Consider the following 54297-nt stretch of genomic DNA (forward strand, 5'->3'; position numbering starts at 1 on the left):
CAGCGCGGCGCCGCCCAGAGTCAGCAATTCGTTGTTCTGGCCTTCCATTTTCACATTCTGCACCGACAGCACGGTGCCGAGCTGCACGGTCTGCGCCTGGCGCATCTGGCCTTTGGAGTAAACGGCTGCGGAATCGGATGTCGAGCAGCCGGCGAGCACGCCGACGCTCAGCAGGCTGACCAGGGTAATGCGGCTGATGGAAGAAATCATTTTTTCCTGCTCCATTCTTTCTATTTAGTTGCGAGCTTGTAGATATTGCGCCGCCGCCCGCGCGCATTCGCTGACCAGCTCCGGACCACGATAGATCAGGCCGCTGTATAGCTGCACCAGGCTGGCGCCGGCATCCAGTTTTTCCACGGCGTCGTTGCCGGAAAGGATGCCGCCAACTCCTATGATAGGCAGAGCGCCGCCAAGTTCCTTGTGCAGTTTGCGTATGACTTCTGTTGAGCGGCTGCGAACCGGCGCGCCGGACAGGCCGCCGGCCTCGTTTTCCAGCGGATGGCCGGCCACTTCGCGGCGCGACAGCGTGGTGTTGGTGGCGATGACGCCGTCGATGCCGTTGCCGGTCAGCAGTCGGGCAATCTCGGCTATCTGCTCGTCGTCCAGGTCCGGCGCGATCTTCACCGCCAGCGGCACGTAGCGGCCATGCTTGTCGGCCAGCGCCTGTTGGCGCTGCTTCAGCGCGGCCAGCAGCCGGCCCAGTTCGTCGCCTTGCTGCAGTTGACGCAGGTTCTTGGTGTTGGGCGAGGAGATGTTGACGGTGACGTAGCTGGCGGCGGCGTAGACCTGATTCAGGCAGGCCAGGTAGTCGTCCACCGCGTTTTCTATCGGCGTGATCGCGTTCTTGCCGATGTTGATGCCGAGCACGCCCTTGAATTTGCAGCGGCGCACATTGTCCAGCAGCGCGGCGACGCCATGGTTGTTGAAGCCCATCCGGTTGATGATGGCCTCGTGTTCCGGCAGGCGGAATAGCCGCGGCCTGGGGTTGCCGTCTTGAGGGCGCGGGGTGACGGTGCCGATTTCGATGAAGCCGAAACCGAGCGCGGCCAGCGCGTCGATGTGGGCACCGTTTTTGTCCAGGCCGGCGGCGAGGCCGATGGCGTTCGGGAAGGTCAGGCCCATCGCCTGCACCGGCTGGCGCGCGGCGGGGGAGGCGGCCAGCGGCGTCAGGCGCAGCCGATGCGCGCGGTCGAGCATCTTCAATGTGTGCTCGTGGGCGGTCTCTGCGTCGAATTTGAACAGCAGCGGGCGCAGCAGCGGGTACAGCATGGCATTCTCCGGGCAGACAAATGCCCGGCATTATAACCGGGCATCGGGATCAGGCCAGCGGCAAATGCGCGGCTTACAAAATCCGGCAGGCCTCGTCGAAGTCGAAGCGAGGCGAGCGCGGGAACAGCTTGTCGGCCTCGCCGTAGCCCAGGTTGATCAGGAAGTTGGACTTGAAGCGGCCATCCGGGAAGAAGGCCGCGTCGACGGCGGCGTTGTCGAAACCGGACATCGGGCCGCAATCCAGGCCCAGCGCGCGGGCGGCCAGGATCAGGTAGGCGCCTTGCAGCGTGCCGTTGCGGAAGGCGGTGGTGTCGATCAGCGGCTGATTGCCCTCGAACCAGCTCCTGGCGTCCGCGTGCGGGAACAGTTGCGGGAGGTGTTCGTAGAAGCGGGTGTCGTGGGCGACGATCACGCAGACCGGCGCGGCCAGGGTCTTGTCTACGTTGCCGGCGGCCAGGCAGGGCTTCAGCTTGGCCTTGGCTTCGTCGCTCTTGACGAACACCAGGCGGGCCGGCGAGCAGTTGGCGCTGGTCGGAGCCTGCTTCAGCAACTCATGCAGTTGATGCAGCAACTCGTCGCTCACCGGACGCGGTTGCCAGTGACTGTGGGTGCGGGCATTCAGGAACAGCTGTTCCAGCGTGGCGTGGGAGAGGGGAGTGCTCATGGTCTTACCTCGGTTGGGGTGGGGTGTTGTTGTTTGGCGTCTCCGGCGGAGGGCGCGGAGTTTTGAGGAGTTGCAGGTTCTTCGAAGGTGTTGGCCTGAACGGAGACGGTGACGCGGCGGTTGCGGGCGCGGCCGTCGGCGGTGGCGTTATCCGCAACCGGCAGATTGGCGCCATGGCCGACAGCCACCATGCGTTGCGCCGAGATGCCGTTTTCCTGAAACAGCCGCACCACGCCGCCGGCGCGCGCGGCCGACAGCTCCCAGTTGGACGGGAAGGCGGGCGTGCGGATCGGCGCGTCGTCGGTGAAGCCTTCCACTTTGATCGAGTTGTCCACATTCGACAGCAGCTTGGCCATATTGGACATCAGCGGCAGCGATTGCTGGTTCGGTTCGGCCTGGCCGATGGCGAACAGCGCGCTGTCGCGGATGTCGATATTGATCCCTTGGTCGGTCTGGGTGATGGTGACCTCGCCGCTCTGCACCAGCGGGCTCAAAACCTTGGCCAGGTTTTGCGTCAGCTGGCCCAGCTTGGCGGCCTCTTCCTCCTTGCGGCCGTGGGAGACGGCCTTGGCGATGGGCTTGGTCTTCGGAATCTCTATCATGGTGTTGGCGCCGCCGGTGGGCGGCGTCGATTGCACCGTGATCACCGTGCCGTTGCGGAAGGCGTCCATGATGGCGGACGACATCACGCGGTATTTGCCCTCGTTCAGCGAGGAGATCGCGTACATCACCACGAAGAAGGCGAACAGCAGCGTGATGAAGTCGGCGTAGGAAACTAGCCAGCGCTCGTGGTTCTCGTGCTCTTCTTCCTGTTTTCTGCGCCGCGATGCCATCTTCGCCTCCGCCTGATCAGAACAGCTGGGTGTCGAACAGCGATTTCACGCCGCCGGCGAATTCCACGCCGATGCGGCGCGCCACCCGGCTGGAGAAGTCGTCCTGCTGGGTGTAGTCCACGGTTTTTTCCGCCTTCACCATGTCGCGGGCCACCGAGGCCACGGTGCCGTAGCCATCTGCCAGTCCAAGCGGAATGGCTTTTTCGCCCAGCCACACCATGCCGCTGAACATTTGCGGGTCTTTCTTCAGCCGCGGGCCGCGGCCGTTTTCCACCGCCTGGATGAACTGCGCGTGGATGTCGTCCAGCAGTTGCTGGCGGATGGCGTCGTGCTTGGGATTCGGCGGGGAGAACGGGTCGCCCATCGCCTTGTTCTCGCCGGCGGTTTTCAGTCGGCGGTCTATGCCCAGCTTTTCCATCGCGCCGGTGAAGCCGAAGCCGTCGGACAGCACGCCGATGGAGCCGACGATGCTGGCCTTGTCGACGAAGATCTTGTCGGCGGCGGCGGCGATGTAGTAGCAGCCGGATGCGCAGACCTCGCTCACCACCACGTAGACCGGAATATCCGCGTGCTTTTTCTTCAGAAGCCGGATTTCATCGTAGACCATGCCCGACAGCACCGGGCTGCCGCCGGGGCTGTTGGCGTCGATGATCACGCCTTTGGTGTTCTTGTCGCGGAAGGCGTGATCCAGCGCCGAGATCATTTTCTTGCCGGTTTCATTCTCGCTGGTGATGGCGCCGTCCAGCTCGATCACTGCGGTGTGGCCGCCGCCGGCCAGGCCGACCGCGCTTTTTTCCTCGCTGCGCATGAGCACGCTGGCGGCGATCATGCCGATGATGACCAACCAGGCCAGGCGGAAGAAGATTTTCCACTGCCGGCTGCGGCGCTGCTCCACCAGGGAGGCCGAGGCGAGCTTCTCCAGTAGTTGTCGTTCCCAGTTTTGGGTGTCGCTCATTTTTCGAATCTGCTCCAGGATAATCCCGTGAGTCTAGCAAAATTCAGGCTGCCATGACATTCAGCCAGACTTGGCCGTCTTCTTCGACGACATCCAGCGCCGTCAAGGATTGGCCGCGGCAGGGGCCCCAGGTGCAATAGCCGGTGTCGGGGCGGTAGCGCGCGCCGTGCATGCTGCAGATCAGGTAATGGCCGGAGAGATCGAATAGATTGCCGTCCTGCAGGTCCAGCTCCACCGGGATGTGGCGGCAGCGGTTCAGGTAGCCGTAAACCCGGCCGCGGTAGCGGATCACGAAGGCGGGCAGCGGATCGCCATCCGCCTGGGCGATCTCGAAGCGGCGGGCAAGGCCGCCGTCTTCCAGATCGGAGGAGCGGCAGATCAGCAGAGTCTGGGGAGCAGCCATGACGACAGCTCGGACAGCGAGTGGACGATGACGCGGGGCTCGCAGCTGATGAGCTCGGCGCTGTCGTGGGCACCGTGGCTGATGCCGACGCCGTGGCTGCCGGCGTTTCGCGCCATCAGCAGGTCATGGCTGGTGTCGCCCACCATGACGGTGCGATCGAGCGCCACGCCGAACAGGTCGGTCAATTGCAGCAGCATGTCCGGGTGCGGCTTGGAGTGGCATTCGTCCACGGTGCGGGTGGCGTCGAACAGGTTTTTGATGCCGGCGGCCGCCAGCGCGCGGTCCAGGCCGGCGCGGCTGCTGCCTGTCGCGATGGCGACGAAAGCGCCGCAGGCGCGGATCGCCTCCAGCGTGTCGCGGGCGGCGTCGAATAGTGTGACGCGGTCGAGTCCGGACTGGTAATGGCGGCGAAAGGCGTCCACCAGTTCGGGCAAGCGGCCGGCTTGGTCCGGCGGGCAGAACTGCTGCATCGCCTCGGCCAGGCGCAGGCCGATCACGTGGCTGGCGGCCTCGCGGCCCGGCACCGGCAGGGCCAGGTCGCGGCAGGCCTGCTGGATGGCATTCACGATATGGGCGGTGGAGTCCATCAGGGTGCCGTCCCAGTCGAACACTACCAGATCGTATTCACGCATCAGCGCGGCTCCAGGGTTTTCAGGAATTTCTGCAGCTCCGGCGGCAGCGGCGCTTCCAGCTTGAGGGGCGCGCCGGTCAGCGGGTGCGGCAGCGTCAGGCTTCTGGCGTGCAGGAACATCCGCTTCAGTCCGCGCCGCGCCAGCTCCTTGTTCAGCGCGAAGTCGCCGTATTTTTCGTCGCCGGCTATCGCGCAGCCGTTGGCCTGCATGTGCACCCGGATCTGGTGGGTGCGGCCAGTGCGCAGATGCGCTTCGACCAAGGTAAATTCAGTGTAGCGCTGCTGGATGGCGAAGTTGGTGTGCGCGTATTGGCCGTCGTCGCCCTCGGCGACCTTCACCCGCCGCTCGCCGTCCGGAGTATGGAACTTGAACAGCGGCAGCTTCACCTGTTTGACGTTTTCCGGCCAGCGGCCGGCTGCCAACGCCAGGTAGCGCTTGTCCGGCACGTTGTCGCGCATCATGTCGTGAAGCTTGGTCAGCGCGGAGCGTTTCTTGGCCAGCATCAAGAGGCCTGATGTTTCGCGGTCCAGCCTGTGCACCAGTTCCAGGTAGCGCCATTCCGGGTGGGCGCGGCGCAATTGCTCGATCACGCCGAAGGACACGCCGCTGCCGCCGTGCACGGCCACGCCGGCGGGCTTGTCGATCACCAGCAGCGCGTCGTCTTCGTACACCACCGGGAAGGTGGCGGCGGGCACGTTTTTTTCCGCGCGCTCGGCGACGCGGATCGGCGGAATGCGCAATGCGTCGCCGGCCGCCACGCGGTAGCTGGCGTCGACGCGGCCCTTGTTCACCCGTACTTCGCCGGAGCGCAGAATGCGGTAGATATGGCTCTTGGGAACCCCTTTCAGCAGGCGTTGCAGGTAGTTGTCCAGCCGCTGGCCGGCATCTTCTGCGTCCACTTCAAGGAAGGTTACGGAATCTTTGCGAATGTCTGTCATATTGCTTATACTTATGGCGCTGCCCGCGGTGCGAATGCACCCAGAGCGGGCGGCGGTCGGAAACCAAGGTCACGGCCTGTTTAGCGTGATGCTGCTGCGGAAACCGAATATGGCCGGCAGGGGCCAACTCCTGACCTGATGCCGTTTGCACAGCCGCAGCCAAGGTTAACTCGCTCACCGAAAAGTAGCGATGGTAATGCATTTATACGCATAACGCACTCACGAGTATTCCATCCCTTGATGCAAAGCCAGTCAGGGGATTTTGCAGCGAAGTTTGACCCGGCATGCCAGCCGTCCTGCAATGTTTGTCCCGCCTGGTAGGCGGGATCGGCGATAACGCCGATGCGCCGTTTGCGCACAGAATCGCTGGGCTGCATGTGACCAAAATCAGGAAGTCGGCTTTCATAGCAAATCAGCTTTTCTCGATCTTTACCTCGACACTTCTTTCGGAAAGCGCCCATTAATAGTCACTGGGCCGTCAAATACTGGCTGCATCCTTGCGTGAGTGCTGCGCAAGGAATGTAAATGAAACGTATGTTGTTCAATGCGACGCAAGCCGAAGAGCTGCGCGTCGCGATTGTCGACGGGCAGAAGCTCGTCGATCTCGATATCGAGACCGTAGGCAAGGAACAGCGCAAAGGCAATATCTACAAGGGTATCATCACCCGGATCGAGCCCTCGCTGGAAGCCTGCTTCGTCGATTACGGCACCGAGCGTCACGGCTTCCTGCCGTTCAAGGAAGTGTCCCGCTCCTATTTCCAGGGCTATGAGGGCGGCCGTCCGCGCATTCAGGACGTGCTGCGCGAAGGCATGGAAGTGGTGGTGCAGGTGGAGAAGGACGAGCGCGGCAACAAGGGAGCGGCGCTGACCACCTACATCAGCCTGGCCGGCCGCTATCTGGTGCTGATGCCGAACAACCCGCGCGGCGGCGGCGTGTCGCGCCGCATCGAGGGCGAAGAGCGCCAGGAACTGAAGGATCTGCTGTCGCAGCTGGAAGTGTCGCATGGCATGAGCCTGATCGCGCGCACCGCCGGCATCGGCCGCAATCTGGAAGAGCTGCAGTGGGACCTCGGTTACCTGATGCAGCTGTGGCGCGCCATCGAGGGCGCTGCCGGCGCGCAATCCGCGCCGTTCCTGATTCTGCAGGAAGGCAGTCTGGTGATCCGCGCGATCCGCGACTATTTCCATCCGGACATCGGCGAAGTGCTGATCGACACTGACGAAATCCACGATCAGGCCCGCCAGTTCATGAGCCATGTGATGCCGAACATGCTGTCGCGTGTGAAGGTGTACAAGGATCATGTGCCGCTGTTCTCCCGCTTCCAGATCGAACACCAGATCGAAACCGCCTTCTCGCGCAGCGTGCAGCTGCCGTCCGGCGGCGCGATCGTGATCGACCATACCGAAGCGCTGGTCTCCATCGACGTGAACTCGGCTCGCGCCACCAAGGGCGCCGACATCGAGGAAACCGCGGTCAAGACCAATCTGGAAGCGGCGGAAGAGATCGCCCGCCAGCTGCGCCTGCGCGACTTGGGCGGACTGGTGGTGATCGACTTCATCGACATGGAAAACCCGAAGAACCAGCGCGACGTGGAAAACCGCCTGCGCGACGTTCTGAAGCATGACCGCGCCCGCGTGCAGATGGGCAAGCTGTCCCGTTTCGGCCTGCTTGAACTGTCCCGCCAGCGCCTGCAGCCGTCCCTGGGCGAGACCAGCCACGAGCCATGTCCGCGCTGCCACGGCATCGGCTTCATCCGCGGCACCGAATCGTCGGCGCTGCACATCCTGCGCATCATCCAGGAAGAAGCGATGAAGGAAAACACCGGCGCGGTGCACGCGCAGGTGCCGGTCGACGTGGCCACCTTCCTGCTGAACGAGAAGCGCGCCGAGATCCACTCGATCGAAGAGCGCCTGGATGTCGACGTGGTGCTGATCCCGAACATCCATCTCGAAACCCCGCACTACAAGATCGTGCGCGTGCGCCACGACGACCTGGCTGAGCTGGGAGAAGCGCCGAGCTACAGCCGCGTTGAAGTGCAGGAAGAGGACGTGATCACCAATTTCGGCCAGGAAAAGCCGAAGGTGGAGCGTCAGGAGGCTGCGGTCAAGGGCATCACGCCGCAGCAGCCGGCCCCGAACGTGGAGGCCAAGCCGGCCAAGCCCGCGGAGCAAGGCGGCCTGTTCGCCGGCATCGCGGCCTGGATCAAGAGCTTGTTCGCCGAGCCGGAAAAGGCGCCCGCGCAGGATGCCAAGAAAAAACCGGCGCCGGCCGCTTCGCGCAACAACGAGCAGCGCGGCAACCGCCAACGGCAGCAGGAGCGCCGCACCGGCGGCCAGGCCCGCCGCGAGCACGACCAGCGCCGTCATGTCCAGCAGGATGAGGGCAAGACCCGTCGCCAGGACGAGCGCAAGGATGGCGAACGCGCTGAGCGCGTAGAGCGCAAGGAAGCGCCGAGCCGCGAGCGCGAAGAGCGCAGCGAGCAGCCGCGCGAGCCGCGAGGCAACCGCCGCCGCGAACGCGAGAGCCGCGAGCCGCGTGAACCGCGCGAGCCCAAGGAAGTCCGCGAGCAGGCGCCGCGCGAAGAGCGCGTGAGCGAGAAGGCCGAGAGGCAGGACAAGCCGCAACAGGAGTCGCGTCGCCGCCAGGCGCCGGCAGCAGCTCCGGCTGAAGCCGTCGAAAAACCGGTGCAGGAAGAACTGCGTCTGGATGCCGAAGGCGAGCAAGCCGAGCAGGAGCGCAGCGAACGCCGCCGCCGCCGCAGCCGCCGCGATCGTCGCCGCGACAATCCGGAAGCTCAGCAGGACGGCGTTGCGGAAGCGGTTTCCGAGTCGCCGGCCGCGCCTGTCGCCGAAGCGGCGGGAGCCACTGTGGCCGCAGCCGTCGCAGCGGTAGTGGTAGAGTCGGCTGTGGAAGCAGTCGAGTCCAAGCCGCAGCTTGAGGTTGAAGCCAAGCCGGCGGTCGAGTCCGCTCCGGTCGAGCCGGTTGTCGCCGAGCAGCAAGCGCCGGTCGTCATCGTGGCCGAAGCTCAGCCTGAGGCTGTAGTGGTCGAGCCGGCGGTGGTTGTCGAAGCCGAGCAGGCTCCGGTTGCCGAGCCGGTGGCGGTGGCGCCGGTTGTCGAGGCGGAAGCCGAGGCTCAATCCGAGCTTGCCGCTCCGGAAGCGCTTGTTGTGGAAGAGGCCGCGCCAGTGGTGTTGGCGATGGTGGAAGAGGCTCCGGTTGCGGAAGCGCCGGCGGTCAAGATCGAGGCGATTGCCGTCGAGTCGAAGCCGGTTGCTGTGGAGTCCAAGCCATTGGATCTGGGCGGCCTGGTGATGATCGCGACCAAGCCGGTGTCTCAGCAGCCCTCGGCGACGTCGGAGCCGGAGCTGCCGCAAGGCCCGCGCCGCCGCGATGTCGCCGCAGCTGACGCCGCGGTTGTAGAGCCGGTGCAACTGATGCAGGTCGAAACCCGCAACGGTTGAGCGTGATGCGGAGCGGAGAGGGCGGCGCCCTCTCCGCGGGCTTCATGTGTTGACAGCTGCGTTGATCTGAATTAGAATCGCTTTCTCTGATGTTCCCTGATAGCTCAGTTGGTAGAGCGACGGACTGTTAATCCGCAGGTCGCAGGTTCGAGCCCTGCTCGGGGAGCCAAGAATTCAAAAAAGCCCATGCGTTCGCGCATGGGCTTTTTGCGTTTCGCGCGGGCTATCCGCTTGGCGCATGCGAGCCTGAATGGAAAGAGTCGCCGGCCGGATCGGCTGCGCCGGCGAAGCAAAGGCCGATGGGCGGAAGAGGCTGGGGATGTCCGGGCGCGATGACGATGGCCGGATTCATCAGGCCCGCAGCCAGCAGCCGGAGATCGAACAGCAGGTCCAGCGCATGCGCCATCGCTTGAACGCGGCCAGAGAACGCGGCGTCCAGGTGGCTGAGAAAGTCGGCGTAGCATGCCGAAAATCGCGCCAGCAGCGCCTGCTCCGGGCTGCCGGGCGGGTAGTCGTCAAGACGGACATTGGCCGGCATCGGCCATACGCTGTCCGGATCAAAGCCGGGCGGGGAGTCTGACGCGGCGAAGGCGGCCAGCCCGTCGCAAAGCGGAGCATGATGGCTGGCCAATTCGTTGAGCGCGGCCAGCGCGTTGTCCAGCCCGCGGATGGCGGCGATCGGCGGGCCGGGGGGATAATCGAGCGCCTGGCTGCGCCTGGCGTCGAAATTCAGCTGTTTATGACATTGCTGGAACCCTTCCCGCAAGGAAAGGTAAAAGCCGGCCGCTCCGGCATGTCTGTTTTCGCCATCGCGAGAGAGCGCGATCTGCGGCAGCAGAACATCGCGCAGCAGACGGGGGCTGAACGGTTCTATGCCCATGGCCGGCGCCTCCGGCGCCAGCGGCGGCGATGACGGGTAAGCCGGCGCAAAGCCGGGCAGCGCTACGCGCGGCTGTCCGCCGATGGCGATCTGTAGGTTGGCGGCCAGCGCCATCCGCCGCATCTGCGACGCGATCGCCTCCTCAAGCAGAATGGACAGCGCGCGGTTGGCCGCGGGCTTCAGCGACAGCCAAGCGGCGAGCAGGGGTGGGATCAGGCTATGTTCGCGCCGCAGCGCCTGCTGCAACAGGGAAGGGAGCCTGTCGGCGAATTCCGCGCCGGGCAGGCTTTGTATGTCGCGGACGCCGGCCTGCTGCGCCGTTGCTTGCCGGAGGGGGCGGTGCGATACGCTCATGCCGGATTTTCCTTGAGAGAGGGACGCGCCGCTACTGGCGTCGCCAACGGAGGAAGCATGGCGGCGCGGTTTCCCCGCTGGGAACTGTTCTTTGGTGTAGACGGCGCTGCGCGCCCGATATGTGCGGCATGGAATGTCGTTGGTATTTTTATGGGAGGGGGAACCAAACCGCCGCCATTCGCCCTAATATGTCGTTTTTGTTACGAGTCTTCGCGCCCGTGCGGCCGCGTTTCACTGCAAGCCGATGCCCCAAATCGAAATCCTGAATCAATCGCTGTTCCTGCTGATCAACGCTACGCCGGAAACCTCTCCGCTGGCCATCAAACTGGCCGCCTTTATCGCCCAGGACGTCATGCGCCTGCTGCCGCTGTGGCTGGCCGCGCTGTGGCTGTGGGGCCGGCCGGCCCTGCGCGGCGTCATTCTGAAATCGGTGGCGCTGACGGTTGTGGCCTTGCTCGGCAATTGGCTGATCGGCCTGGCCTGGCCGCATCCGCGGCCGTTCGCCATCCCGCTTGGCCACGCTTTCCTGCAGCATGATGCCACGCCGTCCTTCCCCAGCAATCACGGCACCATTTTCGCAATGATGGCTTTGTGCTGGTGCTTCAGCCCGGCGCGTGGCTGGGGCTGGTTGCTGTCGATCGCTGGCGCGGCGGTGGCCTGGTCAAGGGTATTTCTCGGCGTGCATTTCCCGCTGGACATGCTGGGCGCCTTGCTGGCATCCGTTTTCTGGTACGCTGCCTTGTCGCCGCTGTGGTCGCGCAAAGGCGAAGCCTTGACCGAGTTGCTGGAGTCGCTGTACCGCCAGTTGTTGGCCAAACCGATCGCCGCCGGGCTGATCAGGCGCTGAGCTCGCCTGGTGCTCCCGGCGACGCGCGATGCCGACGGGAGCTTTCGTGCCGCAATCTTCCACTCCGTTTTCCACTGCCCGCCCGGCCATGCCGCGTGGCGTCTGGGTTCTGGGCGTCGTCAGCCTGCTGATGGATGTTTCGTCCGAGTTGGCGCACAGCCTGCTGCCGCTGTTTCTGGCCGGCACCCTGGGCGTGCCGGTGCTGGCCATCGGCCTGATCGAGGGCGTGGCCGAGGCCACTTCGTTGATCTGCAAGGTGTTCTCCGGCACATTCAGCGACTGGTTGGGCAAACGCAAGCCCCTGCTTTTGCTGGGCTACGGCCTGGCGGCTTTCTCCAAACCGCTGTTTCCCCTAGCCGACTCCGCCTCCACCGTGCTGTTCGCGCGCTTTGTCGACCGCGTGGGCAAGGGCGTGCGCGGCGCGCCGCGCGACGCGTTGATCGCCGACATCACGCCGCCGGACATCCGCGGCGCGGCTTTCGGCCTGCGCCAGAGCATGGATACCGTCGGCGCGGTGCTTGGTCCGCTGCTGGCGATCGGCCTGATGCTTCTTTACCGCGACGATATCCGCAGCGCGCTATGGTGGTCGCTGCCGCCGGCGCTGCTGGCGGTGGCCGCCATCTGGCTGTGGGTGCGGGAGCCGGCAGAGCATGGCGAGGCGCGCGCGCCTGCCTTTCTGTTCAGCCGAGCTGTCTTTTCTCAATTTTCAGCAGGCTTCTGGGGCGTGGCCGGGCTGGGCGCGGTGTTCACGCTGGCGCGCTTCAGCGAGGCCTTCCTGGTGCTGCGCGGCGCGCAGCTGGGCTTGCCGCTGGCCTGGGCGCCGCTGACGATGGTGGCGATGTCGGCCAGCTACGCGCTCAGCGCCTATCCGCTGGGCTGGCTGTCGGACCATGTCAGCCGCGCGCGGCTGCTGCAGTTGTCCCTGCTGTTGCTGATAGCGGCCGATCTGGCGTTGGGAGCGGCCGCAGGGCCGGCGATGTTGCTGGCGGGCGCGCTGCTATGGGGCCTGCATCTGGGCTGCAGCCAGGGTTTGTTGTCGGCGCTGGTGGCCCAGACCGCGCCGCCTGGCCTGGCGGGATCGGCATTCGGCTTGTTCAACCTGATCTGCGGCGCGGCGACGCTGTTGGCCAGCGCGCTTGCCGGCGCTTTGTGGCAGGCCTGGGGCGCGGCTGCGGCCTTTCACGGCGGCGCGGCGTTCGCGGCGGCGGCCTTGCTGCTCGGCCTGGTTTTGCGCCCACTGAGACAGTTCTGACGTGGAGTGTTTTGACTGTGCGCACATTGCCTGTTTTTTAAGCGCACAAAACGACAAGTTGATGGTAAAGTAAATGTAAAGTTATTTGCTTATATCAATTTGTTATGTGTCGGCGGAGTGAGCATGTCTGAACGTGAAGTTAGGTTGTGGCCGGAATTCGTCAAGGCCCTGAAACAGGAAGTGGTGCCGGCCCTGGGCTGCACCGAGCCGATTTCGCTGGCGCTGGCCGCCGCGCTGGCGACCCGCGAGCTGGGCAAGGCGCCGGAGCGCATCGACGCCTGGGTATCGGCCAACCTGATGAAGAACGGCATGGGCGTGACCGTGCCCGGCACCGGCACCGTCGGCCTGCCGATCGCGGCCGCCGTCGGCGCGCTGGGCGGCGACCCGGACGCCAAGCTGGAAGTGCTGAAGAATCTGACCATCGAGCAGGTGGCCGCCGGCAAGCGGATGCTGGCAGACGGCAAGGTCAAGCTGGGCGTGGCCGCGGTGCCCAACATCCTGTACGCCGAGGCCTGTGTCTGGCATGGCGACGAGTGCGCGCGCGTCGCCATCGCCGACGCCCACACCAATGTGATCAAGATCGAGCTCAACGGCGAAGTGAAGCTGAAGCGCGAGGCCGCTGACGCCAAGCCGGTGGAAAGCTACGATCTGGGCGACGCCACCGCGCGCGACGTCTACGAGTTCGCGATGCGCGCGCCGCTGGACGGCATCGCCTTCATCCACGACGCGGCGGTGCTGAACAGCGCGCTGGCCGACGAGGGCATGAGCGGCAAGTACGGCCTGCACATCGGCGCCACGCTGCAGCGGCAGATCGAGGCCGGCCTGTTGTCCGAGGGCCTGCTGACCAACATCCTCACCCGCACCACCGCCGCGTCCGACGCGCGCATGGGCGGCGCCACGCTGCCGGCGATGAGCAATTCCGGCTCCGGCAACCAAGGCATCGCCGCGACCATGCCGGTGGTGGCGGTGGCCGAGCACGTCAAGGCCGACCAGGAAACCCTGATCCGCGCGCTGGCGCTGTCGCACCTGATCGCCGTCTACATCCACACCCGCTTGCCGAAGCTGTCGGCGCTGTGCGCGGTCACCACCGCGTCGATGGGCGCGGCGGCCGGCATGGCCCAGCTGCTGAATGGCGGCTACCCGGCGGTCAGCATGGCGATCTCCAGCATGATCGGCGATCTGGCCGGCATGATCTGCGACGGCGCGTCCAATAGCTGCGCGATGAAGGTCTCCACCTCGGCCGGTTCCGGCTACAAGGCGGTGCTGATGGCGCTGGACGGCACCCGCGTCACCGGCAACGAGGGCATCGTCGCCCACGACGTGGACGTGTCCATCGCCAACCTGGGCAAGCTGGCTACCCAGGGCATGGCGCAGACCGACACCCAGATTCTGCAGATCATGATGGACAAGCGCTGAGCGCGGTTCAGCACGATGCGACAAGCCCGGCGACGCCGGGCTTTTTTCTTGCCGCGCGGCGGGTTTCAACGGGAAGCCAGGTATTGCGCCGGCGGCGCGCCCAGCGCGCGGCGGAACATGGCGATGAAGTTGCTGGGCGAGGCGTAGTCCAGCGCGTCCGACACTTGGGCGACGGTGCGGCCGGACGCCAGTTGTTCCATCGCCCATACCAGCTGCGCCTGCTGCCGCCAGCGGGTGAAGCTCATGCCGGTATCGGCCTGGATCAGCCGGCGCAGGCTGCGGCCGGACAGCGCGCCCCGCGCGGCCCATTCTTCCGCTGAATAGTTTGCGGCCGGGTCGGCCAGCATCGCGCTGGCGATCTTCTGCAGCCGCGGATCGGACGGCATCGGCAGATGCAGCGCTTCGCGCGGCGCTTGCCGGATCTCGTCGAGGATGACGGCGGCGATGCGCCGCTGTTCCGGCTGATGCGGCGCATCGGGCCGCCATGAGGCCGCCCGCCGCACCAGCTCCCGCAGCAGCGGCGAGATGGCCAGCACGCAGGGCTGGGACGGCAGCAGGCCGCAACAGCTGGGCAGCAAAAACACGCTCCAGCCGTTCAATGCGCCGCTGACGCGCACCCGGTGCGGCGTGTCCGGCGGCAGGTAACCGGCGCGGTGCGGCGGCAGCAGCCAGGAGCCGCGCGGAGTCTGGACGTGGATCAGCCCGTCGCTCACGCAAAACAGCTGGGCGCGAGCATGCCGGTGCCAGTCGTATTCGCGGGTGCCCAGCCGGTATTCGCGGCCGGCCTCGTCGCCGCCGTTGAGCGCGATCAGCTCCGGGCCTTCCAGCCATTCGCTGAAGTCGGTGGGAGTGGGGGTCGATTCCATGCTGGCCATTATTCACTATTTCTTGTCCAGATAGCGCTATATCGATGATTCCGACTGGCCCGACAATGATGGCGCGGGGCTTGGCGTGGCTTGCCGCCGCATTCATCTGAAACGGAGAGTCATCATGAGCAGCGTGATCATTGTCGGCGGCGGCATCGGCGGTCTATGTCTGGCGCAGGGGCTGGAGCGGGCGGGCATCGAGTTCGAGGTGCTGGAGGCGGATGCGGGACCGCAGGTCCGGGACCAGGGTTACCGCTTGCGGATAGACGCGATGGGCCAGCGCGCCTTGCGCCAGTGCCTGCCGCCGGAATTGTTCGAGTTGTTCCGCGCCAGCTGCGCGGTCAGCGGGCCGGCGCGCTTCGTCGATCAGCAGATGAATCCCTTGCCGGGACGGCGGCCGGAAAACTGGCGGGAAAACGCCGGCGCGGGCCAGGCAAACGGCGACCTGAGCGCGGACCGGCAGGTATTGCGCGACATCCTGAGCCACGGATTGGCAGCGCGCATCCGCTGGGGGTGGAGGGCGAGGGGATTCGAGCGCGACGGCGATGGCGTCGCCGTGCACTGCGCCGACGGCGCTGAACATCGGGCGGGGTTGGTCGTCGCTGCCGACGGCCTGCATTCGCCGCTGCGCCGGCAATGGCTGCCGCAGGCGGAGCCGGAAGCGATCGGCGCGCTGAATCTTTACGGCAAGGCCGCGCTGGACGGCGTCGATCCAGCCTTGCTGGACGGTCCGACCGTGGTGTTCGCCGATGGCTTTACGCTGGTGATCGAGCCGATGCGTTTCCGCGCGCCGATGGAAACGCTGGCGGCGCTGCATGCGCCGGATTGCCGGCTGAGTCCGGCGGCGGACTACGTCTACTGGGCGCTGTTCGGCAGGATGGAGTGCCTGGGAGGGACATTCGAGGAAGCGGGCGGCAGCTTGCGCCGGCGCGTCGAGGGCGCTGCGCGCGGCTTGCATCCGAGCCTGTCTGCCTTGCTGGCGAGGACCGAGCCGGAAACGATCAAGGGTCGGGAGGTGAGGATGGCGAGCCATGTGCCGATGTGGCCGACCGGGCGGCTGACCGCGCTGGGAGACGCCATCCACGCGATGAGTCCGGCCGGAGGCGTGGGCGCCAACACCGCGCTGGCCGACGCCGCGGCGCTGGCGGCCTGCCTGGCCGAAGGCGATGTCGGCCAGGCTGTCGCCCGTTACGAGGCCGAGATGCGGGGCCGGGCCGAGCAGGCGCTGGCGGCGACGCGCGCCGGGACCGAGCGCCTGCTGCGGCGCGCTTGAGCCTACTCCTGCGTCGCCGGGCTCAGCGCCTGGCGAACGCTCTGCTCGTTCAGCGCCGGCGCGCACAGCTCAATGAAGCGGTAGGCGTAGCTGCGCAGATAGTGGCCGCGGCGGATGGCGATGCGGCTGGTCTGCTGGCCGAACAGCGGCGGCCCGTCCACTACTTTGACGCCGGCGTCGCGGCGCGGATCCACGGCCATCGAGGCGACGATGCCGACGCCCAGCTCCAGCTCGACGTAGGTCTTGATCACGTCGGCATCCAGCGCCGCCATCACGATGTCGGGCGCCAGGCCGGCTTCGGCGAAGGTGTTGTCTATCTTGGCCCGGCCGGTGAAGCCGTGGTGGTAGGTGACGATGGGGTGCTCGGCCAGCGCGTCCAGCGTCAGCGGCTCGCGGTGCAGCGGATGCTCGGGCGGGGCGATCACGCAGTGGTGCCAGCTGTAGTAGGGGAAGGACACCAGTTCCGGCACCTCGGTCACCGCCTCGGTCGCGATGCCGATGTCGGCGTCGCCGGCCATCAACAGCCGCACCAGCTCTTCCGGGCTGGCCTGATGCAGCACCAGGTGCACGCGGGGGAAGGCGCGCTTGAACTCGGTCACCACCTGCGGCAGCGCGTAGCGCGCCTGGGTGTGGGTGGTGGCGATGGTCAGCTGGCCTTCGTCGCGCAGGCTGAACTGCTGCGCCAGCCGCTTGATATTGCCGGCGTCCAGCAGCATGCGCTCGACGATGGTCAGCAGCTCCTTGCCGGGGTCGGTCAGGCCGAGGAAGCGCTTGCCCTTGCGGATGAACAGCTCCACGCCCAGTTCGTCCTCCAGATCCTTGATGTGCTTGCTGACGCCGGATTGCGAGGTGAACAGCGCGTTGGCCACCTCGGTCAGATTGAAGCCCTGGCGCACGGTTTCGCGGATGATGCGCAGTTGTTGGAAGTTCATGCCTGGTCTCCTTCCGCGGCGAACACGCGCGCGGCGCGCGCCTGCAGCCGCACCGCCTGTCCGACGGCGAGATCGGCCAGCAGGGGCGCGTCGGCCGGCAGTTCGGCGTCGAAGGATTGGCCGGCCAGCTCGTCGCGGCCCTCCAGTTCGATGCGGGACAGCCCGCCCAGCGTCAGCACCCGCTGCACCCGCGCCGGCAGGCCGGCGCCGTGTTCCGGCAGAATGGCCAGCTCGTGCGGACGGATGAAGGCCTCCACCGGCTGGCCGTGCGGCAGCTGGTGGTCGGCGGCCAGCGTCTGCCCGCCGACGGCCACCGCGCCGGCGGCGCTGACGCCGCGGACGCGGTTGGCGCTGCCGAGGAAGCCGTAGACGAAGGCGCTGGCCGGTTGGCCGTACACTTCGGCCGGCGAGCCGATCTGCTCCACCTTGCCGTGGTTCATCAGCACCACCCGGTCCGCCACTTCCAGGGCTTCTTCCTGGTCGTGGGTGACGAAGATCGAGGTGATGTGCAGCTCGTCGTGCAGCTTGCGCAGCCAGCGACGCAATTCCTTGCGCACCTTGGCGTCCAGCGCGCCGAACGGCTCGTCCAGCAGCAGCACGCGCGGCTCCACCGCCAGCGCGCGGGCCAGGGCGATGCGCTGGCGCTGGCCGCCGGACAGCTGGGCCGGCAGGCGGTCGGCCAGCCAGTCCAGCTGCACCAGGCCCAGCAGCGCGCGCACCTTGCGCGCGATCTCGGCTTCGGACGGGCGCTCGCGGCGCGGCTTCATCCTGAGGCCGAAGGCGACGTTGTCGAACACGCTCATGTGGCGGAACAGCGCGTAGTGCTGGAACACGAAGCCCACCTGGCGCTCGCGCACGTGGGTGGCGGAGGCGTCCTGGCCGTCCAGCAGCACGCGGCCGGCATCGGCCTGCTCCAGGCCGGCGATGATGCGCAGCAGCGTGGTCTTGCCGCAGCCGGACGGGCCCAGCAACGCCACCAGCTCGCCGCCGGGGAAGTTGAGGCTGACGTCGTCCAGCGCGGCGAAGTCGCCGAAGGCCTTGCGGATGTTTTCTACTTGTATGCTCATCTCAGTTTTCCTTGACGCTGCGCCATTCCACCCAGCTCTTCAGCGCCAGCGTGACCAGGGCCAGCAAGGCCAGCAGGGACGCCACGGCGAAGGCCGCGGCGAAATTGTACTCGTTGTAGAGGATTTCCACGTGCAAAGGCAGGGTATTGGTTTCGCCGCGGATGTGGCCGGACACCACCGACACCGCGCCGAATTCGCCCATCGCCCGCGCGTTGCTGAGGATCACGCCATACAGCAGCGCCCAGCGCACATTGGGCAGGGTCACGTGCCACAACACTTGCCAGCCGCGCGCGCCCAGCACCACCGCGGCTTCCTCCTCCTCGCGGCCCTGGGCTTCCATCAGCGGGATCAGCTCGCGGGCGATGAAGGGCACGGTGACGAACAGCGTGGCCAGCACGATGCCGGGCACCGAGAAAATGATCTTGATCCCGTACTCGGCCAGCCACGGCCCCAGCCAGCCTTGCTGGCCGAACACCAGCACGAAGATCAGGCCTGCTACGACGGGCGACACCGAGAACGGCAGGTCGATCAGCGTGATCAGCAGCTGTTTGCCGCGGAAGTCGAAGCGGGTGGCCGCCCAGGCGGCGGCCACGCCGAAGGCCAGGTTCAGCGGCACCGATACCGCCGCCGCCAGCAGCGTCAGCCTCACCGCCGCCAGCGCGTCGGGCTCGGACAGCGCGGTCAGGTAGGTATCCCAACCCTTGGCCAGCGCCTCGGCGAACACGACGATTAGCGGCAGGAGCAGGAATACGGCGAAGAAGCCCAGCGATAGAGTCAGGATGGTCCATTTGACGGCGCGCGACTCGCGGGTGGCGGCGCGGGATTCCAGCTGCGCGGCCTTGTCCGCCGCCGGGCGCGGATGGGTGATGGCGGCGCTCATCGGGCGGCTCCCGCGCGGCCGTGGCGGCGCGCGCTCCAGAACTGCAGGCCGTTGATCGCCAGCAAGAGCAGGAAGGACGCGGCCAGCATCACGCTGGCGATGGCGGCCGCGCCGGCGTAGTCGAACTGCTCCAGCTTGCTGATGATCATCAGCGGCGTGATTTCCGACACCATGGGCACGTTGCCGGCGATGAAAATCACCGAGCCGTACTCGCCGACCGCGCGGGCGAAGGCCAGCGCGAAGCCGGTCAGCAGCGCCGGCTGCAGCGTGGGCAGGATCACGTGGCGGAAAATCTGCCAGCGGCGCGCGCCCAGGCAGGCGGCGGCTTCCTCCAGCTCGGACTCCAGGTCTTCCAGCACCGGCTGCACGGTGCGCACCACGAAGGGCAAGCCGATGAACACCAGCGCCACCAGCACGCCCAGCGGGCCGAAGGCCACCTTTACGCCCAGCGGCTCCAGGTATTGCCCCAGCCAGCCGTTGCCGGCGTAGAGCGCGGTCAGCGCGATGCCTGCCACTGCCGTCGGCAGCGCGAACGGCAAGTCCACCAGCGCGTCCACCAGGCGCTTGCCGGGAAAGCGGTAGCGCGTCAGCGACCAGGCCAGCAGCAGGCCGAACACGCTGTTGATGGCGGCGGCGGCCAGCGCCATGCCGAAGCTGAGCCGGTAGGACGCGAGCACGCGCGGCGAGGCGGCGGCCTGCCAGAAGCTTTCCAGCGGCTGGCCGGCGGCGCGCAAGGCCACCGCGGCCAGCGGAATCAGCACCAGCAGCGACAGATAGCTGACGGTGAATCCCAATGACAGGCTGAAGCCGGGCAGGACGCGGGGAGGGCGGGGTGGCGGGGCGAGTGTCGCTGACATCGTGGATTCCAATTCATATAACCGAATAAACAATATCTTCGAGGCTCTTATTCTGAAAATAAGTATTTCTTCGTTGCTTATTCGAAATTATGCAAAGTGGGCGAGGGGTGAAGGCTTGGTTTTGTTCTGTCCGGGCTGAATGGCTGTCGGTGCGACAATTCCACCTTCAGAGCGCGCCGGCAAAAAGGCGATGAGCGAGGTTTTAAGCCGCCGCTTGTTCGACGCCGCGCGACGGTAGCGCGCGGCTAGTTTCGGTGGCTCCTCGCTCAGCGCTTTTTTGTCGGGGTTTCGCGGGCTGCAGGGGCGGCCTGGGATCGCCTCTGCGTGCGAATCTTCGATTCGCTCAGCGACAGGGCTGGCCGCACCGCCCCTGGCCCGTTTGGCGGGCGGAACCGCCACCTAAAACATTGTCCGCGCAGCGGACACATTTGCTTATGTAGAGGCAATAGAGATGGCTAAATAGAAACCGCCCGGTGTCGCGTCCGGGCGGTTTTGAATAGCGGGGAGCCTCAGCGCGCCACGATCTGGTCGAACACCCCGCCGTCGGCGAAGTGGGTTTTCTGCGCCTTCTGCCAGCCGCCGAAAGTCTGGTCGATGGTGAACAGCTTCACCTTGCTGAACTGGCCGGCGTATTTGGCCGCCACCTTGGCGTCGCGCGGGCGGTAGTAGTGTTTGGCGGCCAGGGTCTGGCCTTCGGGGCTATACAGGTATTTCAGATAGGCCTCGGCCACCTTGCGGGTGCCGCGCTTGTCCGCCACCTTGTCCACCACGCTGACCGGCGGCTCGGCCAGGATGGAGACGGACGGGGTGACGATATCGAACTTGTCGGGCCCCAGCTCCTTGGCGGCGAGGAAGGCTTCGTTCTCCCACGACAGCAGCACGTCGCCGATGCCGCGCTGGGTGAAGGTTATCAGCGAGCCGCGCGCGCCGGAGTCCAGCACCTTGACGTTGCCGTACAGCTTCTTGACGAAGTCCTTGGCCTTGGCGTCGTTGCCGCCGGGCTGCTTCAGCGCGTAGCCCCAGGCCGCCAGATAGTTCCAGCGCGCGCCGCCGCCGGTCTTCGGGTTCGGCGTCACCACTTCCACGCCGGATTTGACCAGATCGTTCCAGTCCTTGATGTGCTTGGGATTGCCCTTGCGCACCAGGAACACGATGGTGGACGAGTACGGCGAGGCGTTGTTGGGCAGCCGCTGCTGCCAGTTGGGCGCGATGGACTTGGCCTGGCTGGAGATCTCGTCGATGTCGTAGGCCAGCGCCAGCGTCACCACGTCGGCGTCCAGGCCGTCTATCACCGAGCGCGCCTGCTTGCCGGAGCCGCCGTGGGACTGCTTGACGGTGACGGTTTCGCCGGTCTTGGCCTTCCAGTACTTGGCGAAGGCGGCGTTGTAGTCCTGGTAGAGCTCGCGCGTCGGATCGTAGGAGACGTTGAGCAAGGTCACGTCGGCGAAGGCGGAGGCGCTGCCGGCGAGCAGCAGGGCGATGGCGAGGCGGTGCAGGGGGCGCATGGCTTTGTTTCCCGTGATGATGAATGTTCTGATGGGGAGCACTGTAGGCAGGCCTTTCCGCAGCCGGGAAGCAAGAAAATCTGCAATCGATATCGAAAATACGGCAAAAGCCATCATTCCGGAAAAACAGATAGGCTTATCGGCAAATCGTATATGACCTTGTCACGGCCGGGGCTATAGTGGCGCCAATTCCACCACCCGGGGTCAGGCCATGAAACGATTCAAGCCCGTCAAAACCCTGCCAGCCGGCTTTGCGCCCGCCACGCTGGCCGCCTGTCAGCAGTTGTTGCAGCAGGAGGGCGTGCAGATCAGGCTGCAGTGGAATGAACAGGAAGTCTTCGCCAGCTTCGACGGCTGGTGGCTGTGCAGCAGCTTCATTCCGCAGGCCAAGGTCAGGGACGGCCGTTGCCAGCTGCAGCAGTACGCGGCGCGGCTGCGCATCTTCGGCCAGTTCGGCCAGGCGCTGCCGGCCAATTGGCTGTTCGCGATGAATTACGGCGAGACCAAGGCGGTGGCGCTGCTCAAGCTGATCCGGGTGCTGCACGTGCTCAACCATCTGGGGCGCAATGGCCGCCACCTGCCGCTGCGGATAGACGTCGACCCGCGCATCTGCCACGCCTACAGCGACCGCATCGTCGACTTCACCGCCCGCCTGCTGGAAACGCTGGAGTTTCCGGCCAACCTGTCGCAGATGCTGCTGTTCCTGGACGAGCGCACCGGCGAGCTGGGACTGTCGCTGCTGAGGCGCTACCGCCAGCACGGCCACCGGCTGGCGCTGGGCGACTTTGGCGCCGGCGGGCAGGATCTGTTGCGGCTGTGGCGGCTGGAGCCGGACGGATTGGCGCTGGCCCCGCGTTTCATGAGCCGGGCGGTGATGTATCCCCGCGTGCGCGACCAGTTGCTGCAGCTGGCGCCGCAACTGGTGGAGCAGGGTTTCGCGCTGGCGGTGGAGGACATCGTCTGTCAGAACATGCTGGGCCTGGCGCAGCGGATGGGCGCCGAGCACTGTTCGGGCCCGCTGTTGTCGGAGCGGCTGAAGCGGCAGCGCGCGGCGCGCGAGGTGGCTTTGTCGGGCATCGCCTGTTAGGATGTTTGCATTTTTTTACCATCCGGTCAATTGCATGATGCGATATCCGAGCAGAGGCGAAATGAAACAACTGGCAATGGCGATGATGTGCGCGTGGGGCTTGTCCGCCTGCGTGATCGGCAATACCGACGGCTACCGCGACGCGGCCCAGCTGCAGCGTATGACGGACCAGGCGCTGAAGACCTGCGGCCAGGGCAAGGTCAAGTCGGTAAGTTACGGCAGCTTCACCTGCGCGGCCGGCGACGCGACGGCGGCGAAGTAGCATGGCGGTTACCGATGCGAACGGCGGCCTGTCCATCCGCCTGTTGTGCGCTGCCGACGCCGACGTCTACCAGGCGATCCGCGTCGCGGCCGCCACCCACGATCCGGCATCCATTCACGCCGACGCCGCCGAAATCGCCGCGCTGGACCGGGATGCCATCCAGGGGCAGATAGCACCCGGCGACGCGCAGCGGGTTGTGGGCGCTTTCATCGCCGGCGAGCTGGTCGGCGTGGCCGCGCTGCGGCGCAACGTTCTGGCCAGAACCCGCCACCGCGCGACGGTGCAGGGCGTGTTCACCCGGCCGGAATGCCGCGGCAGGGGCGTGGCGCGCAGTCTGATGCAGGCGGTGCTGGACGAGGCCGCCAAGCTGCCGGGGCTGGCGTCGCTGGAGCTGGCCGTCCATGCCGAAAACGCGCCGGCCAAGGCGCTTTACCAGGCCTTCGGCTTCCGCCGCGTGGGTTTGATTCCCGGCGCGGTGATGGTGGACGGCCGCAGCCTGGACGAAGTGCTGATGCAGCGCCCGCTGAACTTCTCATCTTCCGCCGCCGCGCCGGCTTTCATTCCAGATGGCGATGATTACGCCTTGATCGAGGCGGCGCCGGATGTCGACACTTATCGCCGCCTGCGGGCCGAATCCGGCCTCAGCCCCAAGACCGAGGAAGCCGCTCGCCGCGGCCTGGCCGGCACGCTGTTCGCGGTGCAGCTGCGCCACGGCGGCGAAACCATAGGGATGGGGCGGGTGATAGGCGACGGCGGCGGCTTTTACCAGGTGGTGGACATCGCCGTGCTGCCGGCGCACCAGGGCCGGGGGCTGGGCAAGCGCATCATGGCGGCGATCCGCGGCTACATCGACCGCGAACTGCCGGTCAGCGCCTACGTCAGCCTGATCGCCGACGGCGACGCCAGGCATCTGTACGCCCAGTTCGGCTTCGAGCCCACCGCGCCGCGCTCGGAAGGCATGGCGCTGTTCAAGCGTTGATCCGAAATCTGCCGTCTTGCCCATCGCCTGGACCGAATCATCTTGACGCCGGCGCGGGAATCTCCAAGCCGCCACCGGGGCGGCGTCGTTCTTTAGGCAAGGTCGTGCCAGTGACTCAATTGCATCTGGTGTTCGGTCCGCAAGGGGCCGGCAAATCCACTCACGCGCGCAAGCTGGCCGAGGCCGAGCAGGCGGTGCATCTGGCGATAGACGACTGGATGGGCCAGCTGTTCGGCCCCGACCTGCCGCAGCCGCTGGACTTCGGCGGGGTGATGGAACGGGTGGCGCGCTGCGAGCGGCGCATCTGGCTGACGGCGCTGGCCATCGTCCGCGGCGGCGGCCGCGTGGTGCAGGACCTCGGCTTCATGAAGGCCGCCGGCCGCGGCCGTTTCCTGGCGCTGGCCGACGCGCATGGCTTGAGCGCCAAGTGGCATTAAGTGACGGCGGCGCCGGATGTGCGCCGTCAGCGCGTGCTGCAGCGCAGTGCCGCGCGCGGCGATACTTTCTCCTTTGAAGTGACGCCGGCGATGTTCGACGCGATGGAGACGCAGTTCGAGCTGGCCACGGACGAGGCGCTGGCCCGCTCGGCGGTGATCGCCACCGGCTAGCCTGGCCGCATCCCCTCGTAACACAGGCGCGCGGCGGCCCGGACGCGGGCGCGCAGGGCCGCGTCGACGCCTGGCGCGGCCAGGCCCAGCGCCATTTGCCGCAGCGGTTCGGCGATGGCCATCGCCAGCAGCAGCTCGGCGCAGGTCGCCGGATCGTCCACTTTCAGCAGGCCGCGGCGCCGGCGTTCGGCGAGCCAGTCCGCCAGCAGCGACGCGCTGTGGCGGACGCCGTGCTCGGTATACGCCGCCAGCGCCTGCTCGCGGCCGGGAAAATCGTTGATCAGCAGCTTGAACATGCCCACCGCTTCCGCCGACAGCACCCGCTCGGCGATGGATAGCAGCAGCGTTTCCAGCGCCCGAGGCAGGTCGGCGCTGTCGTCTTGCGGCATATCAACCGCGAAGACCAGTCCCGCGGTCCAGTCGTCGACGATGGCCGCCAGCAGCCGCTCCCGGTTGTCGGCGAAACGGTACACCGTCTTTTTGGCCACGCCGGCGCGCTTGGCCACCGCCTCTATGCTTAATGCCCGGTAGCCGTCGCCCAGCAGCAGCTCGGTTGCGGCCTGCAATACCTGATGGCGCAGCGTCTGTTCCGGGGAGGCGGGACGGCCGCGCGGCCGAGGCGTCGGGGATGCGGAAAGGTCAGGTGGACTTGACATGGCTTCTCATGTTGCTGGAATATGGAAACGTTAATCGTTTCTTAATTGGCCGCGCATTCGCGGGGTCCAGACGATCAAACAGCGAGGAGTGTACTGTGAATGCTCAGAATCGGATATCCAGCCATGATGAACTGCTGTCGCCGCGCCCGTTGCCATTGGAAACCGGCATCCGCCGGCTGGACGACGGCCGGCTGCTGGTGGCGGTGAGAACCGAGCTGCCGGGTTGCGCCGGCCGGATGGTCGAATGGTGGTTCAAGTTCTTCGAAACCACCCAGCACATCCGCTGGTGGCACCCGCACGACCATCACCGGATGCATGGCTGGGACCAGCATTGGCGGCGGGGCGAGAGCTATGTCGGCGCCTGCGTGCGGGCGGAGGAGTCGCTGGGCGATTTTCCGCCGGTGGCGGCGGTGCTGAAGTTTCACGAGCCGGCGGATTTCTTCACGGCTGACGCGCTGGCGCAGGCAAGGCGCGAGCAGGCGGTGTCCGGGCTGGTGTGCGCGCGGATCGCTTTCGGCGACGAGCCCAGGCTGGCGGCCGACGGCGACCCGCTGGACGGCGAGATGATCCATCTGGCGCGCGACAAGCCGCAGGGCGCGGTGCTGCGCAGCCGCTTCGTGCTGGGCGGCGAATCGCCGGTGCCGGACGAGCTGGGCCTGGGCCTGATGCAGCACTGCTACAACGAGTTCAGCAGCCTGGCGCGTTTCCTGCCGTCGCTGTACTACGGCGAGCACGCCAACGGCGAGAAGGGGCCGTTGGCGTGGTGAGCGCGTAAGGGGGCTACGCGCCAGGGCGCGGCTTGGCCAGGTGGCCGGCCATCAGCGGCCACACCCAGTCGGCCGCGTCCAGGCTCCAGCCGCCGTCCTTGGCCGCCTCGTCCAGCTTCCGCAGCGCCAGGATGTCGGCCAGGTCCGGCAGGCGCGAGAAGGCGTCGGCCTCGTCCGCGCGCATCGGCCCGCCCTGGTAGCCCAGCGTGGCGGCGCTGGCCGGCGACAGCGCCGCCAGATACGCCGGGTCGACCGCGCACAGGTAGCGTTTGGCTTCGACGTGCATGCCCACCAGCCGCGCCAGCCGGGGCGAGAAGCCCAGCTGCAGCAGATAGTCGCGCGCCAGCTTGTCGTGGGCCATTACGCCGTAGTCGCCCATGGCCTGAGCGCCGTCGTGTTCCAGCAGATGGCCGATGTCGTGCAGGAAGGCTGCTAGCACCATCTCGTCGTCATGGCCCCAGTCGCGCGCCAGCGTGGCGGCCTGGATGGCGTGGTCGAACTGCGAGACGGCCTCGCCGTAATGGCGGGCGCCGTGTTCGCGGTACAGCTGCTGCAAAACAGCGATGGCGTCGAACATCAGAATACCCTCCCGCCCAGCTTCCACACGCTCCGCACCAGCGGCACATCGCCGCGCGCCGTCATCGCTACCAGATCGGCGCGTTGGCCGACGGCGATGTCGCCGCGGTCGGCGAGGCCCACCGCCCGCGCCGGATTCAGGCTGACGGCGGCGACGGCGCGCGGCAGGCCCCAGCCCGCCACGGCGTGCAGCAGCCAGGCGGCGTGCAGCAGGCTGGCCGGCACGTAGTCGGACGACAGGATGTCCAGCAGGTCGTGGCGAGCCAGCTCCAGCGCCGCCACATTGCCGGAGTGGGAGCCGCCGCGCACCACATTGGGCGCGCCCATCACCGTTTGCAGGCCGTGCGCGCGGGCGGCTTGGGCCGCTTCCAGCGTGGTGGGAAATTCCGAGATCGCGACGCCGTCCCGCAGCGCTTCCTCGATGTGGGCAGCGTCGGTGTCGTCGTGGCTGGCCAGCGCGATGCCGCGCGCCTGGGCCATTTCCACCACCGCCTGCTTGTGGCGGCCGGCGAATTCCGCCTGCTTGGCCTTGCGTTCCGCCACGGCGGCGAGGAAGGTCTCCTCGTCCCAGCCCACCTTTTTCTTGCCATAGTATTTTTTGTATTGCTCCAGGTCGCGGTACTGGCGCTGGCCCGGCGTATGGTCCATCACCGATACCAGTTTCACCGCCGGGTGGGCGATCAGCGGCGTCAATTCGTCCAGCAGTTGCGGGAAGGCCAATTCGCAGCGCAGGTGGAAGAAGTGCTCCGCCCGCAGCGCGCCTTCGTCCATGCCCTGGTTGATGGCGGCGAAGGCGCTGTGCAGCGTGTCCAGCCGCACCCTTTCGCCTTCCAGATCGCCCACCGCCAGCGCGTCCAGCACTGTGGTGATGCCGGCGGCCACGCATTGGGCGTCGTGGGTGATCACCGCCGGCAGAATCGGCCACAGCACGCCGTTGCGCGGCATCAGGTGTTTTTCCAGATTGTCGGTATGGATCTCCACCAGACCAGGCAGCAGCAGCGCGCCGGCCAGATTTTCGCCTTCGGTCAGCGGCTGTTCGTGGATGGCGGCGATCAGCCCGTCTTTAATTTCCAGCGCGCCATTGTCGATCACGCGGTCGGCCAGCACGATGCGGGCGTGGTTCAGAATCTGTTTCATGCTGCGATTTCCGTTTGTTGCGCCAGCGGTACCTGGAACACGCGGCTGGCGATGGCGTCGCGGGTGGGGGCGTCGTGGAAGATGCCGATCAGCGCCGCGCCGCGGGCAAGGGCTTCGCGCATCAGTTGTACCACCACGTCGCGGTTGGCGGCGTCGAGGGATGCCGTCGGCTCGTCCAGCAGCAGTATCGGCCGCGGCGCGATCATGCCGCGCGCGATGTTGACGCGCTGCTGCTCGCCGCCGGAGAAGGTGGCCGGCGGCAGGCTCCACAGCCGCTCGGCGATGTTCAGCCGCGCCAGCCATTCGCCGGCCGTCAGCCGCGCCTCGGCGTCGGCGGCGCCCCATTCGCGCAGCGGCTCGGCGACGATGTCCAGCGCCGACACCCGCGGGATCACCCGCAAAAACTGGCTGACATAGCCCAGCGTGCGGCGGCGCACGGCGGCGATCTCGTGCGGCAGCGCGCGGACCATGTCCAGCCATGCGCCCTGGTGGAACACGCCGATGCGGCCGCTTTCCACCAGATAGTTGGCGTATAGCGCCTTCAGCAGCGTGCTCTTGCCGGCGCCGGACGGACCGGCCAGCGCCACGCATTCGCCGGCGGCCGCCTGCAACGAGACATCGGTCAACACCGGCAGCCGCAGCCCGCCTTGCTGGTGCAGGGTGAAGGTCTTGCTCAGATTTTGCGCGTCTATCAATAGATTCATGATTTCAGGCCTGCAGGATGGAGGACACCAGGAGCTGGCTGTACGGGTGTTGCGGGTCGTCGAGGATCTGGTCGGTCAGGCCGGCTTCCACCACGCGGCCCTTCTGCATCACCAGCGTGCGCTGCGCCAGCAGCCGCGCCACGCCCAGATCGTGCGTCACCATGATGACGGCGATGCCGGCGTCGCGCACCAGGCGGCGGGTCAGGTCGAGGAAGCGCGCCTGCACCGACACGTCCAGGCCGCCGGTGGGCTCGTCCATGAACACCAGCCGCGGCTGAGTCACCAGATTGCGGGCGATCTGCAGCCGCTGCTGCATGCCGCCGGAGAAGGCGGATGGCTTGTCGTCGAGACGCGCGCGGTCTATTTCGACCTTTTCCAGCCAGTCGCCGGCGGTTTGCCGCAGCCGGCCGTAATGGCGCTGGCCCAGCGCCATCAGCCGCTCGCTGACGTTGGCGCCGGCGGAGACGCCCATGCGCAGGCCGTCGCGGGCGTGCTGGGTGACGAAGCCCCATTCGCTGCGCGCCAGGCGGCGGCGCTCGGCCTCGGGCAGGCAGGTCAGCTCGTGCCGCATGCCTTCGCGGTCGGCGAAGCGCACGCTGCCGGCGTCGGCGGCCAGGCGGCCGGCCAGGGTGGACAAGAGCGTGGATTTGCCGGAGCCGGATTCGCCGACGATGCACAGCACCTCGCCCGGATACAGCTGGAAATTGACGTCGAAGCAGCCCTGGCCGTTGCCGTAGTCCTTGCTTAGCCCGCTGACGCTGAGGATGGCTTGATTCATGTTAAAACCTCTTTTGCCACGAAAACCACGAAAGAACACGAAAGTTGTCTGATGCATCCGCGGTCTCCGCCCATTGCGAGAGGGCGTGCGTGGAGGCCGCTATGTTTTCGTGTGATTTCGCGAGTTTCGCGGCGCTGAATGCTTTTCCCTGCTTCATCGCGAAGCCTCCTGCTGCTGGCAATAGTCGGTATCCGAGCAGACGAACATCCGGCTGCCGGCGTCGTCGGTGACGATTTCGTCCAGGTAGCTTGTGCGCGAGCCGCACAGCGCGCAGCCCTGCTCCCAGGTTTGCGCCGTAAACGGGTGATCGTCGAAGGCCAGGCTTTCCACCTTGGTGTAAGGCGGAATCGCATACAGGCGCTTTTCGCGGCCGGCGCCGAACAGCAGCAGCGCCGGGCTCATGTCCAGCTTGGGGTTGTCGAACTTCGGAATCGGCGACGGCGAGGTCAAATACCTGTCGTTGACCATTACCGGGTAGTCGTAGCTGGTGGCGATATGGCCGAAGCGGGCGATGTCCTCGTACAGCTTGACGTGCATCAGCCCGTATTCCTGATGCGCGTGCAGCTTGCGGGTTTCCACCTCGCTGGCTTCCAGCGTGCGCAGCGGCTCCGGCTCAGGCACCTGGAAGATCATGATCTGGCCAGGTTTCAGCGGCCTTTCCGGGATGCGGTGGCGGGTCTGGATCAGCGTCGCGTCGGCGGTGCGGGTGGTGGTGGCCACGCCGGCCACGCGGCCGAAGAAGCGGCGGATGTTGACGGCGTTGGTGGTGTCGTCGGCGCCCTGGTCGATGACCTTGAGCACGTCGTCGCGGCCGATCACGCTGGCCGTCACTTGGATGCCGCCGGTGCCCCAGCCGTAAGGCAGCGGCATTTCGCGGCTGCCGAACGGCACCTGGTAGCCGGGAATCGCCACGGCTTTGAGCAGGCCGCGGCGCAGCATGCGCTTGGTGTTTTCGTCGAGGAAACCGAAGTTGTAGCGGTCGTCAGTCATGGCGGGTCTCCTGGTCGGCGGCGGCGCGCAGCTGGCGGATCAGCGCCAGCTCGGCCTGGAAGTCCACGTAATGCGGCAGTTTCAGGTGCTGGACGAAGCCGGAGGCTTCGACATTGTCGCTGTGGTAGAGCACGAATTCGCCCTGCTGCGCCGGCGCGTGGGCGGTTTCGCCCAGCTCCTCGGCGCGCAGGCTGCGGTCCACCAGCGCCATCGCCATCGCTTTGCGCTCGGCCTCGCCGAAGCTCAGGCCGTAGCCGCGGGTGAATTGCGGCGGCGCGCTCTTGCTGCCGGCGAACTGGTTGATCATCTGGCATTCGGTCAGCGTGATCTCGCCGATCTCGATCTCGAAACCCAGCTCCTCCGGGCAGACCGTCACGCTGACTTCGCCCATGCGGATTTCCCCTGCGAACGGGTGGCTCTCGGCGTAGCCGCGCTGGGTGGAGTAGGCGAGGCCCAGCAGCCAGCCTTCGTCGCCGCGCGCCAGGTTCTGCAGCCGCGCCGGGCGACCGGCCGGGAACATCAGCGGCTCGCGCGTCAGGTCCACCGGTTCCGGGTCGCCCTCGGGCGGCAGGTCGGCCTCGATCAAGCCTTCGCGGTCCAGCAGCTGCAGCACGCCGGGCAGCGCGTCCGGCAGCGGCTCGGCGGCCTGCTCCAGCTCGATCTTTGGCGCGGCTGCCGTCAGGCCGAAGTCCAGCAGGCGCTGGGTGTAGTCGGCGGTGGGGCCGAGGATCTGGCCGCCCGGCACGTCCTTGAAGGTGCCGGACACGCGGCGGCGCACGCTCATCGCGGCGGTGTTGAGCGGCAGTGTCTGGCCGAAGCGCGGCAAGGTGGTGCGGAAGGCGCGCAGCAGGAACACGGCTTCTATGCTGTCGCCGCTGGCCTGTTTCAGCGCCAGCGCGGCCAGCTCTTCGTCGTACAGCGAGCCTTCCTGCATCACGCGGGCCACGGCCAGGCGCATTTGCTGGCGGATTTGGGCGATGCTCAGCTCCGGCGCGGCCTCGTCGCCGCGGCGCGCGGCGGCCAGCAAGTCCCAGGAGCGGGCGATGGCGGTTTCCCCGCCTTTGACTGCTACATACATCTCAACCCTCCCGGATGCGGACGCTGCGCGGCAGGCCGGCGACGTGGGTGTCGGAAATCAGCATGGCGTCCACGCCCAGCGGGAAGCGGGCGTGATTGCGCTGCCATTCGCGCCAGAAGTCTTTGGGCAGGCCGGCGGCGCCGAAACGGCGCGGCGCGGCGAAGCCGGGGCCGCTGCCTTCCACCTGGTCCGCGCCGAAACCATCCACTTCGATCAACAGCGTGGCCGAGCGGTCCGGGTATTCGGCGCTGCCGGCTTTCAAACTCATCAAATCCGGCAGCGGCATGCCGGCGGCGATGACGATAAAGTCGGCTTCTTCCGGCAGCTCGGCCACGCGGATGCCGGTGTGGAAGCGCAGGCTGGCGATGGTGTCGTCCGGCAGCGCCGGCAGCCAGACGCGCACATCCTGATCGGCCAAGGTGTAGAGCAGGGCGGCGGCGGAAGCTTTGAGGCCGGGCAGGGCCGGCGGCAATACCGGCAGCGCGCGCGGCAGCAGCGGCTCGGCCATCGCGCTCAATACGGCGCGGAAGGTCTGCTGGGCGTCATCCACCGGATGGGCAAAAGCGCTATGCATGGTCATTCCCCCCGCACCATGGTGAAGAATTCGACCTTGCTGGAGGCGGCCTCGCGCGAACGGGCGGCGCGGCGTTCGGCCAGTTCGTTCTCCAGCGGCGCGATCCACGCCAGCATCAGCTCGCCGTGGCGGGCAGGGTCTTGCAGCAACGCGTCGGCCTGGGCGATCAGCTCGGCGTGGCGGCCGTCGCCGCCGCGCACCCAGCCGTGGCCGACATGACCGTCTATCTCGCAGCTGGCGCGGCTGACGCTGATCTCGCCGAGGTTGAAACGGGCGCCGGCGCCGCCGCTGCGGCCTTGCAGCATCATCAGGCCGGTTTCGGCGCGGCGCAGCCAGCGCGGCGCGGCGGGCAGAGCCGGCGGCAGTAGGGCCAGCAGCCGTTCGATGGGGCTGTTGGCCAGCGCGGAAAGCCAGCGCTGTCGGGTGGAGGTGTCCATCGTGTGCCTCATGGTTCAAGAAAGATTCATATAAACGTATAGACGTATGCATGATAATGGCGGGCATCGAAGGACAAACAGCACGCGGCGATGAAGGTTTTGTGACGTTTTCAAGGCGGGCGCAGACGATTGTTTTAGCGCTGCGATGATCAGCATGTTTTTTGAATCCGCTGCGCGGATGATTCTTGGCATAGCCGGGGCTGCCCGGCTGGCAGGGAGGGGATATTTGTGTGGCCAAATATCCCCTCCACCCCTAAAGCCACCCTGCAAGCCTGGCCTGCGGCTTCCCGTCGGGTCCCGCCAGGCCCGAGGCGCGGCTGAACTCGCGATTTGCTAACGTCAAATCGCTCAGACAGGCAGCCGCTTAAAACCTCGGGCCTGCCACCCGACGGCAGGCTTGAAGGGATCTGGGCGCGTCGGCCCCGTGTTTGCTATTTGCAGATCCAGGCGAAAACGTCGTTTAAGAAACGCGAAAGGATAGGAATGATAGAGAGAGGCTCCGGCGTCGCCGTGTGGCGGCAGATAGAGGAGGCATTGGCGGCCGACATCGCCGGCGGCGCATTGCAGGCGGGCCAGCAACTGCCCACCGAACTGCAACTGGCGGACCGTTTCGGCGTCAACCGCCACACCATACGCCGCGCGGTGGCCACGCTGGTGGAGCGCGGCCTGCTGCGAGTGGAGCAGGGGCGCGGCACTTTCGTGCAGGACAATGCGATCGACTACGCGATCAGCAAGCGCACGCGCTTCTCGCAGAACATGGCGCGGCAGAACCTCAGCTCGGACATCGACATCCTGAACAGCGACACCGTGCCGGCCAACGCCGAGCTGTCGGAATTGCTGCAGGTGGCCGCGGGCGACACGCTGTACCGCATCAAGACCCTGAGCAAGGTAGAGGGACGGGTGGTGGATTACGCGACCATGTTCTTTCCCGCTTCCCGGTTCCCAGGCTTGCCGGATGCGTATCTGAGGCATCGCTCGGTGACGCTCGCGCTGGCCGAGTGCGGCGTGGCCGACTACACCCGCCGCTTCACCCGCGTCACCGCCCGGCTGCCGGACGCGGAGACGGTCGATTATCTGGGCATTCCCAAGAACCGTCCTGTGCTGCATGTGAAGTCGCTGAACGTCGACGCGGCCGGCGCGCCGGTGCAGTACGGCGTCACCTGCTTCAACGGCGACCTGGTGCAATTGGTGATGGAGCAGGAATGACGCGCTACGCGATTTATTATGCGCCCAGGCCGGACAGCGAGCTGTGGCGCGCCGGCTGCCGCTGGCTGGGGAGAGATGCCTTGAGCGGCGGCGCCCTGACTCAGCCTGAGGTGCCGGGCATCGGGGCGGAGGGCCTGGCCGGCTTGACCGGCGAAGCCGCCCGCTACGGCTGGCACGCCACCTTGAAGGCGCCGTTCGTTTTGCGGCCGGATCTGGACGAGGACGCGCTGCTGCGGCGGACCGCCGGGCTGGCGGCGGCGTTCCAGCCGTTCGCGCTGAATCTGGAGGTGGGCTGGCTGGATGACTTTCTCGCGCTGCGGCCGGCGGCGTCGCTGCCGCGGCTGGACGAATTGGCCGCAGCCTGCGTGGCGACGCTGGAGCCGCTGGCGGACCGGAGCGGCCCGGCCAAGCCCAGGCAGGGCCTGAGCCCGCGGCAAGATGAGCTGTGCCGGCGCTGGGGCTATCCTTATGTGTTCGAGCAGTTCCGTTTCCACCTGACGCTTTCCGGCAGCCTGGCGCGCGGATCGCAAACGGCCGCCGCGCTGGAGGCGGGCGCCAGGCGGCATTTCGCCGGCCTGGCCGCCACGGCCGAGATCGAGGGCGTCGCGCTGTTCGTCGAGCGGACGCCGGGCGGGCCGTTCCGTTACCTGGCCCACTGCGGTTTCGATGGAACGGTGGCGCGCCATGACTGCTGAGTCCGGAATCCTGTGGTATGTGATCGGCCCGTCAGGCGCCGGCAAGGACAGCCTGCTGGCCTATGCGCGGCAGCGGTTGCCGCAAGTCGCCGGCGTGATGTTCGCCCACCGCTACATCACCCGGCCGGCCGATGCCGGCGGCGAGAACCACGTGGCGTTGAGCGCGGAGGAGTTCGCTGCCCGCGAGGCGAGCGGCTGTTTCGCCTTGTGCTGGCGGCGGCACGGCCTGGCTTATGGATTGGGTGTGGAGGTAGCGATGTGGCTGGCGCAGGGCTTGGACGTGGTGGTGAACGGTTCGCGTTCGATGCTGCCGCTGGCGGCTGAGTGTTTTCCCACTTTGCGTCCGCTGTGGATCACCGCCAGCCCCGAGGTGCTGGCGGCGCGATTGGCCGGGCGCGGTCGGGAATCGGTCGAGGAAATCGCCCGCCGGCTGGTGGAGGCGGGCAGCTTTGCGCCGCCGCCCGCGTGCGAGGTGCTGTGGAACGACGGCGAGCTGGCCGAGGCCGGCGAGTGTTTGCTGACCCTGCTGGCGCGCCAGCCGGTTTGATCAGCTGTCCACCACGAAGCGCCGAATCTGCGTTTGCAGCGTGGCGCTGACCTCCTGTAGTCGGCCGCTGCTGAGACTGGCATCCTGGCTGGCTTTGAGGCTTTCGTCGGCGGAGCGGGCGATGGCCGACACGCTGCCGGCGATGGACTGGCTTTCCCGCACCTGTTCCTCGATATCCGCCGCCAGCCGCTCCAGCTCGCCCACGGTGGCGGTGGCGCCGCGTTTCAGCTCGGTCAGCGGTTCGATGATTTCGCCTATCAGCGTCACGCCGCGCGCCATTTCACGCTGGCCCTGTTCGATGCGGCCCATCGCCTCGGACGTTTGGTTATCCATCGCGGCGATCACCTCGTTGATCTCCCGGGTAGCTTGGGCGGTGCGCGCGGCCAGATTGCGCACCTCATCGGCCACCACGGCGAAGCCGCGGCCCATTTCGCCGGCGCGCGCCGCCTCGATGGCGGCGTTCAGCGCCAGCATATTGGTCTGTTCGGCGATGCTGGTGACGGCTTCAATCATGCCGTGCATGGAGTTGGCGCGCTGGCGCAGCGTGTCCACCGATTCGGCGCTGCCCTGGATTTTTCCGGCGATCAGGCCGATTTCGTGTGAGGCGGTTTCGATCAGTTTTTGCCCTTGATCGGCCAAATCGGCCGCGTTGCGGGCCTGGCGCCTGGCTTGGTCGGCGGTGGTCGCCGCGCGGTCCAGCTTGGCGGAGAAGGCTCCGACCACGCCATTGATCTGATGGATTTCAGCCTGTTGCCGCTCCACGCCGCCGGCCACTTCCGCCGCGCTGCCTCGGGTGGCGCTGGCGGTGTCCGCTACGATGTCCGCGCTGGCGCGCAGTTCGCGCACCAGAGCGGCCAGCTCGTCCTGCATCTGAGCCATCCGCCGCAGCATTTGCGCCGTTTCGTCGTTGCCGGCGGCGTGCACTTCGCAGCGCAGGTCGCCCTGGGCCATCGAACCCAGCACCGCCACACTGTGTTCCAGCGGCCGGGTGATGCTGCGGGTGACGCTCCAGGCCAGCAGGAGGCCGGCCAGCACGGCGGCGATGCAGCAGCCCAGCAATAAGCCGCGGGTGGCGCCCATCAGCGACAGCACATCGGCCATTTCCGCGTTCATATGGTTTTGCTGGGCCGCTGCTAACTCGGCGGTGGCTCCGAGCAGCGCTTGCAGCGCAGGGCGGGTCTGGCTGCCGTATTGCCGGGCCAGCGCGGCCGGATCATTGGCTTCCACCAGGTCCACCGTGTCGCTGAAGGCCTTGGAGTAGGCGGTCCGCAACTCGGCCAAACGTTGCAGCGCGCCGGCCTGCTCCCCGCTCCAGGGCAGGGCCTTCAGGCGCTGCAGCGCGGTGTTGGCCTTGTGGCTGGCCTCATCCATCGCCGCGTACAGCGGCACGCGCTGCGGCTGGTCCGGAGTGGAGACGATTTGCAGAAGCAGCAGCGCCGCGCTTTGCGAGTAGCGGTCCAGATCGGCGGCCGCCTGCTGTTTGCTGGCATCTTCGCTGACGATGACGCGGGTGGCCTGTTCGATGCGGGCCAGCCCGGCCCATACGCTGGAGGCGATTGCCAGCAGGAAAGCCAGCAGTACCATGAAGGAGACGGCCAGTCTGGGTCCTACCTTGATTTTTTGCAGTAGCCTCATGACAGAGATCTCGCGGATTGCAAAACGGTTGGTCGGGATGACGCCTGGAATATGACGGCGGCTCCGCCTGGCGCTTACAGGTGGATGGTGGCGCTGCCGCTGCTGCCGGTTTTCTTGACGCGGTACATCGCCTGGTCTGCCGCCTGCAGCAGGCTGTCCGGATTACTGTAGCCGTCGCCGATGGCGATGCCGATGGAGATGCCCAGCTGGCAGGAGTTGCCGGAGACCAGGAAGGGCGTGTCGAAGGCTTCCAGGCATTTGTCGGCCACGGTGCGGGCGATGTCCTCGGCCTTGTCGTCCAGATCGCTCAGCAACAGCACGAATTCGTCCCCGCCTATCCTGGCCAGGGTATCGCTCTGGCGCACGGTGCCGGACAGGCGCTGCGCGGCCTGCCACAGCACCTTGTCGCCGGCTTTGTGGCCCAGGGTGTCGTTGATCATCTTGAAACTGTCCAGATCCATGAACAGCAGCGCCAGGCGGGTCTCCCGGCGCTGGGCCTGGGCCAGCGCCACGTGCAGCCGGTCGGACAGCAGCAAGCGGTTGGGCAGGCCGGTCAGCGAGTCGTGGTGCGCCATCTGAGCCAGCTCCGTCTGCTTGTCTTCCAGCTTGCGCAGCAGGCGGTTGAAGGAGGCGATCAGATAGCCGACTTCGTCCTTGCGGTGTATCGGCAAGGGCTCCAGCGGCAATTCGCCCCGCGTCATGCGGTCGGCGTGGCGGGCGGCGCGGAACAGCGGACGCAGCACGATGTACATGCCGCCGCAAGCCAGCACCGAAAACACGACGAAGGCGATCAGCGCCTGGCGCAGCGTGAAGTGCTGCACCCGGGCTACGGTGGCGAAGGCGTCCCGGCCGGGCAGCTTGGCCACCACCAGCCAGCCGGTGCTGGGCACCTGCACGATGGCGCGGACTTCCTCCTCTCCCTGCGGCGTGGCCGCCACCGCCGCGCCGCGATAGCCGGCCATCGCCTGGTCGTGCAGCGGGTCGCGCCCGGGCTCAGGCATCGGCTGCAGCGTCAGCTCGCTTTGAGAGCCGGTGATGATCTGATGGTCGCGCGGGGAAATCAGCAGGAAGCTGTCGCGATGATCGCCGATTCGGGATTGCTGCAGCAAATCAAGGAAACCCGGCGCGGCGATGGCGGTGACGCCGACCAGCACCGCCGGCACTTCGCCGCTCACCTGCACCGGCGCCGACATCGGCAGCACCGGCACGCCCGAACTGCGGCCGGTTATCGCCTTGCCGATGTAGAACCGGCCTTGCAGGGATTGACGGATGTAGTCGCGGTCGCCGTAGTTGACCTGCATCCGGTGCGGCACTTCCGGGTAATCGGCGATCACGCGGCCGTCCGGCCGCACCACGAACAAGCCGATGGAGAACAGCGGCTGGTACTGGTAACGCTCCTTCAGCCAGGCGCGCAGTGCGTCTGGGCGGTCCAGCAGCTCGGGCGGCAGCGCGGTGGCCAGGCGGGACAGCAAAGCCTTGCGCTGCCTGATCTTGTCGTCGATGTCGTGGGCGACGTAGCCGGCCAGCGCCAGCTGCTGCTCGGACACGACCTGGCCCAGATCCTGCCGCAGAAAGGAGCCCAGCGCGTAGTAACGCGACAGCACGCCGAAGATCATGATGGCCAGGGACAGCGCCAACAGGCGGATGATGATGCTGTCCGACAGGCGTTTGGACTTCATGCCTGCTCAGCTCCGTTCGCTTGGGTTCCGCCCGGGCTCAGGCCGCCGCTTTCCTCGCGCAGGGTCAACCATCGCTCCTTCTCGAGGATCCAGGGCGAAGCGCCATTTCCTGAGAGCGGCAAATCTGCTGCGCCGTATGGCTTTGCGGGGTCGTATTCATCTGTCGTCGCCTGTGTCCAGTCCTCACTATAGATAAGAGCCGCGGGGCTTTCCGCCCGCATAGGTCTAGCGCGGCAAGACAAGGTTCATGCCGCATTCACGGGCCTGTCATCGCCGGCGCTTATCGTTGCGCTGTTTTGTTTCAATCAGTCCGATGTGCAAATAGATTTGTCTATACGTCTAACCCAAGGAGCATCGTCGATGAAAAAGCAGATGGCTGTCGCGGCCGCCCTGGCCGTATCCGGGCTGCTGTCCCCGCTGGCGCAGGCCAAGACCACGCTGACCGTCTACACCGCGCTGGAAGCGGACCAGGTGAAGGACTACAAGGAAGCGTTCGAGAAGGCTAATCCGGACATCGACATCCGCTGGGTGCGCGAATCCACCGGCGTGATCACCGCCCGGCTGCTGTCGGAGAAAAACCATCCCCAGGCTGATGTCGTGTGGGGCCTGGCCGCCACCAGCCTGATGATCCTGGACCAGCAGGGCATGCTGCAGGGCTACGCGCCCAAAGGCGTGGAGAAACTGAGCCCGCAGTTCGTCGACAAGGCCAAGCCGCCGAAGTGGACCGGCATGGACGTATGGGCGGCCACCATCTGTTTCAACACCGTGGAAGCGGCGAAAAAGAATCTGCCCAAGCCGGAAAACTGGACCGATTTGACCCGCCCGGTCTACAAGGGCCAGATCGTGATGCCGCATCCGGCCTCGTCCGGCACCGGTTACCTGGACGTGTCCGCCTGGCTGCAGACCATGGGCGAGAAGAAGGGCTGGGACTACATGGACAAGCTGCACGCCAATATGGCGCAGTACGTCCATTCAGGCTCCAAACCCTGCAAGATGGCCGCCGCCGGCGAGTATCCGATCGGCATCTCGTTTGAATACCGCGGCGCGCAGCTGAAGGAGAAGGGCGCGCCGATCGACCTGATCTATCCGAAGGAAGGCCTGGGCTGGGATCTGGAAGCCACCGCCATCGTCAAGGGCACCAAGAACCTGGACGCCGCCAGGAAGCTGGCCGACTTCTCGGTGAGCCTGCCGGCGATGAAGCTGTACGAGCAGAACTACGCGGTGCTGGCGATGCCGGGCGTGGCCAAGCAGAACCCCTTCATTCCGGTCGACTACTCGCAGCGGCTGTCCAAGAACAACTTCGGCTGGGCCGCCAAAAACCGCGACGCCATCCTGAAGGAATGGTCGCGCCGCTATGAGAGCAAGGCCGCGCCGAAAGAGTGAACGGTCGCCCCGTAGCCGCCCCCCATGCCGGGGGCGGCTTGTTTCACGCATAGTCTCAGGTCACTGGAGCACCCGATGAAACCGGTCGATAGCCTGTCCGGCTTGTCCGAGCATTTATCCGTCCATGCGCTCAGCCGCCGTTTCGGCGCCTTCACCGCTTTGGATCAAGCCTCGCTTTCCATCCGCAAGGGCGAGTTTGTCTGTCTGCTTGGCCCCTCCGGTTGCGGCAAGACCACGCTGCTGCGGCTGATCGCCGGGCTGGATCTGCCGGATACCGGCACGATCCGCCTGTCCGGCCGCGACATCACCCGCGCGGCGCCGGCCAAGCGCGACTACGGCATCGTGTTCCAGAGTTACGCGCTGTTTCCCAATCTGACAGTGGCCGACAACATCGCCTACGGCCTGACGCCGCGCCGCGACAAGGCCGGCCATGCCCGCCGCGTGCGCGAGCTGCTGGACATCGTCGGCCTGCCGGGCTCGGAAGGCAAATACCCGTCGCAGCTGTCCGGCGGCCAGCAGCAGCGGGTGGCGCTGGCCCGCGCGCTGGCCACTTCGCCCGGCCTGTTGCTGCTGGACGAGCCGTTGTCGGCGCTGGACGCTCGGGTGCGCGACAAGCTGCGGGAGGAGCTGAAGGGCCTGCAGCGGCGGCTGGGCGTCACCACGCTGATGGTCACCCACGATCAGGAAGAAGCCCTGTCCATCGCCGACCGGGTGGTAGTGATGAACGCCGGCCGGATCGAGCAGGCCGGCACGCCGACCGAGATCTACCGCAGCCCGGCCAGCCGCTTCGTCGCCGAATTCGTCGGCGACGCCAACTGGCTGCCGGCCGAGCGCCGCGGCGGCCGGGAGGCGGCGGTCGGCGGCTGCGTGCTGAGCCTGACCCGGGATCTGCCCGATGCCGCGGGCTTGACGCTGTTCATCCGGCCGGAGGACGTCATCGTCAAGCCGCGCTGGGAACCGGCGGCCAACACTTTGCTGGCGCGGGTGGAGGATGTGTCTTTCGGCGGCGCGATGACGCGGCTGAGCTTGCGCCCGGAAGGCATGCCCGGCCTGATCCTGCGCGCCGAAGTATGCCCGTCGATGCTGAACCGCCAGCCGCTGGTGCCGGGCGAGATCGTGCCGGTGGAGCTGCCGGCCGCGCAACTGCGCGCCTATCCGGGAGAAACAGCATGCTGAGCCTGGCGCGACGATGGCTGCCCGCCGCCCTGCGCGTGGATGGCGAACGCCTGGCCGGCGCCGCGCTGGCCTGGGCGCTGCTGGGATTGCTGGCGCTGGCGCTGGGCCTGCCGCTGTTGTTCATTCTCGGCAAATCGGTGCTGACCATGGACGGCGATTTCGCCGGACTCGGCAATTTCACAGAGGTGCTGGCTTCGCCCGGCCTGATGCGCGCGGCCGGCAACAGCCTGCTGCTGGCCTTGACGGTGTCGGCGCTGGTGGTGCCGGCGGCTTTCGCTTTCGCCTGGGCGCTGTGCCGCAGCCAGGCGCCGGGTCGGGGAGCGTTCCGCCAGATCGCGCTGTTGCCGCTATTGGCGCCTTCGCTGCTGCCGGCCATCTCGCTGGTTTACCTGTTTGGCAACCAGGGCCTGTTGAAAAGCTGGCTGGGCGGCGGATCGGTTTACGGTTTCTGGGGCATGGTCGCCGGCGAGGCGTTCTATGCCTTTCCCTATGCCTTCATGTTGCTTTCCACTTCCTTGTCCGTCGCCGACGCCCGCTTGTACGAGGCGGGGAGGGCGATGGGGGCCGGCGCGTGGCGGCGCTTCGCCACCATCACGCTGCCGGGCGCGCGCTACGGCCTGGCATCGTCGGCGCTGCTGGTGTTCACGCTGGTGCTCACCGATTTCGGCGTGCCCAAGGTGGTGGGCGGCGATTGCAATGTACTGGCGGTGGAGGCGTTCAAGCAGGTGGTGGGGCAGCAGAACTTTCCGCGCGGCGCCGTGGTGGGGCTGATGCTGCTGTTGCCGGCCGTGCTGTCCTGCTTCATCGAGCGGGCGATGTCGCGCCGCCAGCGCGCGGCCTTGTCGGCGCGGTCTACGCCGTTTTCGCCGTCCACGGCCCCGGCGCGGGACGCGGCCGCGCTCGTCATGCTGGCGATCATGGCCATGCCGTTGCTGGCGCTGATGGGCGTCGGCGTGGGAGCTTCCTTCATCAAGTATTGGCCATACGACCTTAGCCTGACGCTGGCCCACTACCGTTTCGACCAAGTGGACGGCGGCGGCTGGGACGCGTATTTCAACAGCCTGGAAATGGCCGCGGCCACCGCGCTGATCGGCGCGACGCTGGCTTTCCTGGGCGCCTACTGCTGCGAGAAGCTGCCGGCCGCGCCGCTGGCGAGGGGCGCGCTGCGGTTGCTCGCGATGTTGCCGATGGCGGTGCCCGGCCTGGTGCTGGGCCTGGGCTACGTGTTCTTTTTCAACCACCCCGACAATCCGCTCAACGGCTTGTATGGCGGCCTGACGCTGATGACGGCCTGCACGGTCGTCCATTTCTACACCACCGCTCATCTGACCATCGCCACCGCGCTCAAGCAGATGGACGGCGAATTCGAAGCGGTGGCCGCCGCGCTGAAGGTGCCGTTCTGGATCACGCTGCGCCGGGTGACGCTGCCGGTTTGCCTGCCTGCGCTACTGGACGTGGCGCGTTTCCTGTTCGTGTCGGCGATGACCACGCTGTCGGCGCTGGTGTTCATCGCCGGGCCGGAGCGCAGCCTGGCGGCGGTGGCCATCGTGACCATGGACGACGCCGGCGACACCGCCGCCGCCGCCGCGATGGCGACGCTGATCGTGCTCAGCTCGGCGCTGGCCTCGCTGGCGGCGTCGCTGTTGTCGCGCCGGCTGGTGGGGCGCGGCCAGCCGTGGCGTCCGCGCTGACCGTTCACGCCGGCATGGCGCCGGCGTTCATGGGCAAGAGGGGAGTACGGCGTATTACTTAAGCGGCTTGCAATCGCTTTGCCTTGATTTGATGACGAACTATATCTGAAAGGCATGTCATCGCCGGCCCCGCCAGGCGGTCCGGTCGTCATCGTCAATCGCAGGGTCGCACCATGTCCACTCCTTCATTCCTGTTGCCCGCCGCGCTGCTTATGGCGCTGCTCGCCGGCTGCGCCGGCAGCGTGGACAGCGGAAAATTCATCGCCTTGAGAGACGCCGCCGTCCAGGTGAATCGCGGCGCCCAGGCGAGCTTCGATCAATTGCAGCGCGACGCGCGCGACAGCGCGGTGCTTGGCTATCCGGATCGCAAGGTCGGCGCGCAGGGCTTCCCGCTGGTGAACGCGCAAGGCGAAAGCTACGATCTGAGCGCGCCGCTGTCCCGGGTGACTGCTACGCTGGACGCGCTCAGCTGCTACTCGGAAGCGCTGGCCAAACTGGCGGGCGGCGGCAAGATGGAGGACATAGACCGCGCGTCGCAGGATTTGGCGGCCAGCCTGCGCGGCCTGCCGGCCGGGACGTTGGACGCCCAGGCGGCGAATGGCGTCGCCATCGCGGTGGACGCGCTGGGCCAGGCCATGCTCGCGGCCCAACGCCGGGAGGGGCTGCGCGGCGTGATGGACCGCGCCCAGCCCGGCCTGGACGCGCTGGCGCAGATGATGGAGCGGGTGGACGAGGATTTGAAGCTCTATGTGCTCAATATCCGCTTGCGTTATCTGGGGCTGGTCAACCGCGATGGCGTGCGCCCGCCCTATCACAGCTGGGATCGTTACCGTTTCGACCAGCAGGTAGCCGCGCAACTGGCCGGCTACGACAGGCTGGAGCAGGCGCTGGCCTCCACCGACAAGGCGGTGAGGGACTTCCCGGAACTGCATCGCCAATTGCGGGCGAGCCTGGATCAGCCCGGCAAGCCGCTTGACCGGCTGCATGATTTCATCGCGGAGGCGCGCCGCCTGCGGGCGCTGTACCGCGACCTGCCGAATAGTTGACGAGGAGGCAAACCATGGATAGTCATGATCTGGCGGAGCTGCTGACCGGCCTGGCGTCGCGTCTGAACAACCTGATGGTGGACACTTCGGGCGCCGTCAGCCGTCAATGCTCCGATCTGCAGGAGACACTTACCGGCCAGGCGTTGGCGGCCATCGCCAAGGATCTGGACCATGCCACCGCCCAGTACGCCGCCGCGGTCAACGCGTTGACCGAAGCGACGCAGGAGGCCGACGCGGCCGCCGCGGCGCTGGATCAGACCGCGCGTTCGATCGAGGCTGTGGCCAAAGTGGTGAAGTTCGCCGGCCAGGCGTCCGCGCTGGCGGCGGGCGTGCTGGCCTGAGCCGAAGGGCGCGCGCGGGACGCAGAGGGCGGGCGTCGGCGCAGGGGAATTGTGAGTAGAGTTGTCCCGGGCTTGTAAAGCCGTAAGGCTGTCCGATAGTGAGATAAAGCCTGTCAGGCGAGCGATATCCGAGAGGATGCCGCCGGGGGGGCGGAGCGGCGGCGACATTCTCCAGTTCCTGCTAAGGGGGCGGCCCTGAGGGCCGACTGATCATGATAGACACTTCGGAAGCCAAACTCGGATTGGGCAAGGGCAAACCGTCTTCTTCCGTTTGGTGGGCGTTGGCCGGCCTCGGCATCGCATTGTTCGGCCTGGGCGCCTCGCTGCTGCTGAACGAGATCCACACATCCCACTTTCAGTCGATGTTCTTCAGCCGCGCCGGCCGCCACGCCACTTTCGCGGTGGAGCAGGGGCCGAGCAAGGAAATGCGCTTTCCCTCTCCCGGCGGCCCCTATGACCAGCGCATGGGCTATGTCGAGCTGCCGCGCTTCCTGCAGCGGTTGGGGCAGCGCGGCTACGCGATAGACGCCCAGGCCAGGCAGTCGCCCGATTTGATCAAGCTGACCGACCGAGGCGTCACCGGCCCGCTGTTGCCGCTGGGCCTGTTCCCGCCGTACCGCGAGAAGGACCAGGCCGGGCTGCTGGTGCGGGACGGCTACGGCAGGCCCATTTACCAGTCGCAGTATCCGCAGCGGATATACAGTAATTTCGAATCGCTGCCGAGGCTGCTGGTGGCCGGCCTGTTGTACATCGAAAACCATACCCTGCTGGACGATGGCAATCCGCAGCAGAACCCGGCCATCGAATGGTCGCGCTTCGGCAAGGCACTGGCCGACGAGAGCCTGCACCTGTTTCGACCCGGCTACCACTCGGCCGGCGCCAGCACCCTGGCCACCCAGATCGAGAAGTTCCGCCATTCCCCCGGCGGCCGCACCGGCTCGCCCAAGGAAAAGCTGCGCCAGATGTTGTCGGCCTCGGTGCGCGCCTACCACAACGGCGAGGACACCACCGCTTTCCGCCGCCAGCTGGTGGTGGAGTATCTGAACACGGTGCCGTTGGCGGCTCGCGCCGGTTTCGGCGAGATCTCCGGCATCGGCGACGGCATGTGGGCCTGGTATGGCCGCTCTTTCGACGAGATGAACCGCACGCTGGACAACGACTCTCCGCTGACGGTGGATGAGCAGGCCACCGTGTTCAAGGAGGCGTTCAGCCTGATGATTTCCCAGCGCGGCCCGTCCGCTTACCTGAATGGCGACATGAAGGTGCTAGAAGACCTGACCAATTCCTATCTGAGGCTGATGGCGCGGGACAAGGTGATTTCGCAGGAGCTGTGCGACGCGGCGCTGAAGGTGTCGCTGCGGCAGCAGAAGGAAAAAGTGAATCCGACGGTCAAGTCGTTGGTGGAGCGCAAGGGCGCCAACGCGGTGCGGATCAAGCTGGCTGGCATGCTGGGCATGCCCAGGCTGTATGATCTGGATCATGTCGACCTCGAGGTCAACAGCACGCTCGATTCGCAGTTGCAGCAGTCGGTCACCGACCACCTGATGAAGCTGCGCGACCCCGAGTACGCGAAGTCGGTGGGCCTGGGCGACAAGTTCCTGCTGCAGCAGGGCTCGCCGGAGGGCGTGACCTACAGCTTCACGCTGATCGAGCGCACGCCGTTCGGCAACAAGGTGCGGGTGCAGGCCGACAATTTCGACCAGCCTTTCGACATCAACGAGGGCACCAAGCTGGACCTGGGCTCCACCTCCAAGCTGCGCACGCTGGTCACCTATCTGGAAGTGATCGCCGATCTGCACCGGCAATACGCGGACTTGAGCCCTGAGGCGCTGGGCAAGATCAAATCGGGCGAGCATGAGTCGGTGCTGCGGCGCTGGGCGATAGACTATCTGCGCCAGAGCGACGACCGCAGCCTGCCGGCGATGCTGGCGGCCTCCCTGGAGCGCAAGTACAGCGCCAGCCCGGGAGAGAGCTTTTTCACCGGCGGCGGGCGCCACACCTTCGAGAATTTCGACAAGAACGACAATGGCCGCATCCTGAGCTTGCGCGAGGCGACCCAGCGCTCGGTGAACCTGGTCTACATCCGGGTGATGCGCGACATCGTCCGCTATTACATGTATCCGGCCGGTTACGACGACACCCTGATGGGCGACAAGGAGGACCCGCGCCGGCGCGAATACCTGCAGCGCTTCGCCGACAAGGAAGGCAAGACTTTCATGGCCGGCTTCTACCACAAGTACCGCGGCAAGGATGTGAGCCAGATCGACGCGCTGCTGGTGGAGAAGGCGCGGCGCAGTCCCAAGCGGCTGGCGGTGATCTTCCGCAGCATCCGCCCGACGGAAGACCAGCAGGCGATGGCGGCCTTCATCGCCAAGCACGCCAATCCGCCGGCCAAGCTGGAGCCTGCGACGCTGGCCAAGCTGTACGACGAGTTGGGCCCGGACCGCTTCAACCTGGCCGACCGGGGCTACTTGGCCGGGGTCCATCCGCTGGAATTGTGGATGGTCGCCTATCTGCACGCGCATCCCGACGCGGGCTGGAGCGAGATGGTCCAGGCCAGCGCCGCACAGCGCCAGGAAGTTTACCAGTGGCTGTTCAACAGCAAGCACAAGGGCGGCCAGGACAACCGCATCCGCCAGATCCAGGAAACCGACGCTTTCCGCAAGATACACGCGGCGTGGAAGCGGATGGGCTATCCCTTCGACTCCCTGGTGCCGTCCTACGCCACCGCGCTGGGGGCTTCGGCCGACCGGCCGGCGGCCCTGGCCGAGCTGATGGGCATCCTGTCCAATGACGGCGTGCGCCTGCCCACCGTCTACATCGACAAGATGCGCTTCGCGGAGGCCACGCCGTACGAGACTTCGCTGGCGCAGGCGCCGACGCGCGGGGTGAGGGTGCTGCCGCCGGAGATTCCGCAACTGGTGCGCCAGGTGCTGTCCGAAGTGGTGGACAAGGGCACTGCCCACCGGGTAGCCGGCGCCTTCGACCGCAAGAAGGGCGAGCACACGCTGATAGGCGGCAAGACCGGCACCGGCGACAACCGCTTCAAAACCTTCTCGCGCGGCGGCGGCTTGACCTCGGCGCGGGTGGTCAGCCGCTCCGGCGCCTTCGTGTTCTATATCGGCGACCATTACTTCGGCACCATCGTCGCCTACGTGGCCGGGCCCAAGGCGGCCGATTACCGGTTTACCAGCGCCTTGCCGGTGCAGGTGCTGAAAGTGCTGGCGCCGACCTTGCTGCCGCGCCTGGACTACACGCCGCTCGAAACCAGCCGCGGAGCGGACAGCGTGGCGGAAGGGACGCCGGACGCCGGCCTGCCGCCGGGCACGCCCTTGTGCCTGGTGCCCAGCATGGGCGGCGTGTGCCAGTTGCTTCAGCAGCCGGAAATGAAGCCGGGGCCGCCGGCGAGCCGGGATGAGGCCAGGAGGGGGGGCCGCGGGCTTGCGTGACGGCGGCGCAAATGATAAGTTAGGCGAACTATATCCGCCGTCAGGCGCAAGCCTGCGGCCGTAAGCGTTTACGTCAAGCAACGCACCCTAGCCACCCGGCCGTGGCGCGGTGCGTTGCCTTCTTGAAGCGACCGCCGCGCGGGCCGGGATCAGCGCGGAGACCGCTGTCCATGCCCGAAGTCCTGTCATTTTCTCAAGCTTACCGCCGCCTGTTGGCCAAGACGGCGGCGTTGTTCCTGTCTTATCTGGCGGTGGCGATGTCGCTGCCGGTCACCTCCATCTATGTGATCGACCAACTGCATTACGGCAACGCGCTGGGCGGGCTGGCGGTGGGCATCACCTTCTTTTCCACCATTCTGACCCGCGGCTATGCCGGGCGCCTGTGCGATCAGCAGGGCGGCAAGGCCTGCATGCGGCGCGGGCTGTACCTGTACATGCTGGCCGGCGCGGTTTGCCTGGCTTCGTCCTGGCTGGCCGACCAGCCGGCCCTGGCGCTGGGCGTGCTGTTGTCCGGGCGCTTGCTGTTGGGGCTGGGCGAGAGCCTGGCCATCGTCGGCATGGCGGCCTGGAGCATAGGCCTGATGGGGCCGGCCCATTCCGGCAAGGTGATGTCGCTGGTGGGCATGGGGATGTACGGCGCTTTCGCCGCCGGTGGGCCCTTGGGGCTGCTGCTGTTCCAGCAGGCGGGTTTCCGGCCGTTGATGGCGGCCTGCGCGTTGCTGCCGCTGGCCGGGCTGCTGCTGATCCGGCGGTTTCCGCGCATCGCGCCGCATGCCGGCCAGCGGGAGTCCTTCCTGCGCATCCTGGGGCGCATCGGCAAGCCGGGCGCGGCGGTCTTTCTGCAAGGGGTCGGCTTCGCCGGCCTGGGCGCCTTCTTCGCCTTGTATTTCTCCAGCCGCGGCTGGGCCTGGGGCAGCCTGGGCCTGACCGGTTTCGGCGTCGGCTTCGTGCTGGTGCGCGTGTTGTGCGGCCATCTGCCGGACCGCATCGGCGGCGCGAAGGTGGCGCTGGCCTCGCTGGCGGTGGAGGCCGTCGGCCAGTGGCTGATCTGGAGCGCGGCCACGCCGGCCGCCGCCCTGCTGGGGGCGCTGCTGACCGGCGTCGGTTGCTCCATGGTGTTTCCGGGCATGGGCGTGGAGGTGATCAAGCGCGTGCCCGCCCATCTGCGCGGCACCGCGCTGGGCGGCTTCGCGGCTTTCCAGGATATGGCCTATGGTTTGACGGGGCCGGTGGCCGGCTTGTTCGCCGACAGCTTCGGCTACGGCGCGGTGTTTCTGACCGGGGCCGTGGCGGCCATGCTGGGCATGGCCACGGTGGCGCTGATGCTGGCCGAGCGCGCGCCGGAGCCCGCGCGCGGCTAGCGGCGCCGGTTCAGCCGCCGGCGCGATGCCGGCGGCTGCTGCGGATGCGGCTCGGGAGAGACCGCAGATCCGCTCGCGGGGATAATCAGAACGGCTTGGTCGGCAGGTACTTGCCGTCCAGCGTGATCACCGCGCGTTGGCCGCCGTCCGGGTCTTCCACTTTCTTGATGTCCAGCTTGAAGTTGATCGCGCTGATGATGCCGTCGCCGAATTGCTCATGCACCAGCGCCTTCAGCGTGGTGCCGTAGATCTGCACCATTTCATAGAAGCGATAGATGGTGGGGTCGGTCGGCACGCCGCCCGGAATGCTGCCGCGCAGCGGGATGGTCTGCAGCAGCGCGACGGCGTCGTCGTCCAGTTCCAGACGGTCCGCCACCAGGCGGGCGGCCTCTTCCGGCAGCGCGTGCTGGCCCAGCAGCGCGGCGGTGGTGTAGGCGATGCTGAGGCCGGTGCCCTGGTTTATCTCCTCGAAGCTCAGGCGCTTGCGCGCCTTGGCGGCGATGATGGCGTCGGTCAGGGCTTGGCGTGGGGCTTGCTGGCATTGGGATTGCATATTGATTCTCCTTGCTTGGGGTGGAGCGCGGCTGGGGACGCCATGAAAGGCCGGGCGCGCCGCCGCGCGGGAATGGTTTCGGTTCAGGGCTGGCGGACGGCGTCGTTCAGCATGGCCGCCGTCTGCGGGCAATCTCGCAGCGGCACGAAGCGGCCTTGCTCCGGATCCAGGGCCTGGATGTCGCCGCTGGCGATGTCGTACATCCAGCCGTGCAAGCGCAGCCGGCCCTGTCTCAGCGCCAGCGCCACTGCGGGATGGGTGCGCAGATTGGCCAGTTGGGCGATGACGTTCTCGCGGGCCATGGCATTCACTTTGGCGTCGTGGCCGGCGTGCTCGCCGGCGTCGCTGATCGCCTTGGCGCAGTCGGCGTGGCGCAGCCAGCCGGCGACGGCGGGCATGCCCGTCAGATCCTTGCCGCAGGCGACGGCCGTCATCGCGCCGCAGTCGGAATGGCCGCAGACCACGATGTCGGCCACGCCCAGCGCGGCGACCGCGTATTCCACGGAGGCGGACACGCCTCCCGGCTCCTGGCCGTAGCCGGGCACGATGTTGCCGGCGTTGCGGATGACGAACAGTTCGCCCGGTTCGCGCTGGGTCAGCAATTCCGGCACCACCCGGCTGTCGGAGCAGGCGATGAACAGCGTGGCGGGGGATTGCGAGCCGGCCAGCCGGCGGAACAGCTCGGCGCGTTCCGGATAGGCCTCGCGCTGGAATTTTAGGGTGCCGGCGATGATGTCCTGCATGGCGGTTCTCCGTGTGGTGAAACGATGAACGGATGATGCGCCGCTTTTATTATTGGGTACAAGACTGGTAAATTATGAATTTCATAGGAATAACCAATAGTTTGGACTCATGCTGCTACGACACATCCGCTACTTCCTCGCGGTAGCCGAACATCTCAATTTCACCCGCGCGGCCGAGGCGCTGCATGTTTCCCAGCCGACGCTGTCGCAGCAGATACGCCAGCTGGAAGAGGCGCTGGGCGCGGAGTTGTTCGACCGGAGCGGCCGCCAGCTGCGGCTGACCGACGCCGGCGGCGCCTACCGGGTCTACGCCCGCCGCGCGCTGCGGGATCTGGAGGCCGGCCGGCGCGCCTTGCACGACGTGGCTTCGTTGCAGCGCGGGCAGCTGCGGCTGGCGATGACCCCTACCTTCGCCGCTTGGCTGGCTGGCCCGCTGCTGGCGCGCTTCCATCAGCGCCATCCCGGCATCGCGCTGATCGTGCGCGAGATGTCGCAAGAGGCGATGGAGGCCGGGCTGGCCGACGACGCTTTCGATATCGGCATCGGCTTCGCGCCCTCGGGCACGCTGGAGGTGGAGGCGGCACCCTTGCTGGACGAGCGTCTGGCGCTGGTGGCGGGAGCGGGGCATCCGCTGGCGGGGAGGAGGGACGCCTTGTCCCTGGCGGAACTGGAGGCCATGCCGCTGGTTTTGCTGAGCGCGGATTTCATCACGCGCCGCCATGTCGACAACTACTGCCTCCGCCACGGCATCCGGCCCAGGGTCGCGATCGAGGTGAACGGCATGGGCGCGGCGGTGGAGATCATCCGCCACGGCGGATTGGCCGGCATCCTGCCCGCGGCCGTCGCCGCCAGCCAGCCCGGGCTGGCGGTGCTGGCGCTGGAGCCGGCCTTGCCGGGGCGGCAGGCCGCGCTGTTGACCAAGCGGGACGGCTATCGCAGCGCCGCCGCCCGCGCCTTCGCGGAACTGGCGCGGAGCTTCGCGGACGCTACGGCGTAACGGCGCCGTCGCGGAAGGCCGGCATGGAGCCGGCCAGCATCTCCAGCAGCCTGGCGGCTGCCGGGCTTTGCCGGCGGCCCTGATGGGTGATCAGATGCACTTCCGCCTGCTGCAGGTTGCGCTGTTCGATCGGAATGGCCAGCAATTGGCCGTTTTCCAGCTCGCGCCGGACTGCGAAGAGCGGCTGCACCGTCGCCGCCTGCCCGGTCAGCGCGTATTCAATCATCACCCGGTAGGAATTGGTGACGATGGCCGGTTCCAGCTGGCATTGTTCGGCTCTTTCCGCGTCGCGCAGGATTTGCCGCACGCCGAAGCTCACGTCCGGCAGCGCCAGCTTGTGCCGCGCCAGCTCTTCCAGGCTGATGGGGCGTTTCGCGCGCGCTAGCGGGTGATCGGGCGTGGCCACCGCGTACAACGGCTGGACCGAGCTGCGATGCACCCTCAGCAAGGGATTGGGCGCGGTATAGAACACGATGCCGATATGCGCCCGGTCCTCCAGCACCGTACGCACGATGTCGTTGGTGCCGCGGATGTCGATGCCCACCGTGATCTGCGGATAGCGCTGGGAAAACGGATGGATGGCGTCGATCAGATCGCTGATCACGCCGCCGCCGGTCACCACGGACACGTGGCCGCGGTGTATGCCTTTCAATTCGCGCAGCGCCGTCATCACCGCTTCCTGCTCGCTCAACTGCTTGTTGTGATAGTCCAGCAGCAGCCGGCCGGCTTCGGTTGGCTGGAAGCCGCGGCGGTGGCGTTCGAACAGCGTGGCGCCCAGCTCCATCTCCAGCTGGCGGATCTGCCGGCTGACCGCGGAAGCGGCGATGTCCATGTGGTCCGCCGCCGCGCGCACGCCGCCCAGCCGGGCCGCTTCGAAGAAGTAGCGGACGCGCTGATCATTGAACTCCATGTTTCATCCTGATTAGTTGTGTTGCCTTAAAGGCAACAAAGAAACCATTCTATGATGTTGGAGAATTGTTTGTCATTTGCTTACAATCCCCGCTCATAATGACAAAGTACTTTCGCGGTGTGGTTATTCAGTCCATTGGACTTGGCTGCCGCGAATCGGGAGAAGGGTATGCAGGCAGACAGGCAAGGCCGGTTGGGCGGATTCGCGATGCTGTCCGATGCCGCCGTGCAGGACATGGCGGCGTGGCGGCAGGATCTGCACCGCCATCCGGAAACCGCGTTCGACGAACACCGCACCGCGGGCAAGATCGCCGCTTTGCTGCGCGGCTTCGGGCTGGAGGTGGCGACCGGCATCGGCCGCACCGGCGTGGTGGGCACCTTGCGCGCCGGCGGCGGCGCGCGCTCCATCGGCCTGCGCGCCGACATGGACGCGCTGCATCTGCATGAAGAGGGCGACGCGCCTTACCGTTCGCTGCACGCCGGCCGCATGCACGCCTGCGGCCACGACGGCCACTGCGCGATGCTGCTGGGCGCAGCCAGGCATCTGGCCGAGAGCCGCGCGTTCGACGGCACCGTCCAGTTCATCTTCCAGCCGGCCGAGGAGAACGAGGGCGGCGGCCAGGAGATGCTGGAAGACGGCTTGTTCGAGCGCTTTCCTGTGGACGGCGTCTACGGCATGCACAACTGGCCCGGCCTGCCGCTGGGACAGATGGCCATGCATCCGGGCCCGATGATGATGGCCTTCGACCTGTTCGAGATCCGCTTGCGCGGCCAAGGCGGCCACGCCGCGATGCCGGAGCGCACCCGCGACGTGGTCGCGGCCCAGGCCCAGCTGGTGACGGCGCTGCAGAGCATCGTCAGCCGCAACGTCGATCCGCTGGATTGCGCGGTGCTGTCCGTCACCCAGGTGGAGGCGGGCTCCACCTGGAACATCATTCCCGAGCAGGCGCTGCTGCGCGGCACGGTCCGCTACGTCAATCCCACGGTGCAGGCGGTGATAGAGAGCCGGATGCGCGCGCTGGTCGACCACATCGCGCTGGCGATGGGCGTTGAGGCGGAGATGGACTACTGGTACCGCTATCCGGCCACCATCAACGCCGAGGCGGAAACCTGGCGGGCGGCCGACGTCGCCGCCGAGCTGCTGGGCGAGGCGAACGTGCGCACCAATATGCGGCCGTCGATGGCGTCCGAAGACTTCGCCTTCATGCTGCAGGAGCGTCCCGGCTGTTATGCCTGGCTGGGCGTGGACGGTCCGGCGCCCAGCGCGGGGCTGCACAGCCCGCATTACGATTTCAACGACCAGGCGCTGGCGATAGGCGCGGCGTACTGGATCAAACTGGTGGAAACCACGTTGGCCCCCGCGGCCGCAAAACAATAACGGGAATAAAAGCATGGCGCATGCGGGTGTTGGGCAATTGCAGGGCGGCGGGGTGGCCGCGGGCGCGGGATTCAACCGCCTGGCCCACCTGATGGCGATAGGCATCGTGATCGTCGCCGAACTGATTTACGTGCAGAAGTTTTCGGTGGGCAAGGGCAGCATCATCCTGCTGCCGCTGCTGTACGCCTTCGTGCTGGGCATGATGTGCAACCCGGCTGTCAATCCGCTGGCCGGCCGCTGGGTGAGCCGCGACGTCAGCGCCACCCTGAGCCAGGTGATCATCATCGCGGTGCTGCCGCTGGTGGCCAAGCTGGCCACGCTGCTGGGGCCGCAGTTCCAGGCCATCGTCGCGGCGGGTCCGGTGCTGATCTTCCACGAGCTGGGCAATGTCGCCACCGCGCTGGTGGCGATGCCGGTGGCGGTGCTGCTGTTCCGCATGGGCCGCGAGGCGGTGGGGGCGACGTTTTCCATCGACCGCGAACCCAATATCGCGGTGATCTCCGAACGATACGGCTTGCGCAGCCCGGAAGGCATGGGCGCCCTCAGCGTCTACGCGATCGGCACCATGTTCGGCACCATTTTCTTCTCGCTGATCGTGCCGGTGGTGCATTCCTGGAACCTGTTCAGCGACAAGGCGCTGGCCATCGCCTGCGGCGTCGGCAGCGGCAGCATGATGGCCGCCTGCGCCGGCACGCTGATCACCGCCTTGCCGGAGCAGAAGGACACGCTGATGGCGCTGGCGGCGGCCAGCAACCTGCTGACCACCACCACCGGCGTGCTGTTCGGCATCTACGTGGCGCTGCCCTTCGCCAACCGCCTGTACGCGCTGCTGAGCCGCCTGCGCGCGCCCAGGCCGCAAGCCGCCATCCGGATGGATGCCGCCGACGCCGAACTGCTGAAATCGGAAGAGCCAGAGCTGGGGCTGGGCGCTTTCGCCGCCAACCTGCTGATGGCTGGCGCCATCATTGTGCTCAGCCATATGATCGGCCCCAAGAAAGAGCTGGTGGCGGTATTGCCCGGCGTGGCGATGGTGCTGGGCATCTGTTTCGCCAGTCGCCTGCTCAACCGCTGGCTGCCGCTGAAGATTCCGACGCTGATCTGGCTGTCCATCCTGGGCGTGCTGGCCAGCCTGCCGGGCCTGCCCGGCGGCGAGTGGCGCAACCAGTGCTTCAGCCAGGTGGACGTGCTGGCCTGCGCGACGTTGGTGCTGGCCTACGCCGGCCTGGCCGTGACCCGGCGCGAAGCGGCCATTTTCAAGCGCGATGGCCTGCGTCTGTTGGTGATCGCCATTCTGGTGTTCAGCGGCACCTTCCTGGGATCGGCCCTGGTCAGCGATATTCTGTTTTCGTTGAAATTTGGACACTGATTGCCAAATGATCGGCATAAAAGTCAGTAAAGTTGCCAAATTTAATGTAATAGCTTTGTGAACAATCAAGCTTTTCTTAATAAAAATTAAGTCAAGCAAGCTTGCTAAAGAATGCTTATGTGCTAAATTGTTATCAATGGAATGATCATGTTCATGACATTCAACCATCTACCCCTTTGCGGCCGCCTTGCGCGGCCTTTTTTCTTGTCGGCCGGCGCCGGTCG

General features: G+C 66.7%; 54 protein-coding genes and 1 tRNA gene (1 of these 55 cut by a window edge). 26 read left to right on the forward strand and 29 right to left on the reverse strand.

Features of this window, described 5'->3' with window-relative positions:
- The 8 genes from BKX93_RS22295 to BKX93_RS22330 all read right to left on the reverse strand — a co-directional run.
- Positions 1-210, reverse strand: partial view of an outer membrane lipoprotein gene (locus BKX93_RS22295; protein ID WP_031296090.1) — the 5' portion only. Its footprint begins 252 nt before the window's first position; only the first 210 of its 462 coding nucleotides appear in the window; its start codon is at positions 208-210; its stop codon lies beyond the left edge, outside the window.
- A 24-nt stretch (positions 211-234) separates the two neighbouring features.
- A complete protein-coding gene (locus BKX93_RS22300; RefSeq protein WP_070981434.1) occupies positions 235-1269 on the reverse strand; it encodes a quinone-dependent dihydroorotate dehydrogenase in 1035 nt (344 codons plus the stop codon).
- A 73-nt stretch (positions 1270-1342) separates the two neighbouring features.
- Positions 1343-1933 carry a malonic semialdehyde reductase gene (locus tag BKX93_RS22305; protein WP_046156759.1) on the reverse strand — a complete coding sequence of 197 codons (591 nt, stop codon included), beginning with the start codon at positions 1931-1933 and terminating at the stop codon, positions 1343-1345.
- The gene (motD, locus tag BKX93_RS22310; RefSeq protein WP_046156760.1) at positions 1930-2766 is read right to left on the reverse strand and encodes a flagellar motor protein MotD; all 837 of its coding nucleotides are present in this window, start codon (positions 2764-2766) and stop codon (positions 1930-1932) included. Before motD ends, BKX93_RS22305 begins: the two co-directional genes overlap by 4 nt.
- 16 nt (positions 2767-2782) lie before the next feature.
- On the reverse strand, positions 2783-3721 hold the full coding sequence (locus BKX93_RS22315; protein ID WP_070981439.1) for a S49 family peptidase: 939 nt from the start codon (positions 3719-3721) through the stop codon (positions 2783-2785).
- A gap of 43 nt (positions 3722-3764) precedes the next feature.
- Complete coding sequence (locus BKX93_RS22320) at positions 3765-4124, reverse strand: Rieske (2Fe-2S) protein (protein ID WP_046167024.1); 360 nt, start codon at positions 4122-4124, stop codon at positions 3765-3767.
- Complete coding sequence (locus BKX93_RS22325; RefSeq protein WP_145929373.1) at positions 4100-4756, reverse strand: HAD-IA family hydrolase; 657 nt, start codon at positions 4754-4756, stop codon at positions 4100-4102. The genes BKX93_RS22320 and BKX93_RS22325 overlap by 25 nt, the downstream gene beginning before the upstream one ends.
- Positions 4756-5694, reverse strand: coding sequence for an RluA family pseudouridine synthase (locus BKX93_RS22330; protein WP_070981443.1), 939 nt, complete (start codon positions 5692-5694; stop codon positions 4756-4758). Before BKX93_RS22330 ends, BKX93_RS22325 begins: the two co-directional genes overlap by 1 nt.
- A gap of 525 nt (positions 5695-6219) precedes the next feature.
- On the opposite strand from BKX93_RS22330, the gene BKX93_RS22335 reads away from it, so the two are divergent.
- Together BKX93_RS22335 and BKX93_RS22340 are read left to right on the forward strand one after the other, a co-directional pair.
- Positions 6220-9156, forward strand: a complete 2937-nt coding sequence (locus BKX93_RS22335; protein WP_070981445.1) for an Rne/Rng family ribonuclease — start codon at positions 6220-6222, stop codon at positions 9154-9156.
- Between the two features lie 93 nt (positions 9157-9249).
- A tRNA-Asn gene (locus BKX93_RS22340) sits at positions 9250-9325 on the forward strand.
- A 54-nt stretch (positions 9326-9379) separates the two neighbouring features.
- On the opposite strand, the gene BKX93_RS22345 is transcribed toward BKX93_RS22340, so the two are convergent.
- Complete coding sequence (locus BKX93_RS22345) at positions 9380-10390, reverse strand: ferritin-like domain-containing protein (protein WP_070981447.1); 1011 nt, start codon at positions 10388-10390, stop codon at positions 9380-9382.
- 244 nt (positions 10391-10634) lie between these two features.
- On the opposite strand from BKX93_RS22345, the gene BKX93_RS22350 reads away from it, so the two are divergent.
- The 3 genes from BKX93_RS22350 (at position 10635) to BKX93_RS22360 (ending at position 13905) form a co-directional block, all read left to right on the forward strand.
- Positions 10635-11237 (forward strand): phosphatase PAP2 family protein, encoded by a 603-nt coding sequence (locus BKX93_RS22350; protein WP_070981449.1) that lies wholly within the window; start codon positions 10635-10637, stop codon positions 11235-11237.
- Between the two features lie 46 nt (positions 11238-11283).
- Entirely contained in the window at positions 11284-12489 is a 1206-nt protein-coding gene (locus BKX93_RS22355) for an MFS transporter (RefSeq protein WP_235429253.1), read from the forward strand.
- Between the two features lie 123 nt (positions 12490-12612).
- Entirely contained in the window at positions 12613-13905 is a 1293-nt protein-coding gene (locus tag BKX93_RS22360; protein ID WP_046167018.1) for an L-cysteine desulfidase family protein, read from the forward strand.
- 65 nt (positions 13906-13970) lie between these two features.
- On the opposite strand, the gene BKX93_RS22365 is transcribed toward BKX93_RS22360, so the two are convergent.
- The gene (locus BKX93_RS22365; protein ID WP_070981954.1) at positions 13971-14771 is read right to left on the reverse strand and encodes an AraC family transcriptional regulator; all 801 of its coding nucleotides are present in this window, start codon (positions 14769-14771) and stop codon (positions 13971-13973) included.
- A 124-nt stretch (positions 14772-14895) separates the two neighbouring features.
- Here BKX93_RS22365 and BKX93_RS22370 point away from each other — a divergent pair, with 124 nt between their 5' ends.
- On the forward strand, positions 14896-16044 hold the full coding sequence (locus BKX93_RS22370; RefSeq protein ID WP_070981451.1) for an FAD-dependent oxidoreductase: 1149 nt from the start codon (positions 14896-14898) through the stop codon (positions 16042-16044).
- Positions 16045-16046: 2 nt separating this feature from the next.
- On the opposite strand, the gene BKX93_RS22375 is transcribed toward BKX93_RS22370, so the two are convergent.
- The 5 genes from BKX93_RS22375 to BKX93_RS22395 form a co-directional block, all read right to left on the reverse strand.
- On the reverse strand, positions 16047-16976 hold the full coding sequence (locus tag BKX93_RS22375; RefSeq protein ID WP_070981452.1) for a CysB family HTH-type transcriptional regulator: 930 nt from the start codon (positions 16974-16976) through the stop codon (positions 16047-16049).
- Positions 16973-18043: a sulfate/molybdate ABC transporter ATP-binding protein gene (locus BKX93_RS22380; protein WP_070981454.1), complete on the reverse strand. Its 1071-nt coding sequence runs from the start codon at positions 18041-18043 to the stop codon at positions 16973-16975. The genes BKX93_RS22375 and BKX93_RS22380 overlap by 4 nt, the downstream gene beginning before the upstream one ends.
- Before the next feature lies 1 nt (position 18044).
- On the reverse strand, positions 18045-18923 hold the full coding sequence (gene cysW, locus BKX93_RS22385) for a sulfate ABC transporter permease subunit CysW (protein WP_046156773.1): 879 nt from the start codon (positions 18921-18923) through the stop codon (positions 18045-18047).
- Positions 18920-19780 carry a sulfate ABC transporter permease subunit CysT gene (gene cysT, locus BKX93_RS22390; RefSeq protein WP_070981455.1) on the reverse strand — a complete coding sequence of 287 codons (861 nt, stop codon included), beginning with the start codon at positions 19778-19780 and terminating at the stop codon, positions 18920-18922. The genes cysW and cysT overlap by 4 nt, the downstream gene beginning before the upstream one ends.
- Positions 19781-20289: 509 nt before the next feature.
- A complete protein-coding gene (locus BKX93_RS22395) occupies positions 20290-21285 on the reverse strand; it encodes a sulfate ABC transporter substrate-binding protein (protein WP_070981457.1) in 996 nt (331 codons plus the stop codon).
- Between BKX93_RS22395 and BKX93_RS25445 the strand changes: the two genes are divergently transcribed.
- From BKX93_RS25445 to BKX93_RS25450, 6 genes are all read left to right on the forward strand, one after another.
- Positions 21284-21442: a hypothetical protein gene (locus BKX93_RS25445; RefSeq protein ID WP_160298930.1), complete on the forward strand. Its 159-nt coding sequence runs from the start codon at positions 21284-21286 to the stop codon at positions 21440-21442. The genes BKX93_RS22395 and BKX93_RS25445 overlap by 2 nt on opposite strands.
- Positions 21443-21496: 54 nt before the next feature.
- A complete protein-coding gene (locus BKX93_RS22400) occupies positions 21497-22372 on the forward strand; it encodes an EAL domain-containing protein (protein ID WP_046156776.1) in 876 nt (291 codons plus the stop codon).
- A 61-nt stretch (positions 22373-22433) separates the two neighbouring features.
- Complete coding sequence (locus BKX93_RS22405; RefSeq protein WP_145929374.1) at positions 22434-22634, forward strand: hypothetical protein; 201 nt, start codon at positions 22434-22436, stop codon at positions 22632-22634.
- A 1-nt stretch (position 22635) separates the two neighbouring features.
- Positions 22636-23613: a GNAT family N-acetyltransferase gene (locus BKX93_RS24265; protein WP_083340638.1), complete on the forward strand. Its 978-nt coding sequence runs from the start codon at positions 22636-22638 to the stop codon at positions 23611-23613.
- Between the two features lie 104 nt (positions 23614-23717).
- Positions 23718-24050 carry a P-loop nucleotide/nucleoside kinase family protein gene (locus tag BKX93_RS22415; RefSeq protein WP_186009461.1) on the forward strand — a complete coding sequence of 111 codons (333 nt, stop codon included), beginning with the start codon at positions 23718-23720 and terminating at the stop codon, positions 24048-24050.
- Positions 24051-24068: 18 nt separating this feature from the next.
- The gene (locus BKX93_RS25450) at positions 24069-24221 is read left to right on the forward strand and encodes a hypothetical protein (protein ID WP_160298932.1); all 153 of its coding nucleotides are present in this window, start codon (positions 24069-24071) and stop codon (positions 24219-24221) included.
- Here the strand turns inward: BKX93_RS25450 and BKX93_RS22420 are convergent.
- Positions 24218-24877: a TetR/AcrR family transcriptional regulator gene (locus tag BKX93_RS22420; RefSeq protein ID WP_070981460.1), complete on the reverse strand. Its 660-nt coding sequence runs from the start codon at positions 24875-24877 to the stop codon at positions 24218-24220. The two genes, BKX93_RS25450 and BKX93_RS22420, sit on opposite strands and share 4 nt — an antisense overlap.
- Before the next feature lie 95 nt (positions 24878-24972).
- On the opposite strand from BKX93_RS22420, the gene BKX93_RS22425 reads away from it, so the two are divergent.
- Positions 24973-25644: a DAPG hydrolase family protein gene (locus tag BKX93_RS22425; RefSeq protein ID WP_046156779.1), complete on the forward strand. Its 672-nt coding sequence runs from the start codon at positions 24973-24975 to the stop codon at positions 25642-25644.
- A gap of 13 nt (positions 25645-25657) precedes the next feature.
- Here BKX93_RS22425 and BKX93_RS22430 read toward each other — a convergent pair whose 3' ends face one another.
- From BKX93_RS22430 to phnG, 8 genes are all read right to left on the reverse strand, one after another.
- The gene (locus BKX93_RS22430; RefSeq protein ID WP_070981462.1) at positions 25658-26221 is read right to left on the reverse strand and encodes a phosphonate degradation HD-domain oxygenase; all 564 of its coding nucleotides are present in this window, start codon (positions 26219-26221) and stop codon (positions 25658-25660) included.
- Complete coding sequence (locus BKX93_RS22435; RefSeq protein ID WP_070981465.1) at positions 26221-27357, reverse strand: alpha-D-ribose 1-methylphosphonate 5-triphosphate diphosphatase; 1137 nt, start codon at positions 27355-27357, stop codon at positions 26221-26223. The genes BKX93_RS22430 and BKX93_RS22435 overlap by 1 nt, the downstream gene beginning before the upstream one ends.
- Entirely contained in the window at positions 27354-28061 is a 708-nt protein-coding gene (phnL, locus tag BKX93_RS22440) for a phosphonate C-P lyase system protein PhnL (RefSeq protein ID WP_070981467.1), read from the reverse strand. Before phnL ends, BKX93_RS22435 begins: the two co-directional genes overlap by 4 nt.
- A 4-nt stretch (positions 28062-28065) precedes the next feature.
- The gene (gene phnK, locus BKX93_RS22445) at positions 28066-28839 is read right to left on the reverse strand and encodes a phosphonate C-P lyase system protein PhnK (RefSeq protein ID WP_070981468.1); all 774 of its coding nucleotides are present in this window, start codon (positions 28837-28839) and stop codon (positions 28066-28068) included.
- A gap of 153 nt (positions 28840-28992) precedes the next feature.
- Complete coding sequence (locus tag BKX93_RS22450; protein WP_070981470.1) at positions 28993-29829, reverse strand: alpha-D-ribose 1-methylphosphonate 5-phosphate C-P-lyase PhnJ; 837 nt, start codon at positions 29827-29829, stop codon at positions 28993-28995.
- Positions 29822-30907, reverse strand: a complete 1086-nt coding sequence (locus tag BKX93_RS22455) for a carbon-phosphorus lyase complex subunit (protein WP_070981472.1) — start codon at positions 30905-30907, stop codon at positions 29822-29824. Before BKX93_RS22455 ends, BKX93_RS22450 begins: the two co-directional genes overlap by 8 nt.
- A gap of 1 nt (position 30908) precedes the next feature.
- Positions 30909-31481, reverse strand: a complete 573-nt coding sequence (gene phnH / locus BKX93_RS22460) for a phosphonate C-P lyase system protein PhnH (protein ID WP_052717396.1) — start codon at positions 31479-31481, stop codon at positions 30909-30911.
- A gap of 2 nt (positions 31482-31483) precedes the next feature.
- Positions 31484-31918 carry a phosphonate C-P lyase system protein PhnG gene (phnG, locus tag BKX93_RS22465; RefSeq protein WP_046167008.1) on the reverse strand — a complete coding sequence of 145 codons (435 nt, stop codon included), beginning with the start codon at positions 31916-31918 and terminating at the stop codon, positions 31484-31486.
- Between the two features lie 483 nt (positions 31919-32401).
- Here phnG and phnF point away from each other — a divergent pair, with 483 nt between their 5' ends.
- Genes phnF through phnN form a run of 3 tightly spaced genes read left to right on the forward strand, consistent with a single transcriptional unit; the run spans position 32402 to position 34366 of the window.
- Positions 32402-33124, forward strand: coding sequence for a phosphonate metabolism transcriptional regulator PhnF (gene phnF / locus BKX93_RS22470; RefSeq protein ID WP_070981474.1), 723 nt, complete (start codon positions 32402-32404; stop codon positions 33122-33124).
- Positions 33121-33819: a DUF1045 domain-containing protein gene (locus BKX93_RS22475; protein ID WP_070981476.1), complete on the forward strand. Its 699-nt coding sequence runs from the start codon at positions 33121-33123 to the stop codon at positions 33817-33819. Before phnF ends, BKX93_RS22475 begins: the two co-directional genes overlap by 4 nt.
- Positions 33809-34366, forward strand: coding sequence for a phosphonate metabolism protein/1,5-bisphosphokinase (PRPP-forming) PhnN (phnN, locus tag BKX93_RS22480; RefSeq protein WP_070981478.1), 558 nt, complete (start codon positions 33809-33811; stop codon positions 34364-34366). The genes BKX93_RS22475 and phnN overlap by 11 nt, the downstream gene beginning before the upstream one ends.
- Here phnN and BKX93_RS22485 read toward each other — a convergent pair whose 3' ends face one another.
- Positions 34367-36001: a methyl-accepting chemotaxis protein gene (locus tag BKX93_RS22485; protein ID WP_070981479.1), complete on the reverse strand. Its 1635-nt coding sequence runs from the start codon at positions 35999-36001 to the stop codon at positions 34367-34369. It lies immediately after the preceding gene.
- A 74-nt stretch (positions 36002-36075) separates the two neighbouring features.
- Positions 36076-37680 carry a GGDEF domain-containing protein gene (locus tag BKX93_RS22490; RefSeq protein ID WP_046156789.1) on the reverse strand — a complete coding sequence of 535 codons (1605 nt, stop codon included), beginning with the start codon at positions 37678-37680 and terminating at the stop codon, positions 36076-36078.
- Between the two features lie 360 nt (positions 37681-38040).
- On the opposite strand from BKX93_RS22490, the gene BKX93_RS22500 reads away from it, so the two are divergent.
- The 7 genes from BKX93_RS22500 to BKX93_RS22530 all read left to right on the forward strand — a co-directional run bounded on the left by BKX93_RS22500 (position 38041) and on the right by BKX93_RS22530 (position 48127).
- A complete protein-coding gene (locus tag BKX93_RS22500; RefSeq protein WP_046156790.1) occupies positions 38041-39063 on the forward strand; it encodes a putative 2-aminoethylphosphonate ABC transporter substrate-binding protein in 1023 nt (340 codons plus the stop codon).
- Between the two features lie 75 nt (positions 39064-39138).
- Positions 39139-40239 (forward strand): putative 2-aminoethylphosphonate ABC transporter ATP-binding protein, encoded by a 1101-nt coding sequence (locus tag BKX93_RS22505; RefSeq protein WP_070981481.1) that lies wholly within the window; start codon positions 39139-39141, stop codon positions 40237-40239.
- Entirely contained in the window at positions 40233-41930 is a 1698-nt protein-coding gene (locus tag BKX93_RS22510; RefSeq protein ID WP_052717395.1) for a putative 2-aminoethylphosphonate ABC transporter permease subunit, read from the forward strand. The genes BKX93_RS22505 and BKX93_RS22510 overlap by 7 nt, the downstream gene beginning before the upstream one ends.
- 173 nt (positions 41931-42103) lie before the next feature.
- The gene (locus BKX93_RS22515; RefSeq protein ID WP_046156792.1) at positions 42104-42976 is read left to right on the forward strand and encodes a hypothetical protein; all 873 of its coding nucleotides are present in this window, start codon (positions 42104-42106) and stop codon (positions 42974-42976) included.
- 14 nt (positions 42977-42990) lie between these two features.
- Positions 42991-43317: a hypothetical protein gene (locus BKX93_RS22520; RefSeq protein WP_046156793.1), complete on the forward strand. Its 327-nt coding sequence runs from the start codon at positions 42991-42993 to the stop codon at positions 43315-43317.
- 212 nt (positions 43318-43529) lie between these two features.
- Entirely contained in the window at positions 43530-46766 is a 3237-nt protein-coding gene (locus BKX93_RS22525) for a transglycosylase domain-containing protein (protein WP_070981483.1), read from the forward strand.
- A gap of 170 nt (positions 46767-46936) precedes the next feature.
- Complete coding sequence (locus tag BKX93_RS22530) at positions 46937-48127, forward strand: MFS transporter (RefSeq protein ID WP_046168639.1); 1191 nt, start codon at positions 46937-46939, stop codon at positions 48125-48127.
- An 85-nt stretch (positions 48128-48212) separates the two neighbouring features.
- On the opposite strand, the gene cynS is transcribed toward BKX93_RS22530, so the two are convergent.
- Complete coding sequence (gene cynS / locus BKX93_RS22535; RefSeq protein ID WP_046156796.1) at positions 48213-48680, reverse strand: cyanase; 468 nt, start codon at positions 48678-48680, stop codon at positions 48213-48215.
- 83 nt (positions 48681-48763) lie between these two features.
- Positions 48764-49423, reverse strand: coding sequence for a carbonic anhydrase (locus tag BKX93_RS22540; protein WP_046168640.1), 660 nt, complete (start codon positions 49421-49423; stop codon positions 48764-48766).
- A 109-nt stretch (positions 49424-49532) separates the two neighbouring features.
- Between BKX93_RS22540 and cynR the strand changes: the two genes are divergently transcribed.
- The gene (gene cynR / locus BKX93_RS22545; RefSeq protein WP_070981485.1) at positions 49533-50420 is read left to right on the forward strand and encodes a transcriptional regulator CynR; all 888 of its coding nucleotides are present in this window, start codon (positions 49533-49535) and stop codon (positions 50418-50420) included.
- Here cynR and BKX93_RS22550 read toward each other — a convergent pair.
- Positions 50410-51330 carry a LysR family transcriptional regulator gene (locus BKX93_RS22550; RefSeq protein ID WP_046168642.1) on the reverse strand — a complete coding sequence of 307 codons (921 nt, stop codon included), beginning with the start codon at positions 51328-51330 and terminating at the stop codon, positions 50410-50412. The two genes, cynR and BKX93_RS22550, sit on opposite strands and share 11 nt — an antisense overlap.
- Before the next feature lie 168 nt (positions 51331-51498).
- On the opposite strand from BKX93_RS22550, the gene BKX93_RS22555 reads away from it, so the two are divergent.
- Both BKX93_RS22555 and BKX93_RS22560 read left to right on the forward strand, forming a co-directional pair.
- Entirely contained in the window at positions 51499-52707 is a 1209-nt protein-coding gene (locus tag BKX93_RS22555) for a M20 aminoacylase family protein (protein WP_082107338.1), read from the forward strand.
- Between the two features lie 13 nt (positions 52708-52720).
- Positions 52721-54073: a DUF3100 domain-containing protein gene (locus tag BKX93_RS22560; protein WP_083340640.1), complete on the forward strand. Its 1353-nt coding sequence runs from the start codon at positions 52721-52723 to the stop codon at positions 54071-54073.
- Positions 54074-54297: the final 224 nt, after the last annotated feature.

Origin of the sequence: Chromobacterium vaccinii, assembly GCF_001855275.1 — a bacterium.
In the GTDB taxonomy this organism is placed as follows: Bacteria; Pseudomonadota; Gammaproteobacteria; order Burkholderiales; family Chromobacteriaceae; genus Chromobacterium; species Chromobacterium vaccinii.

Bases quoted from the DNA above. Each gene is read 5' to 3' on its own strand.
- BKX93_RS22300 (WP_070981434.1), bottom strand. From the start codon at position 1,269: ATGCTGTACCCGCTGCTGCGCCCGCTGCTGTTCAAATTCGACGCAGAG.
- BKX93_RS22305 (WP_046156759.1), bottom strand. From the start codon at position 1,933: ATGAGCACTCCCCTCTCCCACGCCACGCTGGAACAGCTGTTCCTGAAT.
- motD (WP_046156760.1), bottom strand. From the start codon at position 2,766: ATGGCATCGCGGCGCAGAAAACAGGAAGAAGAGCACGAGAACCACGAG.
- BKX93_RS22315 (WP_070981439.1), bottom strand. From the start codon at position 3,721: ATGAGCGACACCCAAAACTGGGAACGACAACTACTGGAGAAGCTCGCC.
- BKX93_RS22320 (WP_046167024.1), bottom strand. From the start codon at position 4,124: ATGGCTGCTCCCCAGACTCTGCTGATCTGCCGCTCCTCCGATCTGGAA.
- BKX93_RS22325 (WP_145929373.1), bottom strand. From the start codon at position 4,756: ATGCGTGAATACGATCTGGTAGTGTTCGACTGGGACGGCACCCTGATG.
- BKX93_RS22330 (WP_070981443.1), bottom strand. From the start codon at position 5,694: ATGACAGACATTCGCAAAGATTCCGTAACCTTCCTTGAAGTGGACGCA.
- BKX93_RS22335 (WP_070981445.1), top strand. From the start codon at position 6,220: ATGAAACGTATGTTGTTCAATGCGACGCAAGCCGAAGAGCTGCGCGTC.
- BKX93_RS22345 (WP_070981447.1), bottom strand. From the start codon at position 10,390: ATGAGCGTATCGCACCGCCCCCTCCGGCAAGCAACGGCGCAGCAGGCC.
- BKX93_RS22350 (WP_070981449.1), top strand. From the start codon at position 10,635: ATGCCCCAAATCGAAATCCTGAATCAATCGCTGTTCCTGCTGATCAAC.
- BKX93_RS22360 (WP_046167018.1), top strand. From the start codon at position 12,613: ATGTCTGAACGTGAAGTTAGGTTGTGGCCGGAATTCGTCAAGGCCCTG.
- BKX93_RS22365 (WP_070981954.1), bottom strand. From the start codon at position 14,771: ATGGAATCGACCCCCACTCCCACCGACTTCAGCGAATGGCTGGAAGGC.
- BKX93_RS22370 (WP_070981451.1), top strand. From the start codon at position 14,896: ATGAGCAGCGTGATCATTGTCGGCGGCGGCATCGGCGGTCTATGTCTG.
- BKX93_RS22375 (WP_070981452.1), bottom strand. From the start codon at position 16,976: ATGAACTTCCAACAACTGCGCATCATCCGCGAAACCGTGCGCCAGGGC.
- BKX93_RS22380 (WP_070981454.1), bottom strand. From the start codon at position 18,043: ATGAGCATACAAGTAGAAAACATCCGCAAGGCCTTCGGCGACTTCGCC.
- cysW (WP_046156773.1), bottom strand. From the start codon at position 18,923: ATGAGCGCCGCCATCACCCATCCGCGCCCGGCGGCGGACAAGGCCGCG.
- cysT (WP_070981455.1), bottom strand. From the start codon at position 19,780: ATGTCAGCGACACTCGCCCCGCCACCCCGCCCTCCCCGCGTCCTGCCC.
- BKX93_RS25445 (WP_160298930.1), top strand. From the start codon at position 21,284: ATGGCTTTGTTTCCCGTGATGATGAATGTTCTGATGGGGAGCACTGTA.
- BKX93_RS22395 (WP_070981457.1), bottom strand. From the start codon at position 21,285: ATGCGCCCCCTGCACCGCCTCGCCATCGCCCTGCTGCTCGCCGGCAGC.
- BKX93_RS22400 (WP_046156776.1), top strand. From the start codon at position 21,497: ATGAAACGATTCAAGCCCGTCAAAACCCTGCCAGCCGGCTTTGCGCCC.
- BKX93_RS22405 (WP_145929374.1), top strand. From the start codon at position 22,434: ATGAAACAACTGGCAATGGCGATGATGTGCGCGTGGGGCTTGTCCGCC.
- BKX93_RS24265 (WP_083340638.1), top strand. From the start codon at position 22,636: ATGGCGGTTACCGATGCGAACGGCGGCCTGTCCATCCGCCTGTTGTGC.
- BKX93_RS22420 (WP_070981460.1), bottom strand. From the start codon at position 24,877: ATGTCAAGTCCACCTGACCTTTCCGCATCCCCGACGCCTCGGCCGCGC.
- BKX93_RS22430 (WP_070981462.1), bottom strand. From the start codon at position 26,221: ATGTTCGACGCCATCGCTGTTTTGCAGCAGCTGTACCGCGAACACGGC.
- BKX93_RS22435 (WP_070981465.1), bottom strand. From the start codon at position 27,357: ATGAAACAGATTCTGAACCACGCCCGCATCGTGCTGGCCGACCGCGTG.
- phnL (WP_070981467.1), bottom strand. From the start codon at position 28,061: ATGAATCTATTGATAGACGCGCAAAATCTGAGCAAGACCTTCACCCTG.
- phnK (WP_070981468.1), bottom strand. From the start codon at position 28,839: ATGAATCAAGCCATCCTCAGCGTCAGCGGGCTAAGCAAGGACTACGGC.
- BKX93_RS22450 (WP_070981470.1), bottom strand. From the start codon at position 29,829: ATGACTGACGACCGCTACAACTTCGGTTTCCTCGACGAAAACACCAAG.
- BKX93_RS22455 (WP_070981472.1), bottom strand. From the start codon at position 30,907: ATGTATGTAGCAGTCAAAGGCGGGGAAACCGCCATCGCCCGCTCCTGG.
- phnH (WP_052717396.1), bottom strand. From the start codon at position 31,481: ATGCATAGCGCTTTTGCCCATCCGGTGGATGACGCCCAGCAGACCTTC.
- phnG (WP_046167008.1), bottom strand. From the start codon at position 31,918: ATGGACACCTCCACCCGACAGCGCTGGCTTTCCGCGCTGGCCAACAGC.
- phnF (WP_070981474.1), top strand. From the start codon at position 32,402: ATGATAGAGAGAGGCTCCGGCGTCGCCGTGTGGCGGCAGATAGAGGAG.
- BKX93_RS22475 (WP_070981476.1), top strand. From the start codon at position 33,121: ATGACGCGCTACGCGATTTATTATGCGCCCAGGCCGGACAGCGAGCTG.
- phnN (WP_070981478.1), top strand. From the start codon at position 33,809: ATGACTGCTGAGTCCGGAATCCTGTGGTATGTGATCGGCCCGTCAGGC.
- BKX93_RS22485 (WP_070981479.1), bottom strand. From the start codon at position 36,001: ATGAGGCTACTGCAAAAAATCAAGGTAGGACCCAGACTGGCCGTCTCC.
- BKX93_RS22490 (WP_046156789.1), bottom strand. From the start codon at position 37,680: ATGAAGTCCAAACGCCTGTCGGACAGCATCATCATCCGCCTGTTGGCG.
- BKX93_RS22500 (WP_046156790.1), top strand. From the start codon at position 38,041: ATGAAAAAGCAGATGGCTGTCGCGGCCGCCCTGGCCGTATCCGGGCTG.
- BKX93_RS22505 (WP_070981481.1), top strand. From the start codon at position 39,139: ATGAAACCGGTCGATAGCCTGTCCGGCTTGTCCGAGCATTTATCCGTC.
- BKX93_RS22510 (WP_052717395.1), top strand. From the start codon at position 40,233: ATGCTGAGCCTGGCGCGACGATGGCTGCCCGCCGCCCTGCGCGTGGAT.
- BKX93_RS22515 (WP_046156792.1), top strand. From the start codon at position 42,104: ATGTCCACTCCTTCATTCCTGTTGCCCGCCGCGCTGCTTATGGCGCTG.
- BKX93_RS22520 (WP_046156793.1), top strand. From the start codon at position 42,991: ATGGATAGTCATGATCTGGCGGAGCTGCTGACCGGCCTGGCGTCGCGT.
- BKX93_RS22525 (WP_070981483.1), top strand. From the start codon at position 43,530: ATGATAGACACTTCGGAAGCCAAACTCGGATTGGGCAAGGGCAAACCG.
- BKX93_RS22530 (WP_046168639.1), top strand. From the start codon at position 46,937: ATGCCCGAAGTCCTGTCATTTTCTCAAGCTTACCGCCGCCTGTTGGCC.
- cynS (WP_046156796.1), bottom strand. From the start codon at position 48,680: ATGCAATCCCAATGCCAGCAAGCCCCACGCCAAGCCCTGACCGACGCC.
- BKX93_RS22540 (WP_046168640.1), bottom strand. From the start codon at position 49,423: ATGCAGGACATCATCGCCGGCACCCTAAAATTCCAGCGCGAGGCCTAT.
- cynR (WP_070981485.1), top strand. From the start codon at position 49,533: ATGCTGCTACGACACATCCGCTACTTCCTCGCGGTAGCCGAACATCTC.
- BKX93_RS22550 (WP_046168642.1), bottom strand. From the start codon at position 51,330: ATGGAGTTCAATGATCAGCGCGTCCGCTACTTCTTCGAAGCGGCCCGG.
- BKX93_RS22555 (WP_082107338.1), top strand. From the start codon at position 51,499: ATGCAGGCAGACAGGCAAGGCCGGTTGGGCGGATTCGCGATGCTGTCC.
- BKX93_RS22560 (WP_083340640.1), top strand. From the start codon at position 52,721: ATGGCGCATGCGGGTGTTGGGCAATTGCAGGGCGGCGGGGTGGCCGCG.